Annotated in this window: 50 protein-coding genes and 4 tRNA genes (2 of these 54 running past the window's edge); 17 read left to right on the plus strand and 37 right to left on the minus strand. The window is 52.5% G+C overall.

Annotated features, from left to right (window positions below; translation table 11 throughout):
- Positions 1–395 carry the 3' end of a tRNA-modifying protein YgfZ gene (ygfZ, locus tag B4923_RS12125; protein ID WP_109054621.1) on the plus strand. Its footprint begins 592 nt before the window's first position, so only the last 395 of its 987 coding nucleotides appear in the window; its start codon lies off the left edge, out of view; the stop codon is at positions 393–395.
- Between the two features lie 101 nt (positions 396–496).
- On the opposite strand, the gene trhA is transcribed toward ygfZ, so the two are convergent.
- Positions 497–1,144 (minus strand): PAQR family membrane homeostasis protein TrhA, encoded by a 648-nt coding sequence (gene trhA, locus B4923_RS12130; RefSeq protein WP_109054622.1) that lies wholly within the window; start codon positions 1,142–1,144, stop codon positions 497–499.
- Positions 1,145–1,531: 387 nt separating this feature from the next.
- On the opposite strand from trhA, the gene B4923_RS12135 reads away from it, so the two are divergent.
- On the plus strand, positions 1,532–2,140 hold the full coding sequence (locus B4923_RS12135; protein ID WP_109054623.1) for an HD domain-containing protein: 609 nt from the start codon (positions 1,532–1,534) through the stop codon (positions 2,138–2,140).
- A gap of 92 nt (positions 2,141–2,232) precedes the next feature.
- Here B4923_RS12135 and B4923_RS12140 read toward each other — a convergent pair whose 3' ends face one another.
- The 8 genes from B4923_RS12140 to gcvT all read right to left on the minus strand — a co-directional run bounded on the left by B4923_RS12140 (position 2,233) and on the right by gcvT (position 12,047).
- Positions 2,233–3,540, minus strand: coding sequence for an ABC transporter substrate-binding protein (locus B4923_RS12140; protein ID WP_109054624.1), 1,308 nt, complete (start codon positions 3,538–3,540; stop codon positions 2,233–2,235).
- Complete coding sequence (locus tag B4923_RS12145; protein ID WP_109054625.1) at positions 3,533–4,621, minus strand: ABC transporter ATP-binding protein; 1,089 nt, start codon at positions 4,619–4,621, stop codon at positions 3,533–3,535. Before B4923_RS12145 ends, B4923_RS12140 begins: the two co-directional genes overlap by 8 nt.
- Positions 4,612–5,445, minus strand: a complete 834-nt coding sequence (locus B4923_RS12150) for a phosphodiesterase (RefSeq protein WP_109054626.1) — start codon at positions 5,443–5,445, stop codon at positions 4,612–4,614. Before B4923_RS12150 ends, B4923_RS12145 begins: the two co-directional genes overlap by 10 nt.
- A gap of 33 nt (positions 5,446–5,478) precedes the next feature.
- Positions 5,479–6,324, minus strand: coding sequence for a carbohydrate ABC transporter permease (locus tag B4923_RS12155; protein WP_109054627.1), 846 nt, complete (start codon positions 6,322–6,324; stop codon positions 5,479–5,481).
- A 5-nt stretch (positions 6,325–6,329) separates the two neighbouring features.
- Positions 6,330–7,202 carry a carbohydrate ABC transporter permease gene (locus B4923_RS12160; protein ID WP_109054628.1) on the minus strand — a complete coding sequence of 291 codons (873 nt, stop codon included), beginning with the start codon at positions 7,200–7,202 and terminating at the stop codon, positions 6,330–6,332.
- Positions 7,203–7,467: 265 nt separating this feature from the next.
- A complete protein-coding gene (gene gcvP, locus B4923_RS12165; protein WP_109054629.1) occupies positions 7,468–10,341 on the minus strand; it encodes an aminomethyl-transferring glycine dehydrogenase in 2,874 nt (957 codons plus the stop codon).
- A 168-nt stretch (positions 10,342–10,509) separates the two neighbouring features.
- On the minus strand, positions 10,510–10,902 hold the full coding sequence (gcvH, locus tag B4923_RS12170) for a glycine cleavage system protein GcvH (RefSeq protein ID WP_109054630.1): 393 nt from the start codon (positions 10,900–10,902) through the stop codon (positions 10,510–10,512).
- 26 nt (positions 10,903–10,928) lie between these two features.
- Complete coding sequence (gene gcvT, locus B4923_RS12175) at positions 10,929–12,047, minus strand: glycine cleavage system aminomethyltransferase GcvT (RefSeq protein WP_109054631.1); 1,119 nt, start codon at positions 12,045–12,047, stop codon at positions 10,929–10,931.
- Between the two features lie 706 nt (positions 12,048–12,753).
- On the opposite strand from gcvT, the gene fucO reads away from it, so the two are divergent.
- Positions 12,754–13,905: a lactaldehyde reductase gene (gene fucO / locus B4923_RS12180; protein WP_109054632.1), complete on the plus strand. Its 1,152-nt coding sequence runs from the start codon at positions 12,754–12,756 to the stop codon at positions 13,903–13,905.
- Between the two features lie 78 nt (positions 13,906–13,983).
- On the opposite strand, the gene B4923_RS12185 is transcribed toward fucO, so the two are convergent.
- Entirely contained in the window at positions 13,984–15,450 is a 1,467-nt protein-coding gene (locus tag B4923_RS12185; RefSeq protein ID WP_170116054.1) for an alpha/beta hydrolase, read from the minus strand.
- A gap of 140 nt (positions 15,451–15,590) precedes the next feature.
- Positions 15,591–16,376 (minus strand): siderophore-iron reductase FhuF, encoded by a 786-nt coding sequence (gene fhuF, locus B4923_RS12190; RefSeq protein WP_109054633.1) that lies wholly within the window; start codon positions 16,374–16,376, stop codon positions 15,591–15,593.
- 243 nt (positions 16,377–16,619) lie between these two features.
- Here fhuF and B4923_RS12195 point away from each other — a divergent pair, with 243 nt between their 5' ends.
- Positions 16,620–16,910 (plus strand): DUF1435 domain-containing protein, encoded by a 291-nt coding sequence (locus B4923_RS12195; protein WP_109054634.1) that lies wholly within the window; start codon positions 16,620–16,622, stop codon positions 16,908–16,910.
- Between the two features lie 102 nt (positions 16,911–17,012).
- Here the strand turns inward: B4923_RS12195 and B4923_RS12200 are convergent.
- From B4923_RS12200 to B4923_RS12215, 4 genes are all read right to left on the minus strand, one after another.
- Positions 17,013–17,099 (minus strand) — tRNA-Leu (locus B4923_RS12200).
- 59 nt (positions 17,100–17,158) lie between these two features.
- Positions 17,159–17,245 (minus strand) — tRNA-Leu (locus B4923_RS12205).
- A gap of 49 nt (positions 17,246–17,294) precedes the next feature.
- A tRNA-Leu gene (locus tag B4923_RS12210) sits at positions 17,295–17,381 on the minus strand.
- 111 nt (positions 17,382–17,492) lie between these two features.
- Positions 17,493–18,398, minus strand: a complete 906-nt coding sequence (locus tag B4923_RS12215) for a LysR family transcriptional regulator (protein WP_109054635.1) — start codon at positions 18,396–18,398, stop codon at positions 17,493–17,495.
- 234 nt (positions 18,399–18,632) lie between these two features.
- Here B4923_RS12215 and B4923_RS12220 point away from each other — a divergent pair, with 234 nt between their 5' ends.
- Positions 18,633–19,625, plus strand: a complete 993-nt coding sequence (locus B4923_RS12220) for an aldo/keto reductase (RefSeq protein WP_109054636.1) — start codon at positions 18,633–18,635, stop codon at positions 19,623–19,625.
- A 3-nt stretch (positions 19,626–19,628) separates the two neighbouring features.
- Here the strand turns inward: B4923_RS12220 and rsmC are convergent, their stop codons facing one another.
- Positions 19,629–20,672, minus strand: a complete 1,044-nt coding sequence (rsmC, locus tag B4923_RS12225; RefSeq protein WP_109054637.1) for a 16S rRNA (guanine(1207)-N(2))-methyltransferase RsmC — start codon at positions 20,670–20,672, stop codon at positions 19,629–19,631.
- A gap of 110 nt (positions 20,673–20,782) precedes the next feature.
- Here rsmC and B4923_RS12230 point away from each other — a divergent pair, with 110 nt between their 5' ends.
- From B4923_RS12230 to B4923_RS12255, 6 genes are all read left to right on the plus strand, one after another.
- Positions 20,783–21,220 (plus strand): DNA polymerase III subunit psi, encoded by a 438-nt coding sequence (locus B4923_RS12230; RefSeq protein ID WP_109054638.1) that lies wholly within the window; start codon positions 20,783–20,785, stop codon positions 21,218–21,220.
- Positions 21,165–21,608: a ribosomal protein S18-alanine N-acetyltransferase gene (gene rimI / locus B4923_RS12235; protein WP_109054639.1), complete on the plus strand. Its 444-nt coding sequence runs from the start codon at positions 21,165–21,167 to the stop codon at positions 21,606–21,608. Before B4923_RS12230 ends, rimI begins: the two co-directional genes overlap by 56 nt.
- Before the next feature lie 169 nt (positions 21,609–21,777).
- Positions 21,778–22,329, plus strand: a complete 552-nt coding sequence (locus tag B4923_RS12240) for a sigma-70 family RNA polymerase sigma factor (RefSeq protein WP_109054640.1) — start codon at positions 21,778–21,780, stop codon at positions 22,327–22,329.
- Positions 22,326–23,288 carry a FecR domain-containing protein gene (locus tag B4923_RS12245; protein WP_109054641.1) on the plus strand — a complete coding sequence of 321 codons (963 nt, stop codon included), beginning with the start codon at positions 22,326–22,328 and terminating at the stop codon, positions 23,286–23,288. The genes B4923_RS12240 and B4923_RS12245 overlap by 4 nt, the downstream gene beginning before the upstream one ends.
- A 92-nt stretch (positions 23,289–23,380) precedes the next feature.
- A complete protein-coding gene (locus tag B4923_RS12250; RefSeq protein WP_109054642.1) occupies positions 23,381–25,882 on the plus strand; it encodes a TonB-dependent siderophore receptor in 2,502 nt (833 codons plus the stop codon).
- Positions 25,883–25,943: 61 nt separating this feature from the next.
- Positions 25,944–27,608 (plus strand): ABC transporter ATP-binding protein/permease, encoded by a 1,665-nt coding sequence (locus B4923_RS12255; protein ID WP_109054643.1) that lies wholly within the window; start codon positions 25,944–25,946, stop codon positions 27,606–27,608.
- A gap of 28 nt (positions 27,609–27,636) precedes the next feature.
- On the opposite strand, the gene deoD is transcribed toward B4923_RS12255, so the two are convergent.
- The 6 genes from deoD to B4923_RS12285 all read right to left on the minus strand — a co-directional run bounded on the left by deoD (position 27,637) and on the right by B4923_RS12285 (position 33,718).
- On the minus strand, positions 27,637–28,356 hold the full coding sequence (gene deoD, locus B4923_RS12260; protein ID WP_109054644.1) for a purine-nucleoside phosphorylase: 720 nt from the start codon (positions 28,354–28,356) through the stop codon (positions 27,637–27,639).
- Positions 28,357–28,399: 43 nt separating this feature from the next.
- On the minus strand, positions 28,400–29,623 hold the full coding sequence (deoB, locus tag B4923_RS12265) for a phosphopentomutase (RefSeq protein ID WP_109054645.1): 1,224 nt from the start codon (positions 29,621–29,623) through the stop codon (positions 28,400–28,402).
- Between the two features lie 76 nt (positions 29,624–29,699).
- Positions 29,700–31,028, minus strand: a complete 1,329-nt coding sequence (gene deoA, locus B4923_RS12270) for a thymidine phosphorylase (protein WP_109054646.1) — start codon at positions 31,026–31,028, stop codon at positions 29,700–29,702.
- 82 nt (positions 31,029–31,110) lie between these two features.
- Positions 31,111–31,890 (minus strand): deoxyribose-phosphate aldolase, encoded by a 780-nt coding sequence (gene deoC, locus B4923_RS12275; RefSeq protein WP_109054689.1) that lies wholly within the window; start codon positions 31,888–31,890, stop codon positions 31,111–31,113.
- A gap of 401 nt (positions 31,891–32,291) precedes the next feature.
- Positions 32,292–33,287 carry a CDF family Co(II)/Ni(II) efflux transporter DmeF gene (gene dmeF / locus B4923_RS12280; RefSeq protein ID WP_109054647.1) on the minus strand — a complete coding sequence of 332 codons (996 nt, stop codon included), beginning with the start codon at positions 33,285–33,287 and terminating at the stop codon, positions 32,292–32,294.
- Positions 33,288–33,442: 155 nt separating this feature from the next.
- Positions 33,443–33,718, minus strand: coding sequence for a metal/formaldehyde-sensitive transcriptional repressor (locus B4923_RS12285; protein ID WP_109054648.1), 276 nt, complete (start codon positions 33,716–33,718; stop codon positions 33,443–33,445).
- 221 nt (positions 33,719–33,939) lie between these two features.
- Between B4923_RS12285 and B4923_RS12290 the strand changes: the two genes are divergently transcribed.
- Positions 33,940–34,233, plus strand: coding sequence for a GIY-YIG nuclease family protein (locus B4923_RS12290; protein ID WP_109054649.1), 294 nt, complete (start codon positions 33,940–33,942; stop codon positions 34,231–34,233).
- Here the strand turns inward: B4923_RS12290 and B4923_RS12295 are convergent.
- Together B4923_RS12295 and ubiT are read right to left on the minus strand one after the other, a co-directional pair.
- The gene (locus B4923_RS12295) at positions 34,230–34,736 is read right to left on the minus strand and encodes a GNAT family N-acetyltransferase (RefSeq protein WP_109054650.1); all 507 of its coding nucleotides are present in this window, start codon (positions 34,734–34,736) and stop codon (positions 34,230–34,232) included. The two genes, B4923_RS12290 and B4923_RS12295, sit on opposite strands and share 4 nt — an antisense overlap.
- A complete protein-coding gene (gene ubiT / locus B4923_RS12300; RefSeq protein ID WP_109054651.1) occupies positions 34,730–35,254 on the minus strand; it encodes a ubiquinone anaerobic biosynthesis accessory factor UbiT in 525 nt (174 codons plus the stop codon). Before ubiT ends, B4923_RS12295 begins: the two co-directional genes overlap by 7 nt.
- 375 nt (positions 35,255–35,629) lie before the next feature.
- On the opposite strand from ubiT, the gene ubiU reads away from it, so the two are divergent.
- From ubiU to B4923_RS12315, 3 genes are all read left to right on the plus strand, one after another.
- Complete coding sequence (ubiU, locus tag B4923_RS12305) at positions 35,630–36,625, plus strand: ubiquinone anaerobic biosynthesis protein UbiU (RefSeq protein ID WP_109054652.1); 996 nt, start codon at positions 35,630–35,632, stop codon at positions 36,623–36,625.
- 11 nt (positions 36,626–36,636) lie between these two features.
- Entirely contained in the window at positions 36,637–37,515 is an 879-nt protein-coding gene (locus tag B4923_RS12310) for a U32 family peptidase (protein ID WP_109054653.1), read from the plus strand.
- Between the two features lie 157 nt (positions 37,516–37,672).
- Positions 37,673–38,686, plus strand: a complete 1,014-nt coding sequence (locus tag B4923_RS12315) for a luciferase-like monooxygenase (protein WP_109054690.1) — start codon at positions 37,673–37,675, stop codon at positions 38,684–38,686.
- A gap of 96 nt (positions 38,687–38,782) precedes the next feature.
- On the opposite strand, the gene B4923_RS12320 is transcribed toward B4923_RS12315, so the two are convergent.
- The 13 genes from B4923_RS12320 to B4923_RS12380 form a co-directional block, all read right to left on the minus strand.
- The gene (locus B4923_RS12320; RefSeq protein WP_245929570.1) at positions 38,783–40,489 is read right to left on the minus strand and encodes a phosphoethanolamine transferase CptA; all 1,707 of its coding nucleotides are present in this window, start codon (positions 40,487–40,489) and stop codon (positions 38,783–38,785) included.
- Between the two features lie 303 nt (positions 40,490–40,792).
- On the minus strand, positions 40,793–42,664 hold the full coding sequence (locus tag B4923_RS12325; RefSeq protein WP_109054655.1) for a DEAD/DEAH family ATP-dependent RNA helicase: 1,872 nt from the start codon (positions 42,662–42,664) through the stop codon (positions 40,793–40,795).
- Positions 42,657–42,734, minus strand: coding sequence for a protein YrbN (yrbN, locus tag B4923_RS21320; protein WP_109054691.1), 78 nt, complete (start codon positions 42,732–42,734; stop codon positions 42,657–42,659). Before yrbN ends, B4923_RS12325 begins: the two co-directional genes overlap by 8 nt.
- Before the next feature lie 107 nt (positions 42,735–42,841).
- A complete protein-coding gene (nlpI, locus tag B4923_RS12335; RefSeq protein WP_109054656.1) occupies positions 42,842–43,726 on the minus strand; it encodes a lipoprotein NlpI in 885 nt (294 codons plus the stop codon).
- Between the two features lie 138 nt (positions 43,727–43,864).
- A complete protein-coding gene (pnp, locus tag B4923_RS12340) occupies positions 43,865–45,988 on the minus strand; it encodes a polyribonucleotide nucleotidyltransferase (protein WP_109054657.1) in 2,124 nt (707 codons plus the stop codon).
- A 251-nt stretch (positions 45,989–46,239) separates the two neighbouring features.
- Complete coding sequence (rpsO, locus tag B4923_RS12345) at positions 46,240–46,509, minus strand: 30S ribosomal protein S15 (protein ID WP_009114440.1); 270 nt, start codon at positions 46,507–46,509, stop codon at positions 46,240–46,242.
- A gap of 122 nt (positions 46,510–46,631) precedes the next feature.
- A complete protein-coding gene (truB, locus tag B4923_RS12350; RefSeq protein ID WP_109054658.1) occupies positions 46,632–47,576 on the minus strand; it encodes a tRNA pseudouridine(55) synthase TruB in 945 nt (314 codons plus the stop codon).
- A complete protein-coding gene (gene rbfA, locus B4923_RS12355) occupies positions 47,576–47,974 on the minus strand; it encodes a 30S ribosome-binding factor RbfA (RefSeq protein WP_109054659.1) in 399 nt (132 codons plus the stop codon). The genes truB and rbfA overlap by 1 nt, the downstream gene beginning before the upstream one ends.
- A 76-nt stretch (positions 47,975–48,050) precedes the next feature.
- Complete coding sequence (gene infB / locus B4923_RS12360) at positions 48,051–50,756, minus strand: translation initiation factor IF-2 (protein ID WP_109054660.1); 2,706 nt, start codon at positions 50,754–50,756, stop codon at positions 48,051–48,053.
- Positions 50,757–50,781: 25 nt separating this feature from the next.
- Complete coding sequence (nusA, locus tag B4923_RS12365) at positions 50,782–52,311, minus strand: transcription termination factor NusA (RefSeq protein WP_109054661.1); 1,530 nt, start codon at positions 52,309–52,311, stop codon at positions 50,782–50,784.
- 21 nt (positions 52,312–52,332) lie between these two features.
- Positions 52,333–52,785: a ribosome maturation factor RimP gene (gene rimP / locus B4923_RS12370; protein ID WP_136157026.1), complete on the minus strand. Its 453-nt coding sequence runs from the start codon at positions 52,783–52,785 to the stop codon at positions 52,333–52,335.
- A 221-nt stretch (positions 52,786–53,006) separates the two neighbouring features.
- Positions 53,007–53,083: transfer RNA gene (locus B4923_RS12375), tRNA-Met, on the minus strand.
- 395 nt (positions 53,084–53,478) lie between these two features.
- Entirely contained in the window at positions 53,479–54,354 is an 876-nt protein-coding gene (locus B4923_RS12380; protein WP_245929571.1) for a helix-turn-helix domain-containing protein, read from the minus strand.
- 565 nt (positions 54,355–54,919) lie between these two features.
- Here B4923_RS12380 and B4923_RS12385 point away from each other — a divergent pair.
- Positions 54,920–56,569, plus strand: coding sequence for an AMP-binding protein (locus tag B4923_RS12385; RefSeq protein ID WP_109054664.1), 1,650 nt, complete (start codon positions 54,920–54,922; stop codon positions 56,567–56,569).
- 56 nt (positions 56,570–56,625) lie between these two features.
- Positions 56,626–57,671, plus strand: partial view of a CaiB/BaiF CoA transferase family protein gene (locus B4923_RS12390; RefSeq protein WP_109054665.1) — the 5' portion only. Its footprint extends 190 nt past the window's final position; only the first 1,046 of its 1,236 coding nucleotides appear in the window; it begins with the start codon at positions 56,626–56,628; its stop codon lies beyond the right edge, outside the window.

The following is a 57,671-nucleotide window of genomic DNA, read 5'->3' on the forward strand; positions in this document are numbered from 1 at the left end:
GTCTGCCGATCATTGACAGCGCAAACAGCGCGCAGTTCATCCCGCAAGCAGCTAATTTACAGGCATTAAATGGCATTAGTTTCAGCAAAGGGTGTTATGCCGGACAGGAAATGGTGGCACGGGCCAAATACCGCGGCGCCAACAAACGCGCGCTCTATTGGCTGGCGGGTCAGGCCAACCGCGTTCCAGAAGCAGGGGAAGATTTGGAACTGCAATTAGGAGAAAACTGGCGACGCACCGGTACTGTGCTAACAGCATGCCGTTTACAGGATGAGAGCGTGTGGGTTCAGGTGGTCATGAATAACGATCTGGACGCCGACAGCCTGTTGCGCGTGCGGGAAGAAGCCGACGGTCGGTTGAAGATTCAACCGCTGCCTTATGAAATAACGGACTGAGCGCGACACGCGCTTTCAGCCGCGCGCCCCACGGAAGGGGCGGGCGCCACACGGAAGGGGCAGGCGCCACACGGAAGGGGCGGGCGCCACACCGAAATACGTCATACGTAAAGATAAATCGCCAGAAAGTGGCACACGCTGCCGCCGAGCACAAAACCATGCCAGATAGCGTGATTGTAAGGAATACGATTACTCGCGTAGAAGATCACCCCCAGCGTGTAAACTGCACCGCCCACCGCCAGCAAGGTCACGCCAATTGCCGAAAGCGTCATGGCGAGCTGATAAATCACCACCAGCGACAGCCACCCCATCACCAGATAGGTGATCAGCGAGAGCACTTCAAAACGATGGGCAAAGGCCAGTTTAAAGATCACGCCTAGCAGCGCCATACTCCAAATCACCACCATCAGACCATCCGCCAACGGCGAATCAAGCCCGACCAGCAGAAACGGCGTATAGGTTCCGGCAATCAGCACATAGATTGCACAGTGGTCGAATTTCTTCAGCCAGGGTTTGATCCGCGGTGACGGAATGGCGTGATACAGCGTCGAAGCGAGGAACAAGAGAATAATGCTTCCACCGTAGAGACTGTAACTGGTGATAGCAATGCCATTCGCGCCATTATTGATCGCTTGAACCAACAACAGCACCAGCCCGACAATACCGAGAACCAGGCCAATTCCGTGGCTTACGCTATTCGCGATCTCCTCTGCCAGCGAATACCCTGGCGTCTGTACGTTCTTTGACATGTTTACCCTAATCAGCAGCGGCTTATGCACTCCAGATATTTAACCGGTACCTATTGCAAGCACCGGTGTCTAACCTTTGAGCAGATTAACTGAGAATAGTTTCAGTGTACATGTGTAAGCTAAAATAATTACCTAATATGACATTTCAATTTTCGCTGCAATCATTCATGTAAATCTTCGGTTACATCCCCTACAATTACCGGCTTTGATACCCTCCATCTTTCCCGTTGCAGGTTCATTACCTGCCCTGCATCTCGAAACCGACTGGGTATATGTACGTCCGTTTTTGAAGGGCGCCGCCGTCCCTACCGGTTACTCACGCTAGCGGTTATCCGGTGCCGACGCTCCCTGCTCTTCCTCCGGTTTTAACTGCAAAAGGTGGTTTTCATGTCGTCTGCTTCACCCATTCTGAATTTCGGTTCTTTGACCGATGTCGTCGGCTTTTTGATAGAAATCGATAAATTAAAGAGCGTGCAGCGCCGCTCAAAAATCATTGGCAGCGATCGCCATGAAGATTCTGCCGAACACAGTTGGCATTTTGCGGTAGCGGCAATGGCGCTGGCGCCTTACGCGGGCAAAGAGGTGGATATTCAGCGCGTAATTCAGATGGCGCTGATCCACGATATCGTCGAGATCGATGCCGGTGACGTGCTGGTTTACGATCTTTCCGCACGCCTTGCCATTCACGATCGGGAAGTGGCTGCCGCTGCACGGATTTTCGGTCTGCTGCCGGAACCGCAACGCCAGCAGTTCCACGATCTCTGGCTGGAATATGAAGCGGGCGAAACCGCCAGCGCCCAATTCGCACTAATGCTCGATCGCATCATGCCGGTGCTGATGAATTTACATAACGGCGGCCAAAGCTGGGTGGAGAACGGCATCCGTCTCGAACAGGTATTAGGCCGCGCCGATTTTATCGCCAATATCAATCCAGAACTGTGGCAATACCTGAAACAGCATCTGGAAGAGGCGAAAGCCAAAGGGTGGCTGCTCTAACCCCCCGCCAACCCTCTCCTGCCCAGAGAGGCCGGGCGGGGTGCTCAATGGCAGAGCCAAAGCGCCTGAATGTATCGGCAGTCCGACTGTTCCTACTTCGGCAAACCAAGCGCCGTCTGCTCCACATATGGCTTCATAATGGTATCGGCTTCCTGCTGGGCGGCGGCGGCCGCCTGATCCACGCTCAACGCCGGATCATTCAATAATGCGGCAAGCTGGTTTTCCATCGCCTTGCGCACCGCGACCGTTTCATAGGTGGCGTACCACGGATGCGCGTACTGCAACTGAGACAGCGCGATCGCCGCTCGCGGATCTTTAGCCAGATAATCTTTCATTTCCGGCAGGTCATACGCCGCGATGCGCGGAGCGAAGTAACCGGTAAACCGGCTCCAGCTGCCGCTGACTTCCGGGCTCACCAGATAGCTCATGAACTGCCAGGCTGCTTTCTTCTGATCTTCAGAAATCCCTTTGAAACTCACCAGACTGGCTCCGCCGATGGTCACGCCGCGTCGTTCTTTTTCCGGCATCATCGCCACGCCCAGTTGGAAATCTTTCGTGTTTTCACGCATGAAGCCCAGCGCGCCCGTACTCAGCATGGCCATTCCCAACTTACCCGAGAAAAAAGCCGCGCTGATTTGTTTGGAGTTCAGCACGCCGCCCGGCATCACTTTGTCGCGGTGAACCAGATTACGCCAAAACTGTAGCGCCCCTTTGGTTGAGGCCGTGTTGTAATACACTTCGCCGGGATAGTCAGCGTTGTAATAAGCACCGCCGTTCGCGCGCGTCAGGGCCGATAATACCCAACCGCCGTAGTCATCATTGGTAGACGGGAGCATGATGCCCCATTGTCCTTTCGCCGGATCGGTCAGTTTTTTCGCCACCTCGACCACTTCATCCCAGTTTTTCGGCGCTTCGTTAAAGCCAGCCTGCTTCAACATATCCTGATTGTAATAAAGAATCGGCGTCGAATTATGAAACGGAATGGCATAGGTCACGCCCATTACCTGCGCATTTTGATGCAGCGCCGGCCAGAAGTTTTTGGTCAGGAACGGGGTGGCTTTTTCGTTGCCGTATTTGAACAGCTCATCCATCGGCAGAATTTCATCCTTGATGACCAGATCGGCTGTAAAATTTGCGGACATAATCACCAGCGCAGGGGGATCGCCCGCTTTGGCCGCCGCCTCGGCTTTTACTTTGGTGGTGTCATAACCGCCGGTAAAAATGCCGCGGACCTCAACCTGATCCTGCGACTGATTGTATTCTTTGATGATGCGCGTCATTTCCATTGTCAGCTTGCCGTCAACCGGAGCCGGGAACATGAAGTCGATACTCTGCTTTGCCAGCGCCGGGCCGGACATCAGCAAGGCCATCGCCAGTGCAATAATACGGGGCTTATGCATTTATTTTCTCCTGGGATAAATTGCGGGCGGTCCGCCCGGAAAACCAATGACAATCCTGCGGTGAAAAATGGAGAACAAGGGGCGTTCCTACGTCCGGAACACCATCGCGATTTGGCCGACGGTAGCGCATCCCTCCCAACGGGGTCTCCACATGAATCAGGTACTCGGCCCCAAACAATTCCCGCTGCGTTACCGTACCCGGCAACTGCAATCCAACGCCTGATACGGCCTGCCCGGTAATATGTTCAGGGCGGATCCCTAACTGCACCTTCGTCATCGCGCGGGTTTCCTCGGTGACGGGTAGTTTGATGGATTGCTCCAGCAAAAAAGCATGCCCGTCGATACAGGGCAGCGTGAGCATATTCATCGCCGGTGTGCCGATAAACCCCGCGACAAATACATTGGCCGGATGAGAATAAAGCTGTTCAGGCGTTCCAACCTGTTGCAGCACGCCGCGATCCAGCACGGCGATCCGGTCTGCCATGGTCATGGCTTCAATCTGGTCGTGCGTGACGTACACCGTGGTGGTTTTCAACTGCTGATGCAGCGCCATGATGCCGTCCCGCACTTCGCTGCGCAGTCTGGCATCCAGATTCGATAGCGGCTCATCCATCAGGAATAGCCGGGGATCGCGGACAATCGCCCTTGCCATGGCCACCCGCTGACGTTGACCGCCGGAGAGTTTTCCCGGTTTGCGCTTAAGTAACGGTTCCAGTTGCAACAAGCTGGCGACCCGCTGTACACGCTGCGGATAGTCCGCTTTCGGCTCGCCGCGCATCCGCATACCGAAAGTGATGTTCTGTTCCACCGTCAGATGGGGAAATAGCGCATAATTCTGAAAAATCATCGAAAAATTACGCTGTTTCGGACTCCAGGCGGTGATGTCTTCTGCGCCCAGCAGGATTTGTCCGGCACTCACGGTTTCCAGACCGGCCAGCATGCGCAGCAGCGTGCTTTTACCACAGCCGGACGGACCAACCAGTACCAGAAATTCTCCGTCGGCAATGTCTAACGATAGCGAGGCCAGCGCCTGCGTTTGTTCAAACTGTTTGCTGATATTGCGTAACTGAATCACGGCCATGACTCATCCACCGGGCAACTGATACGTGAGTCATAGAGATACGGACCGGGAAACGACGCGAGCGACTGGCTGTAACTCACCAGACCGGTGATCGGGACATAGCGGTGCATCACCACGGCGCCGGGCTCCAGATTGTAGTAAGGCGTATCATCATGATGAAAATAAGGCACCTGATGCACGGTTCCGGGCACCGTAGCAATGATGGCCTGACGATACTGAGTCATGATTAACCGGTGGGTATGACCGCAGAATACCCGCGTCAGCTGAGGGAAGCGTTCGATCAATGTCAGCAATTCATGACCATTTTCACAGGCGATAGGATCCATCTGTGCAGAACCCAGTGGGATCGGCGGGTGGTGCATAAAAATTGCCGTTTCACGCTCCTGATGATCGATCAATTGCTTTTCCAGCCAGCCCAGCGTTGCGGGCGTCAACCAGCCCCTGGACTGCCCTGTCAGGCTGGAATCGATAAACAGCAGGCGCAGGGGAAAATCAGTTACCGCATAACGGATATTATCCGGATCGTCGCCCAATAGCGGGCAAAGCGGGCGCATGGCATTCAGAAAATGGCGTTTATCGTCGTGATTACCCGGGATCACATACAAAGGGTAATCCAGCATCTGCAACACGCGCTGCGCCACCTGATACTCCTGCGGACGGCCACAGTTGACGATATCACCGCTTATAACGATCGCATCCGGGCGCTCACGCAGCGTATTCAACTGATTTATCACTTCGGCGTTGGCCCCATTAACATCAATAAATTCATAGAGCTTGCGGCCTTCACTACGAAAATGCAGATCGGAAATCTGTGCCAGTAACATAACTTCCACCTCTTAGCGCTTTTTGAAAGGCAATCACTTGATGCCTGAAAAACCAAAACTACTCAGGAACTGCTTCTGGAACAGCACGAATGCCAGCATCAGCGGCAGACAGACCAGCAGCGTTCCGGCACAAATCAGTCCCCACTGTCCACCGGACTCCGCGCCCATGGCAAACGACACCAGACCAATGGTCAGCACCTGTTTATCGGGATCGTTCAGCACCATCAGCGGCCAGAGATACTCATTCCAGTGATAGGTAATACTGACGGTGGCGAAAGCCAGAATAGAGGGCCAGGTCATGGGGATAAGGACGTGAAACACCACCTGCCACCAGCGACACCCTTCCATCAGCGCCGCTTCTTCAATTTCTTTGGCGATGTTGAGAAATGCCTGACGCATCAGGAACACGCCGAACGCCGAAGCGAAATACGGCATCATCACACCGGTCAGCGTATTCAGCAGCCCCAGCTGTTTCAGCGTCATCATGTTCGGCACCATCATCACAACGGGCATAATCATTAGTTGGATCAACAGCAGGTAAAACAGCAGCGTTTTGCCGCGAAACTGGTGATAAGCAAAGATGTACCCGGCAGTCGTAATCGTCACCAGCTGAACCAGAAAAGTGCCCAGCGCGAAGATCAGCGTATTGGCGTAGAGGCGTAGCCAATCGGCGCTGTCCCACGCGTCGAGGAAGTTATCCAGCGTCAGCGGGAGCCGTGGTAGCAGCGAGGCCATATCACTGCTGAAACTGCTGGTGCTGATGGAAGATGACAGCATCCAGATAAACGGGCTGATCCACAGTATGGCGGCGCAAATCAGCAATAGCGGCAGGGTAAATGCGGTGGTCACACGCAGCGGATGATGATGTTCAACGCTCATGTTTTTTAACGCTCATAGTGCGCCCCCTTTTCCAACACGTTCAGGTTCATGATGGAAAACGCAAACAGCAGTACCAGCGTCAGAAAAGTCGCGGCAGAGGCCTTGCCAAGATCGTGGGTATCATTTGCCAGATCCTGAATGTAGTAGAGCAGTACGGTAGTGGCGTTATTCGGGCCGCCGCGCGTCATCACCGCAACGTGGTCGATCTGGGTAATGGCGTAGATAAAGGCAATCGTCACCACAAACGCGATAGTCGGCCGCAGCAACGGTAAAGTGACGTAGAAAAAAACCTGACGTCTCGACGCCCCTTCCATCAATGCCGCTTCACGCGCCGAAGTGGAAATGGACTGTAACCCTGCGAGGAAAAACAGCATGTAGTAACCGGCGAATTTCCAGATACCGATGACGCTTACTGCCACCAGCGCGCTGTCGCTCATGCCGAGATAGTTGTTGTTCATCGGTCCGAACGCCTTCGCCAGGTAGTAATCCAGCAGGCCAAGCCCCGGCATGAAAATGAACAGCCACAGCGTTGCCGCACTCACCAGCGGAATAATCATCGGAAAGAAAAAAGCGGTGCGCAGCCAGCGGTTGATCCGCGTGTTTTCCCACAGCAGCACGGCCAGCAATAACGCCAGTAATACGCCGGGGATCACCGTCATCAGGATATACAGCACGTTGTTCAACAACGCCTGCCAAAACACATCGTCATGCAACAGACGGATAAAGTTATCCATGCCGACAAACAGCGGCCGTTCGACATTTAACCGGGTGTCATACAGGCTGTCGATAACCGAACGCAACAGAGGAAAATAGGTAAAAGCGAAGAGAAAAACCAGCGTCGGCAGCAGCACAAGGTAAGGAAAGCATTTTGCACGCATAGCTCATTTGCCACGTAGTAAACAATATTGTAGTAAACAACATTATGTTGAACACAGAGGCTTTAACATAAAGAGCTTGCATGTCAGGGAAGAGTCAGTTCAGTGACAGTTTGTTTTCGGTGAGAAAATATTTGCCTGAAAATGATTTCCAATGGCGATAGACGCATTGCAGCGGATGTTCAAACAGTCTGCCGGGGACGATCGCTATTGCGGCAATCGTCCCCGACATTAACGCCTATATCGCCGGGCATCGGCGGCAAAGGGGTTATTCGTAATCCGCCACCGGCACGCAGGAACAGAACAGATTACGGTCGCCGTAGACGTCATCCAGACGTTTTACGCTTGGCCAGTATTTATGTTCGTTTCCTGCCGGGAACACCGCGAGTTCGCGGCTGTACGGATGTGTCCAGTCGGCCACCAGTTCAGCCTGCGTATGCGGCGCGTTCACCAGCGGGTTGTCATCCAGCGGCCATTCGCCGTTCATCACGCGATCGATTTCCGCCCGGATCGACAGCATTGCGTCGATAAAGCGATCCAATTCCACCTGGCTTTCCGACTCCGTCGGTTCAACCATCAATGTTCCCGCCACCGGGAACGACATGGTGGGCGCGTGGAAACCGTAGTCGATCAGGCGCTTGGCGATGTCCATCTCACTGATGCCGCTGCTCTCTTTCAACGGACGGATATCGAGAATACACTCATGCGCGACGCGTCCATCCCGTCCGGTATAGAGCACCGGAAACGCGGATTTCAACCGCGTGGCAATATAGTTGGCGTTGAGGATCGCCGTCTGGCTGGCCTGTTTCAATCCTTCCGCCCCCATCATGCGGATATACATCCAACTGATCGGCAGGATGGAGGCGCTGCCGAACGGTGCGGCAGAGACCGCGCCCTGCCCGGTCAGAACGCCGTCGATTTTTACCACCTGATGCCCCGGAACGAACGGCGCCAAATGCGCTTTGACGCCAATCGGCCCCATGCCGGGACCGCCGCCGCCGTGCGGAATGCAAAACGTCTTATGCAGGTTGAGGTGAGAGACATCCGCGCCAATGTAACCCGGAGTGGTAATACCGACCTGCGCATTCATGTTGGCGCCATCCAGATACACCTGGCCGCCATACTGATGCACAATCTGACACACCTCACGAATGGTTTCTTCATAAACGCCGTGAGTCGAAGGATAGGTCACCATGATGCAGGACAAGCGATCGCCCGCCGTCTGCGCTTTTTCCCGCAGATCGTGCAGATCGATATTACCTTGCTTATCGCAGGCCACCACCACCACACTCATTCCCGCCATCTGCGCCGACGCCGGGTTGGTGCCATGGGCGGAACTGGGGATCAGACAGATATTACGCGCCGCTTCATGACGGCTTTCATGATAGCGGCGGATCGCCAGCAGCCCCGAATATTCACCCTGCGCGCCCGAATTGGGCTGCATGCAGACCGCATCATAACCCGTGAGTTGCACCAGCCAGCCAGACAGCTGTTCGATCATCTGCCGGTAGCCGAGCGCCTGCTCCGGCGGACAAAACGGATGCAGTTCCGCAAACTCCGGCCAGGTGATCGGCAGCATTTCCGCCGCCGCATTAAGCTTCATGGTACAAGAGCCCAGTGGGATCATCGACTGATTGAGCGCCAGATCTTTGCGCTCCAGACGATGCAGATAGCGCATCATCTCGGTTTCACTGTGGTAACGGTTGAAGACCGGGTGCGACAGAATCGTATCGTTACGCTGTAAGGCTACGGGTATAGCGTCGGACTGCGGGTTTATTTCCGCATCAAGCGTGTCGATATCCAGCCCGTGCGCGTCGCCCAACAGTACGGAAAACAGCGCCAGCACATCTTCACGCGTGGTGGTTTCGTCCAGCGTGATGCCGACGGCATCGTCCAGATCGCTTCTCAGATTGATGCCAAAACTTAATGCCCGGCTGAGCGTCGCATTTTTATCCGCTACCTCGACAGTCAGGGTATCAAACCAGGTTTGATGGCGCAGCGTCATGCCGCCTTGACGTAAGCCGTGCGCCAGAATATCCGTCAGGCGGTGGATACGTCCGGCAATGCGTTTCAGACCTTCAGGGCCGTGGAAAACGGCATACAGACCGGCGATGTTGGCCAGCAACACCTGCGAGGTGCAAATATTGGAATTGGCTTTTTCACGACGGATATGCTGCTCGCGGGTCTGCATCGCCATACGCAATGCGGTATTGCCTGCGGCGTCTCTCGACACGCCGATAATCCGGCCCGGCATCGCGCGTTTATGTTCGTCACGACAGGCAAAGAATGCCGCGTGCGGACCGCCGTATCCCATCGGCACGCCGAAACGCTGAGCAGAACCGAAAACGATGTCCGCCCCCTGCCTGCCCGGTGCCGTCAGCAGCACCAGCGCCATGATGTCCGCAGCCACACAGCTGATAACCTTACGATTTTTCAGTTCTGCCATCAGGCTGCCGTAATCGTGCAATTCGCCTGTCGTACCAGCCTGCTGCAACAACACGCCGAATACCGCGTCATCATTCAGCGCCGCTTCCGCTTTCCCCACCACCACGTCAAAACCAAACGTCCGGGCGCGCGTACGCACCACATCCAGCGTTTGCGGGTGAACGTCGTCAGCCACAAAAAAACGGTTAGCCTGTTTCAGCTTGCTGATGCGTTTCGCCATCGCCATCGCTTCCGCGGCGGCAGTCGCTTCATCCAGCAGCGATGCCGAGGCCAGCTCCAGACCGGTCAAATCCTGCGTTACCTGCTGAAAATTCAGTAATGCTTCCAGACGCCCCTGCGACACTTCCGGCTGATACGGCGTATAGGCCGTATACCAGCCTGGATTTTCCAGCACATTGCGCAGGATCACCGGCGGCATCAGCACCGCACCGTATCCCATGCCAATATAGCTTTTATAACGCTGATTGCGGCCGGCAATATCCTTCAACTCAGCCAACGCCTGATGCTCCGTCACGGCCTCCCCGACTGCGGGCGGGCTGGGTAGCTGAATATCGGCAGGTACAATCTGCCGGATTAACGCATCCAGTGAATCCGCGCCGACTACCGACAGCATGTGCTGCTGTTGGCTGGCGGAAGGGCCGATATGGCGTTCAACGAAAGCGTTGTCATGTTCAAGCTGGCTGAGAGTCTGAGTCATTACCAAAATTTCCTGCGTAAAACATACTTCCGTCCTTGCTCGACAAGGACGGAAGAACAAAAAACGCCGGGCGCGTTTTTCAACGTCGCTCGCGACGGCCCGAAAGGGGCGAGCCGGATAGCCCGCCATAAAAAACGCCCCGGCTCGGCAGAGACCAGGGCGGCATCGTTATTCGTCTTCTTCCAACGAGGCCTGATAGCTTTCGGCATCAAGCAGCTCATTCAGATCAGATTCGTCAGACGATCTGATCCGAAACAGCCAACCATCGGTATACGGCGCGCTGTTGACCAGTTCAGGCGCGTTTTCCAGATCCTCATTGACTTCGATAATCTCACCGCTGATCGGCGCATAAATATCAGAAGCCGCTTTTACCGATTCGGCAACAGCGCAATCATCACCAGCCGCGACAATCGTACCCACTTCCGGCAGATCGATAAACACCATATCGCCCAATAATTCCTGCGCGTGATCGGTAATACCGACACTGTAAACACCTTCACCTTCAGACAGCACCCACTCATGCGAAGCGGTATATTTTAGTTCTGCTGGTACATCGCTCATTGCCACCTTCTCCTTTCCTTCACAAATTAATACTGAACAATCGGTTTTCCGGCACGAACAAAGCCGGGTTTGGTGACATGCACAGGTAGCTCACGATTGCGGATCTGGACGATAGCCTGTTCACCGATGCCCGCAGGGACACGCGCCAGCGCAATGCTCACGCCAAGCGTGGGTGAAAACGATCCGCTGGTAATGACACCTTCCTGCATCACACCATCACTATCAGTAAAGCGCACAGGTAAATCATTACGCAATACGCCTTTTTCGGTCATCACCAGTCCGACTAATTGCTCGCCCCCTTTTTCACGCTGTTTTTCCAGCGCTTCGCGACCGATAAACTGGCGATCCTGCGGTTGCCATGCGATGGTCCACCCCATGTTGGCGGCAAGCGGCGACACGCCTTCGTCCATATCCTGCCCATAGAGGTTCATTCCGGCTTCCAGCCGCAGCGTATCGCGCGCGCCTAATCCACAGGGTTTGACGCCCACGGATAATAGCTGTTGCCAGAAATCCACCGCCTGTTCCTGAGGCAGCGCAATTTCATAGCCGGCTTCGCCGGTGTAACCTGTCGTGGCAATGAAGAAGTCATTCGCCTGTACGCCAAAAAATGGCTTCATCGCGGCAATTTGCTCAATCTGAGCATCGTCCAACAGGTGATGTGCTTTCAGCAAAGACTGAGCTTTTTCCCGCGCGGTCGGCCCCTGAACGGCCACCAGCGCCAGTTCATCGCGTTCACGAATGTCTACCGCAAACGCTTTGGCATGCTCGGTGATCCAGGCCAGATCTTTTTCCCGCGTGGCGGAGTTCACCACCAGCCGGAAATAGTCTTCCGCCAGGAAATACACGATCAGATCGTCAATCACGCCGCCGGAAGCATTCAACATGCCGGTGTATAACGCCTTACCCGGCAGCGTCAGCCTGGCAACATCATTCGCCAGCAGATAGCGGAGAAACTCGCGCGTTCTTGCGCCGTGCAAATCCACAATCGTCATATGGGACACATCGAACATACCGGCATCACGGCGTACAGTGTGATGTTCATCCAACTGAGAGCCATAATGCAGCGGCATCATCCAGCCGTGAAAATCAACCATTTTGGCGCCATCGGCCAGATGCTGTTGATACAACGGAGTCTGCTTTGCCATCTTTTCCCTCTATTCAGAACACAGCGTTCAGGAGATAGAAACTCGTTACGCAAACGATATCTTATGACTGAACTTACCACCGAAGCGCCGGTTAAACCACATCCATAAACATAAGTTAAACTATATAGAAAGCCTTAACCTCTTATGCGATAAACGCAAAATCATAAGATTAAAGCTCTTATTTTTTGCAAGAATAAAGCATATAAATCATGAAAAACCGGATTAATCACAGATTAATGACATTTAAATTGGATAACACAGGCAATGCCACCAGAATAAAAACACATATCGCATTAGTTAATATAATGATAAAAACAGACTGAAATTAGATTATTTCAATCAAATGCCAGTTTGTTTCCACCCTGGAAATGATGCTGTGATTTCCTCGCACGTCTCGCCAAACCGCACTTTTGTGAACTGGCTCCCAATCTTCTTCCACTGAATGCCAACGTAGCCGACAACATGGCAATGAACAGAAGGCACAACAGGGCATTTATTCTCATAGTGAGAATAAGGATTAGGGAATTTGATATTTATCAACCCGCCATAACATTCTGGTTTTGACCAATCAGCCGCGGGACTACAGTGAATAAAGCGAACGATATTTAACCAGCGCCTAGCGATAAACATTCCTGTTCGATATTGAGCTGCCCTACATGAATTTTATTCAATTTATTAAAATCAATACGTTACGGAGATTACCCTCATGGTTAACAGAATGATTCTTAACGAAACATCCTATTTTGGCGTCGGCGCTATCGCGCATGTCGTTGATGAAGTCACCCGGCATGGCTTTAAAAAAGCATTGCTGGTTACGGACAAGGATTTGATTAAATTCGGCGTTGTCGGCAAGGTCACGGCACAGCTGGACGCCGCCGGACTGGCTTATGAGATCTACGATGAAGTTATCCCCAATCCCACCATCGGCGTAGTGGGAAAAGGCGTTGAACGCTTTAAATCCGCGCAAGCCGATTATCTGATCGCCATCGGCGGCGGTTCGCCGCAGGACACTTGCAAAGCCATCGGCATTATTACCAATAACTCCGAATTCGCCGATGTCCGCAGTCTCGAAGGCGTCGCCGCCACCAAACGTCCTTCTGTACCCATTATCGCCATTCCCACCACTGCCGGCACCGCAGCCGAAGTCACCATCAACTATGTGATTACCGACGAAGAGAAACGCCGCAAATTCGTCTGTGTTGATCCACATGATATTCCCATTGTGGCGATCATTGATCCCGAGATGATGGCCAGCATGCCCGCTTCGCTGAAAGCCGCGACAGGGATTGATGCGCTGACACACGCCATTGAAGGCTTTACCACCAAAGGGGCCTGGGAGCTGACGGATATGCTGCATCTGAAAGCGATCGAAATCATCAGCCGCTCGCTGCGTGATTCCGTCGCCGGCAAAGCTAAAGGTGTGGAGGAAATGGCGCTGGCGCAGTATATCGCCGGGATGGGCTTCTCAAATGTCGGGCTGGGTTTGGTTCACGGCATGGCGCACCCGCTGGGCGCGTTCTATGACACGCCGCACGGCGTCGCCAATGCGATCCTGCTGCCGCATATCATGGCCTATAACGCCGATTATACCGGTGAAAAATTCAGAGCCATCGCCATTGCCATGGGCGTGAAAGCAGTCGCAGACATGCCGATTGCCCTGGCGCGGGAAGCGGCGATACAGGCGGTCCGGCAATTGTCTCATGACGTGGATATTCCACCGAAATTGCGCGATGTCGGCATGAAGGAAGCGGATATTCAGGCGCTGGCTCAGGCCGCTTTTGACGACGTTTGCACCGGCGGTAACCCGCGGGCAACGAGCATCGAAGACATCAAAGCGCTGTATCAGTCGATTTACTAACGTCCTCTCGTCAGTCGCCTCCGGGTGACTGACCGGTCATCTGCCCGCCCGGGCAGATGACGCATCCCCGGCGTTACGCTACCGCGGGATTTTCTCATCGATTCGTTGAATCAAATAAGGGAAAAAAGGATTCGAAGATAAACGCAGCAGCGTATCCAGATCGACCACCAGTACCGAACGCTCGCCACGCGCCGCAATCATCCCCAGCGGCAGGCCGAATTCTCTGGGATTCAGTGAAAAACGCCCGTACAGCGAATCCGAATCCGGGAACGGTAACGCCACATGCGATAGCGAGTAAACGTCAGGGGGATAATCAATCCCCAAATCGCGAATGCTCTCCTGCTTCATTCCCGCATTGACGTCAAACGCGACGGCATGGGCGCTATCAGGCGCCGCATTGGTGATCACCGTCGTGTCATAATAGCGCGGCGCGGGTGGTAGCCACTGATTCACCGCCCCATTGGCGGAATCGCGTAATAGCGGTCCAAAGTTGATCGTGCGATTGACATCAAACAGCACCAGTTGGCTGCCATTGGCGGGCAATAAATTATAAAACGCGGAGATAACGGCCCGGGTACTGACGGTAAAATCCATCACCGACTGAAACGTCAGCACCGGCGGAAGCGCAGCCAGCGTCTGGCTCTGCGCTTTGCGGGTCAGTTGACGTTGCAGCTCATGCGTCAATAGCCACGACTGCCGTGCGCCATTCACCGGGAACGAATTGTATTTGAACGGATTAAACTCCGGCAGAATTCCCAGCCACGCTGATTTGGCAAACGCCGGAAAGATGGCCGGCAGCCCCGCTAAACCGGCAAACCGGGCGTAGCTGGTAATGCCGATCATCGGCGAAATCAGAATCAGCTGATCCGGGTGCGTCAGCGTCGCGTCATCCAGCGAATCCAGGGCATATTTCAGCGCCAGCGCCCCGCCGTTGGAAAATCCCACAATATGCAGCGGCAAAGACCGACCAGAAGCCGGGGTAATATGACGTTCCGCTTCACGCACTGCCAGGCGCGTCGCCGCTAACCAATCCTGCCAGTGAACATCCGTCAACGCGCCGGGCACCGTGCCGTGCGCCGGTAAACGAATTCCTACCGCCACAAAGCCGCGCTGACGATAACGCTCAGCGACATGCCGCAGGCTATATGGTGAATCGGTCAATCCATGCAGCAACACCACGGCGCCTTTCGGGGCGCCATCAGGCATCAGCTCATAAGAACGATTCCAGTCATGCTGAAATTTCCCCGGATAAACCGGGCTACCGGAAAAATAGCGGTTAATCGGCCGCTGCTCGTCCTCATCCAGTTCCTGCGTCACATGCTGGTTTATCTGTTGAAAAAGCGTGTCTTCCGCCTGTAGATATGCCGTCCAGTCGGCTTTATCCAACTGTTCCGCGGAGAGTTCATCAGGTACATAGGTATGCCAGGGAGCCAGTGCGGGGCCGCGCTGGGTATCATAAATACGAATAACCAGCAGCGTTATCGCCACCACCGCGAGAATAATGGCACCCCGTTTGATCACTCGCCTGACAGATTTGATCACCATGTTGATTTTCCGTTTCGAGTCCCTTGCGAAAACATATTTTTATCATGTTCTCGCTTACATGGGGAAAGCATGATCATATCAAAATGACACTCTGATGAGGATGCCGGGAAACCGACAATGCAAGACGCACACTCGTTTGATCAAGTCGAATTCAGGGTACAGTCCAGGCATTTATCCACGCCGGGGATACGATAACGCTGGCAACAGCTACGGCGTTGAATGACGCCGCCACGAGGGATAACCGTGCGATAGAGCGGATTGTCACGACCATCCAGCAGCGCGGGGGAAAAGAACAGATCGTTTTGCAGGCCGGTGAGCACCGGCTGTGGCGTACACGCGCTCAACTCCCCCAAAAACCAGTGCATCAGATAGCCGGTATTGTTCCAGACCAGTTTGGCGTTCAATGCTCCAAAACTATCCAGCGCATTTATTACCGGAATGAGATGTTGATGTAACAGCATTTCCAGCCGCTCGCGCGGCGACAGGCCGATGCCCGACGAAACCTGCGCAGCGAGATAAAACGCCTCCGGCCGGCCGGTATGATGAAACGCGACATAAACCTGCGGGCAAGAACAATCCAACGCCGCAGCGTGCTTGAGTAATACCAGCATCAGCGGCGGAACCAGAAGCCCGACATACCACTGCGCCCAGAGTGATTGCAGCGGCTTTTCCTCACGCGTGCGATCGGAATATTCCTGATATAAATCATTACTATAACGTTGCAGCAGTTGACGAAACGCCGCGGGACGCGACCACTCGGCCAGCGTCATGGCTTCCGGTGGCGGCGATTCACCGAATTTGATCGTATCAAGGCAATGAGGGCGATACTGGCGCAGAATATCATTCAGCGAATCCGCCAACTGCCGATCGCCAACGGAAAATGTCGACGATTCCGAAGTACAGGGACTATTTTTGACTATCGGCATGGCAGGCGTTCCGTAAAACGAAATGATAACGATTAGTAATACTACTTATATTCATTTGTGATAACAAACTTTCTCCCGGCGCCAGCACAAGCGTTCTGCGGTCGTGCAGAACATGATCAATACGCGGCGTTGTCAGCCATTGCCACGCTTTGAACAGTCGATTCTTCTCCATCAAAAAACTGGTAATTGATATAAATTCTTATATGATATTGGTTATCATTATCATATTTGACGGTGATAAAAATGCTGACAGCGATGATTACCGCATGCGGACTGTGGGGGATAAGCTGGTGTCTGGGCAAACGTCTGTCCAGCGCCTGGGGCGTGCTGCTGCCTTGCGCTATCATGCCTTTACTGGCAATGCTTGATCTCAACCTGACGCATCTCAAACTGATCATTGCCGTCGCGTTGCTGGCAACCCTGTTCATGCTGTTCCATCAGCGTTTACGGCACTATCTGCTACTCCCCTCGTGCGTGGCACTGGCAGGTGGACTCGCCGCGCTGTCAATTACGTTTAATCTCATCCAGGGATAGTACGATAGAAGCGAATGCCTCCGGAACAAACGCGAACAACGCTTGCCAGGGGAAAACCGGGGAGAGTAAAAAAATCAAAGCAGGAAATAGATAAGAAAGGATTGGTGCGAAGAGAGGGACTTGAACCCTCACGCCCGTTAAGGCACTAACATCTGAAGCTAGCGCGTCTACCAATTCCGCCACCTTCGCACTGATAAACCGTTTTATCACCGCGCACTTCGTATCACCGCCCGACATGGGTCACAACATGGTGCGAAGAGAGGGACTTGAACCCTCACGTCCGTTAAGACACTAACACCTGAAGCTAGCGCGTCTACCAATTCCGCCACCTTCGCAATAATGCTGTGCGATACGAATTCACCGTGAAACACGATCGTGGTGATATGGTGCGAAGAGAGGGACTTGAACCCTCACGCCCGTTAAGGCACTAACACCTGAAGCTAGCGCGTCTACCAATTCCGCCACCTTCGCAATCCCGTCACACCGCGCTACGCGATGCCACCACGGAGGCGAATTCTAGAGGTTTTGACGTCAAGGTCAATGATTATTTCCGTTGAAATGCGGGGTTTGCTGCAAAAAACATCACCTCGCAGCAGCGTGGCGAGCAAAGAGTTCATTTAGCCATTCAATGAACACCCGAATCCGCGGCGCCAGGAAGCGTCCCGGCGGGTACATTACATATAACGGCATATCCGGCGGAGGTGTATCTTTCAATATTTCCACCAGTTCCCCACGGTCCAGAAACGGCTGTAAACCACGGCGGGGCGCCTGAATCAGCCCCAGTCCGGCACAGCAGCCTGCAATATAGGCATCAGCGCCATTGACCTGCAATTTTCCCGGCAGCATATGCGTTATTCGCTCCCCGTTTTGCATGAATTCCAGCGGATAAAGATGCTCAGTACGTAATGAAAAATAGCCAACGGCCTGATGCCCGGACAGCTCGTCCAATGACGGGGGGATGCCAAACCGGGCCAGATAACTCGCGGATGCACAGGTTATTTGCGGCATGGACGGTAAATGCCGGGTCGCCAGTGATTCATCCTCCGATCGCCAGGCTCGCAACACACAATCAACGCCTTCCCGCAGGACATTAATCGCCGAGTCATTGGCGCTCAGCATCAGCGTTATCTCAGGGTAGCGCTGGTAAAACTCCTCCAGCGCAGGGATAACGACGTCTCTGGCCAGCGAATGTGGCATATCAACCCGAACTTTTCCCACCGGCTGCCGCTTTTGGTGGGTAAAAAGCGTGTCGGTTTCTTCAATCTCGGCCAACAGATGGGTACAGCGCTGATAATAAATCTGACCTTCGTCAGTGACATTCACCTGTCTGGTCGTTCTTTGCAGCAATCGAACCCCCAGCCGCGTTTCGAGCTGTTTGATGGTATGGCTTACGGTGGCCCGCGGCAACCCCTGCTTTTCGGCTGCGCGGCTAAAACTCCTCAGTTCCACGATACGTACAAAGATCCGCATCGCCTGAATATGATCCATCGCCACCCCACTATTGTTGTTAATTTTTGAATAGTGTTGCACAAAATGCGTTATTTATCTTTTTTCAATAAACAACCACACTCCCCTTACGCTAAATGATTCGAGTTGCAGGAAGGCGGCAAGCGCAGGCCCCCCGATGAGCTTACTCAGGTAAGTGATTCGGATGACTAAGCGCAGCCAACGCATCTGCAACTTGAAGTATGACGGGTATAAAAACATGATGAGGACGGCACAATGCAACAACGTAAATTAGGTATCAACGGTCCATCAGTTTCGGCCCTCGGACTGGGCTGCATGGGAATGAGTGATTTCTATTTCACCGCGCAGGACGAAAAAGAGTCCATTGCCACCCTGCATCGTGCGCTGGAGCTGGGTGTCACACTGCTGGACACCGCCGATATGTACGGCCCCCACACCAATGAACAACTGGTTGGCAAAGCGATCAAAGGCAAACGCCAACAGGTTTTCCTGGCCACCAAGTTTGGCATTCTGCGCGATCCGGCACATCCGGAATTGCGCGGAGTCTGTGGTAAACCGGAATATATCCGCACCTCCATCGAAGGCAGTTTGCAAAGACTGGGCGTCGAGGTGATTGATCTGTATTACCAGCATCGGGTTGATCCTACCGTCCCCATTGAAGAATCGGTCGGGACGTTGGCAGACTTGGTTAAAGAAGGGAAAATCCGCTACATCGGGCTAAGCGAAGCCTCCGCAACCACGTTGGAACGGGCGCATCGGGTGCATCCCATCACGGCGTTGCAAAGTGAATACTCGCTGTGGACGCGGGATGTAGAGGAAAACATCCTGCCGACCTGCCAGCGTCTGGGTATCGGCTTTGTTCCCTACAGCCCGCTGGGACGCGGTTTTCTGACCGGCGCAATCCGTACACCGGATGATTTGGCTGCCGATGATTTCCGCCGCAGCAATCCGCGTTTTGCGGGAGATAACTTTGCCAAAAACCTGCAATTGGTCGAAAAAGTCAATCAATTGGCCACACAAAAAGGGATCTCCCCATCGCAGCTGGCGCTGGCCTGGGTGCTGGCGCAAGGCGAACACATCGTGCCTATTCCGGGAACCAAACGCCGCCGCTATCTGGAAGAGAACGTTGCGGCGCTGGATGTCACACTGACGGAGGAAGAACTGGAGGCAATTGAAGCCATCTTCCCGTTCCATGCCGCAGCGGGAGAACGCTACAGCACGGAAGGCATGGCAACGGTTAATCTTTAGAAATTAATGGCGGCCTTTGGCAGTGCGAGGCGGACGACCAACCGTGGCCTGATAAACCTTGAAGCGCCCGGTTTGCGCCAATACTTCGTGGCTGCCAAAGGCGGCGTCCAGCAATGCCGGATAGGGCAGGAACGCATTGGCGACGATGCGTAACTGTCCGCCAATCGGCAAATGCGATACCGCCCCGCGAATCAGCAGCTCTGCCGCCTGAAGGCTGGTTTGCAAACCATCATGGAACGGCGGATTGGATACGATCATGTCAAAACGGCCGGTAATCTCGGAGTAAACGTTACTGGCGATGACCTCCCCTTCCAGTTGGTTGGCGGCCATCGTCGCCTTACTGGATTCAACGGCTCCGGCACTGACATCGCTCAGCGTCAGACGGATTTTCGGGGACTGCTTCGCCAGCGCGGCGGCCAGAACGCCCGCGCCACAGGCGATATCCAGCACTTTGCCTTTCATATGCGGCTCAAACGTGGACAGCAGCAATTGACTCCCCGGATCCAGCCCATCACGGCTGAACACGCCGGGCAGGGTTTTCACGGTCACGCCATCAATCACATACTCGTCCCACCATTCATCAAGATTGAAGGTGGTCTGCTTATCGATACGGCCATGATAAAGCCCACAGCGACGAGCGCTGTCGATTTTCACCAGCGTGGCAAAATCACCCAGTATGTTTTCAGCGCTGCGCACGCCGCTGCGGTTCTCACCCACTACAAAAATTTCAGCGCCGACAGGCAATAACGACAGCAGATTGAACAGCTGGAATTCCGCTTCCTGCTTGCTCTTCGGCCAGTAATAAATCAGGGTATCGCAGTCAGCCACCAGTTGGGCCTCAGCCAGTAAACCATACTGAACATGATCACCCAGCGTCCGGTTTAACTGCTGCCAGTGGTGAAACTGCGTGGCGTGGACACACACATCGGATGCTTCAAACTGCGCAGGGAACGTGTCTTGTAAATCACCGGCAAACAGGACCCGGCGTGAGACAAATTCGTCGCTATGGCGCAGTATTACTTCACTGGCAGGGGTTAATGCAGACATCAGACTATGGCTCCTTAATAATTGAACCGGGATTATAGAGCTTTGTTGGCGCATGTACGATGGGTTTGCTAGCATAGGGCGGCATAATCGCGCTGCGGACAGGATAAAGCATGGAATCAAGACGTGACTGGCTGCTACAACAACTGGGGATTACGCCGTGGATCCTGAAGCGCCCGGCGGCGCTGCAAGGTGAAATCGCCGTCAGTCTGCCCTCACGGGTTCGTCTGGTTATTGTCTCCGCCGAGCCGCTGCCCGACGATGTCCCGCTGCTGAACGATGTTTTACGCAGTCTGGCGCTTACGCCAGAGCAAACCTATCGTCTGACCCCGCAGCAAACCGTGATGCTTCCCGAAAAAACCCGCTGCCATAGTTGGCGCCTGGGGGTGGACGCACCGCTTGCGTTGGACGGTGTCCAGCTAACCAGCCCGGCCCTGCCTGAGCTTTCCCGGAGTGCCGACGCCAAACGCGCGCTCTGGCAACAAATTTGCGAACATGAACACGATATCTTCTCTGACACCGACCGATCTGGCGCAAGCCTTTCTGATTGAACAAGCCAGTCACGCCTTTCCGTGGACGGAAAAAACGTTTGTCAGCAATCAGGGAGATCGCTATGTCAACCTGAAGCTGAGCCACAACGGACGCATGGCCGCCTATGCCATTACCCAGGTCGTGCTTGATGAAGCGACGCTGTTCAACATTGCGGTTCACCCGGACTATCAGCGTCAGGGGCTTGGCCGTGAACTGCTCGAACATGTCATTCAGGAAATGGAAAAACGCGATATCCTGACGCTATGGCTGGAAGTTCGCGCCTCCAATAAGCGGGCCATCGCGCTATATGAAAGCCTGGGGTTTAACGAAGTGTCGCTGCGGCGAGATTATTACCCCACCGCAGCAGGCCGTGAAGACGCCATCATCATGGCGCTGCCGCTGGGGTAACGGGCGCGGCATCGCCAGCCCTTCCTTTCTGGCGACACCGAGCACCGTCAGGCATAAAGAAAATCCTGCCGGGCCTTTGTCGAGGCTTTCATTGAAACAACAATCATTCTCAATTAAAATGTGACGCACATCTTATTTTTCCCCACGATTTCGTTTTCAGGCCATTGACATGCCATCAGTCCCTATTGATACCGCAGCAGATATCCATCAACTCTATCACCAGCATCACGGCTGGCTACAGGGGCTGTTGCGTAAACGGCTGGGCAATCTGTGCGACGCCGCCGATCTGGCTCAGGATGTCTTTCTACGCCTGCTGCTAAAACCGCGTCAATTCGACAGTCATGCCGGAGCCCGCGCCTATCTGAGCGTGATGGCGCAGGGGATGTGCGTCGATCTATGGCGTAAACGGGAAATTGAGCGCGCCTGGCTGAATTCGCTGGCTGCCCAACCGGAACCCGTCACGCTGTCCGCTGAGCACAACCACATTATTCTCGAAACCCTGTATCAGGTTGATGCCATGTTGCGGGCATTGCCAGAAAAAGTGTATGCCGCGTTTCTCATGGCGCAGGTTCAGGGTTTGACCTACCGGGAAATCGCGACAGCACTCAGCGTATCGGAACGCATGGTGAAAAAATACATGGCGCAGGCCATGTTGCACTGCGTACTGCTGGAAGCGGAAATAGACGGCATTGCGCCCGTTGTTCAGACTGCAACATCATGAATAAACCCAGCTTTGCCGCTCTACAGCAGGCTTCACAGTGGTACGCCCGACTGCGCGATCTGGCGCCGGATCACGATCATCACCGGCGCTGGCAACGCTGGCTGGATGAAAGCGAGGAAAACCGCCGGGCGTGGGATTATGTCCAAACCGTGAGCCAACGCTTTCGGCCATTGCGTGACAGCAGCCCACACCCGGTAATGCAGACTCTGCTGCATCAATCCACCAACATGAATCGCCGTCGGGCACTTAAGCTGGGTGCGCTATTGGGCACAGGGGCATTGTTATCCTGGGCGACTTACCGCCATACGCCGCTGCGGGGATCGCTGCTGGCGATGACGGCGGACTACAGCAGCGCCGTCGGCGAAGTCAAACACTTCAGATTACAGGATGGCTCGCAGATCTGGTTGAATACCGCCAGCGCGATCGACGTACGCTACAGCGATCGGCAACGACAGATTGCGCTACTGTCAGGCGACGTGTTGATCGATACCGCCCCGGATGTCCGCCCATTTTTTGTCTCCAGCGCGCAAGGACAAATGCAGGCGCTGGGAACCCGCTTCAGCGTGGAACAGCGCGATGAAACCACGCATCTTGCCGTCTATGAAGGCGCGGTTGAAGTCACGGCACGCCAGACGCAAACGCCGCGCCGGGTGAATGCCGGTCAGCAGTTGGATTTCGATCTTCAGGGCCAGGGGCCATTATTGCCCGGCCAACCAACCGACGCCGATTGGTCAAAGGGTTTGCTACAGGCCGACAACATGCCGCTGGGCGAGGTTATCGCACAGCTCTCCCGCTACCGGCACGGCTATCTGGCGTGCCAGCCGGACATCGCTGCGCTAAGGGTCATAGGGACCTTTCCGCTGACTGACACGAATAAAGCGTTGACCATGCTGGCGCAAACTTTCCCGATTCGAATCAACCGGCGCTTTTCCTGGTGGGTGACAGTGGAAAAAAAATAAAAAAAGTCTACTTTTCGGTTCCCCTTTTACATCCGTCCTTCGATTCACAATAAAAGCACTATTTTTCACTCTGGGTCAGAAGGCGAATTCGTATGTCACTTACACCATTTTTCTCTCCGTCCGGCGCAGGCGGGAAGCCCGTAACCATTGCGATCGCCATCCGGCTGCTGTTGTGCAGCGCCAGCGCGCCTTTGCTTATGTTACCCGGCGCCGCGCAGGCAGAAGCTCAGGCAATGCGCGCTTACGCCATTCCGGCCGGTCCATTAAGCAGCCAGCTAAATCAGTTCGCCGCCCAGTCAGGCGTGTATCTGGCGGGCGATGCCAATCTGGCGACCGGCAAAATGGGGGCGGCGTTACAGGGAAATTATCGTGTGGACGAGGGATTTCGTACCCTGCTTGCCGGCAGCGGTTTGCAGGCGGTGAAGCAGTCTGATGACACTTATATGTTGCAGAAGGCGCCGGAGAGCGATGAGATATTGGTGACGGCGAGCATCAACCGTAACGGCATAACCGAAGGCACCGATTCTTATACCACCCGCAGCATGAGCACCGCCACCCAGTTGAATCTGTCGCCGCGTGAAACGCCGCAGTCGGTCAGCGTGGTGACCCGTAAGCAGATGAACGACCAGAATATGACCACGCTGGACGAAGCGATGAGCCAGACCACCGGGGTCAATGTGGTGAATCAGAATAGCTTTCAGGTGAAATATGAATCTCGTGCGTTCGTTATGGATAATATCACAGAGGACGGCGTCAGCCTGTCGTCGCAAAACAGCGTGATGAATGCTTCCCAGTCGAGCAGTGAATCCCCCGATCTGGCGATTTATGATCGCGTGGAAATTCTGCGCGGCGCTTCCGGCCTGACGCAAGGCAGCGGCGAGCCGGGCGGCGCTGTCAACCTGGTACGTAAAAAACCCACCTATGATTTCCGGGCATCAGGCAGCGTCGCCGCTGGCAGTTGGGATAATTACCGCAGCGAAGCGGATGTATCCGGTCCGTTAAATGACAATGCCAGCGTACGCGGCCGCTTTGTCGGCGTGTATCAGGATAGGCAGAGTTTCACGGATTACGTCGGCAGTGAAAGAAAGGTGTTATTCGGGACGCTGGCCTGGGATATGACGCCGGATACCACCCTCACAACTGGTATCAACTGGCAGAAAACCGATGTGACGCCCGATCTTTACGGCGTGCCGTTCGGCACCGATAAAAGCGATTTACACCTTTCCCGTTCAACTTTCCTGGGTGCCAGTTGGAACCAGATTAATTTTGAAAGGATTAATCCGTTTGCTGAATTCGAACATAACTTTGACAACGATTGGACATTAAAGAGCGCACTTAACTTCACCCGGGCCACGTCTAAAGAGCGCTATATCGGTATTATGAACGGCACCGCCGGCGTCGATCCCGCGACCGGCGCCAGCCGGTTAAATAACGCGCTACACTATGACAACAAAAGCGATCAATGGGGTTACAACCTCAGTCTGAGCGGTCCGTTTGAACTGTTGGGGCGCAATCATGAATTGGTATTCGGCGGCGATTATCAGAAAGAGAACTTTGACACCACCTTTGGCCGTATTACCAACACAAGCAGCGCCGATATCTATCACTGGAACCCCAATTCAGTCGCAGAACCAGACTGGTCAGATTTGAGCCTCTACAATAGCCACTACGCAGAAAGATATAATATTTATCAGCGCGGCTTATTCGCCGTCACCCGGCTGGAGTTGGCCGATGACTGGAAACTGATCCTCGGCGGCCGCTACAGCGCCTACAGCTACGACTATTATTACGATAATCTGCGCAACGGCAGCGACAAAGATCACAGTCGGCTGCACGTCCGCGATCAATTTGTTCCTTACGGCGGGCTGTTATGGGATTTCGCCGATCATTACACCTGGTATGCGAGCTACGCTGAGATCTATAAGCCGCAGAGCGCCAAAGACAAAAACAATAACCTGTTGCCCGCCATTACCGGCACCAACTACGAAACCGGCGTTAAAGGCGAATTCTTTGACGGCGATCTGAATGCATCGCTGGCGCTGTTCCGCATTATTCAGGCCAACCGGGCGCTCGCCGAAGCGGACAGCTCCGTTTGTCAGAACCCTGACAATGGTTGCTTCCGCGCCGAAGGCAAGGTACGCAGCCAGGGGGTTGAAATGGAGATTTCCGGTAAACTGGCCGAAGGCTGGCAGTTGAGCGCCGGTTACACGCTAACCAACAGTAAATACCTGGAAGCGTCTGATAGTGACAAAGCGGCGCAGTTCAGCCCCCGCACGCCGAAGCATATGTTTAAACTGTACAGCAGCTATAACCTGCCGGGCGAACTCAATCAGTGGACCATCGGCGCGGGATTGACCGCCCAAACCGGCACCTCGACCTATCCAAACCGGGCCTTCGGTCTGTCTCAGGGAGGCTATACGCTGGTTAACGCCAATATTACCTATCAATACAGTAAAAACCTGAGCTTTAATCTGGTGGGCAATAACCTGACCGATAAGGTTTATTACAAGAACCTGAATAACCGCCACCGCAGTGGTTACAACTATTACGGCGATCCGCGCAACGTTATGCTAACGGCGAAATACACCTTTTGATTGCCCACGCTAACCGACAGAACGTGGCCTGCGACCCGCGGGCCACGGGTTTAATGATTCGATGCAAACGCTAAAACGCTTTTATCAGCTGATCGCCCCGTTCTGGTTTACCCGCCGCGCCGTCTTTTGCTGGCTGCTGCTGTTAAGCATTATCGCTCTGACGCTGTCGGTGGTGTGGATCAGCGTGCTGTATAACAACTGGAGCAAGGACTTTTACGATGCGTTGGCCGACTATTTTCAGCACGCGTCCATTCCCGCGTTGGCCGGGCGCTACGCAGGCTATACCGCGCTATTCGTACTGGTGATTGTTTACGGCAACTGGCTGAAAAAGTTGCTGATTATCCGCTGCCGTCAGGACATGACGCAGCGTTTTGAACAAGCATGGCTGGCCCACAGCGCCCATTACCGGCTCAGCCTGCGCGGCGAACCGGACAACCCCGATCAGCGTATTGCCGAGGATATCCGGCTCTTGATTGAACAAAGCCTGGAACTGCTGCTGTCGTTGCTGAAAAACACCGCGCGCTTTTTTTCCTTTATCGTCATTCTGTGGCAACTGTCCGGCGTACAGACGCTGAACGTTGGCGGTCATAGTTTCACCATTCATGGTTATCTGGTGTGGATCGCGCTGGGTTATGCCGCCATCAACAGCGTTTTCGCCCATCTTCTGGGGCATCGTCTGCACGGCCTGAACGTGGAGAAACAACGCACGGAGGCCGATTACCGCACCACGCTGCTGCGGGTGCGCGAGCATAGCGAGCAAATCGCGCTCTACCGGGGGGAAAATGCCGAACGAACACGGATGCAGCGGCGCTTTCAGGCAATCGTCAATAACTGGCATAGCCTGATGGGGCGTGAATTCCGGCTGGAAAGCTTTATCACCAGCTATTTTCGCCTCAGCCTGATGATCCCGGTATTCGCCATTCTGCCGGTTTATCTGGCGCGTCAGGTAACGCTTGGCGCGGTGATGCAGGCCAGTACCGCGTTCGGTTACGTGCTGGATGCCTTCGGCTGGTTTATCGATGCTTATCGCCAGTTGGTCGCCTGGTCGGCCACCATTGAGCGGCTATGGGAATTCCAGAATAGGCTGAAGAAACTGCCGGAGCCGAAAGCGCCACATCGGGCTGGCGATACCTTGCATATTGATGCGCTTACGGCCCATCACCCTGACGGTAATCCCTTGTTTATCCCCTTAACCGCCAGTCTGAAGGCCGGTGAATGGGCCGTTCTGTCAGCGAAAAGCGGCAGTGGAAAAACCACGCTGCTGCGCGCCCTTGCCGGACTGTGGCCCGCCGTACAAGGGCAATGGCGACTTCCGGCGGGAAAGACGCTGTTCCTGCCGCAAAAACCCTATCTGCCGCAGGATGTTCTGCGTCGCATGCTCTGTTATCCGTTGACGGAAACACCGAATGACGACTTGCTGCGTCAGGTGTTGAAACAGGTCGGCCTGCCGGCGCTTAGCGCCAGACTGGCGGAGTCGTCCAACTGGGGTCAGGAATTATCCGGCGGCGAACAGCAGCGCCTGTCGCTGGCGCGCGCGTTACTGCTGCGCCCTGCGCTGCTGTGTCTGGATGAGGCCACCAGCCAGTTGGATGACGCGACCGCCATCCAGTTGCTCACGCAGTTAAGACAAGCGCTGCCGCAGACCATTGTGCTGGCGGTCAGCCACCAGCCGGCGATCTGCGCCCTGTTTGAGCGCCCGTTGCCCATGACGCCCTGCCGTCGGTAGCCGACGACAGGGACGGTCTCGTCGCGATTTACTCGTTATCGCCCAGCAGAACAGACTCCAGCGCGATCTCGATCATTTCATTGAACGTGGTCTGACGCTCTTCCGAGGTGGTTTGCTCGCCAGAGCGAATATGGTCGGATACGGTACAGATGGCTAATGCCCTAGCGCCGAATTCGGCCGCGACGCCGTAGATACCGGCCGCTTCCATTTCCACGCCAAGAATGCCGTATTTCTCCATAACATCAAACATTTGCGGGTCCGGCGTATAAAACAGATCGGCGGAAAAAATATTACCGACGCGAACGGATACGCCGCGCGCTTTGGCCGCATCCACCGCATTACGCACCATGTCAAAGTCTGCGATTGCAGCATAGTCATGATCTTTAAAGCGCATACGGTTCACTTTGGAATCGGTACAGGCGCCCATTCCTATCACCACGTCACGCAATTTTACATCAGTACGCACCGCGCCGCAGGAGCCCACGCGGATAATCTTTTTCACGCCGAACTCGGTAATCAGCTCTTTCGCATAGATGGAGCAGGAAGGGATCCCCATTCCGTGGCCCATAACAGAAATCTTGCGGCCTTTATAAGTGCCGGTAAACCCCAGCATGCCGCGAACATTATTCACTTCACGGGCATTTTCCAGAAAGGTTTCGGCAATATACTTTGCGCGCAGCGGGTCACCGGGCATCAGTACGACATCAGCAAAATCACCCATTTCCGCATTAATATGTGGCGTAGCCATGCTCTTCTTCCTTATCAATCAGCCTAAAACAATCGTGTTCGGGTTACAGAATCGGCTTGCCGTAATCCATCGCCGATAAGCCAAAATACTTCGCCACCGTCTGACCGATATCCGCAAACGTCTCACGGTGTCCATACGAACCCGGTCTCACCTTCGGTCCGTAAATCAACACCGGCACATGCTCACGAGTATGCTCGGTGCCATGCCAGGTGGGATCGCAACCGTGGTCGGCGGTCAGAATCAGAATATCATCCCCCGTGACACGGGATAACAACTCCGGCAGACGACGGTCAAACAGTTCAAGCGCGGCGGCATAACCTGCGACATCACGACGGTGGCCGTACGCGGAGTCGAAATCAACAAAGTTGGTAAACACGATAGTGTTATCTCCGGCCTTGTCCATTTCTTTCAGCGTGGCGTCAAACAGCGCGTCGATACCCGTCGCCTTCACTTTTTGGGTAATACCAACCTGCGCATAAATATCCGCGATTTTCCCCACCGACACCACTTCACCGCCCTTCTCATCGACCATTTTTTTCAGCATGGTCGGCGCCGGCGGCTCAACGGCCAGATCGTGCCGGTTGCCGGTACGCTGGAAATGACCGGGTTTATCCCCGATAAACGGGCGGGCAATGACGCGCCCGATGTTATAGCCGCCATCGGTTAGCGCTTCACGGGCGATTTCACACAGTTCGTACAGTTTTTCCAGACCGAACGTTTCTTCATGGCAGGCAATCTGGAACACGGAATCCGCCGAGGTATAGAAAATCGGCTTGCCGGTTTTCATATGCTCTTCACCCAGCTTATCCAGGATCACCGTGCCGGAAGAATGGCAGTTGCCCAGATAGCCCGGTAAGCTGGCGCGTTCTACCAGCAGATCCAACAGCTCCTGAGGAAAGCTGTTTTCTTCATCTTTGAAATAACCCCAGTCGAACAGTACAGGCACACCGGCAATTTCCCAGTGACCTGAGGGCGTATCTTTCCCCGAGGAAATTTCGCTGGCGTACGCATAAGCGCCGATAATGTCAGCCTGCTCATCCAACCCTGCCGGGAAGATTCCCGTCGAGGCTTCCGCCGCTTTTCCCAGCCCCAACCGACTCAGGTTAGGTAAATACAACGGCCCTTTACGGCCTTGATCGGCTTTGCCTGCCGCACAAGCCTGCGCAATATGGCCCAGCGTATCCGAACCTGCATCACCAAAACGATCTGCATCAGCACTGCAACCAATACCAAATGAGTCGAGTACCATAATATATGCACGTTTCATTAATTCATCTCCTGCGCGATTAAGCGCCGCAAATCAAGCCATATCGGCGTTGGAAACATCAATTTTCAATACCAATTCAATTTTCAGCACTCAGTCGGCTATAGACTATCGGGGTGGCTTCGGGAGCTACATCGCCAAGCGTAATGGCAGCACGCACGGCTTCTGCCGCCTCTTGCCACTGTGCTTCCGTATTGGCGTGGATCACCGCCAGCGGACGCTGGCGATCAACACGATCGCCCAGACAGGCCATCTCATCCAGCCCAACGCTGTAATCGATCGCATCACTGGCCTGCCGGCGCCCTCCGCCCAATGCCACCACCGCCATGCCTAATGCCCGGGTATCCATCGCCATGACGATACCGTCACGATCGGCAAAAACGGGTTTACTTAACGTCGCCACCGGCAAATAACGCGCATAGTGCTCGACAAAATCAGCCGGGCCACGCTGTGCGGCAACCATACGCCCAAAGACCTCTGCCGCTTTACCGTTATCCAGCACCGTCTGTAGACGGGTGTGGGCATCGGCTGCCGACCCGGCTAATCCGCCAGCCAGCAGCATCTCTTCGCACAACGCCATCGTGACTTCATATAAGCGCGGGTTACGGTGCTCACCGGTCAGGAAGCGTACCGCTTCCCGGACTTCCAATGCATTACCCGCGCTGGAAGCCAGGACCTGATTCATATCGGTCAGCAGCGCGCTGGTACGGCAGCCCGCCTGGTTGGCGACGCCGACGATAGCCTGAGCCAGTTGTTCGGACAGCGCATAGGTCGGCATGAACGCCCCGGACCCTACTTTGACATCCATGACCAGCGCATCCAGCCCTTCCGCCAGCTTTTTCGCCAGAATAGAGGCGGTAATCAGCGGGATGGAATCCACCGTGGCAGTAATATCACGCGTGGCATAAAAACGTTTATCGGCGGGAGCCAATGAACTGGTCTGCCCGATGATCGCCACGCCAACCTGCTGGATGATTTGACGAAACGCGCCGTCATTCGGGAAGATATCCAGACCCGGTATCGATTCCAGCTTGTCGAGCGTACCGCCGGTATGCCCGAGTCCACGTCCTGAAATCATCGGGACATAACCGCCACAGGCGGCGACCATCGGCCCGAGCATCAACGAGGTGACATCTCCTACGCCACCGGTCGAATGTTTATCCACCAACGGACCATTCAGGTTAAGCCCTTTCCAGTCGAGTACCGTTCCTGAATCGCGCATCGCCAGCGTCAACGCGACACGCTCCTCCATCGACATATCATGAAAATAGATGGTCATGGCCAGCGCGGCGATTTGCCCTTCAGACACCGTGTTATCACGGATACCGTTAATGAAAAAGCGAATTTCTTCGGCGCTCAGTGGGCTGCCGTCACGCTTCTTACGGATGATTTCCTGAATCAGAAACAAGGCTTGCACTCCTGATTAGCGAATAAAAAGCGGGGTCATGTAATGAGATTCATCATGCGGTAACTTTTCCGCCGTCGCGTTCTCAATAGCTACTCTGCTGCCCTTTCGCCTGATGGCCTAACACGGTCAGCAGGTTGGTCAACAAACTGGATGCCCCGAAGCGGAAATGCTGCGCATTGGCCCAATCCGGCCCCATGATGTCATCAGCCAATTGCAGATAAATGGCAGCCTCTTCGGCATTACGCACACCGCCTGCCGCCTTGAACCCAACCTGTTCGCCCACGCCTTTATCACGAATCACTTTCAGCATGATTTCCGCACTTTGCGGCGTAGCATTAACCGCGACTTTACCGGTGGAGGTTTTAATGAAATCCGCGCCCGCATCAATAGCGATCTCGCTGGCCTGACGGATCAACGACGCCTGTTTCAGCTCACCGGTTTCAATGATGACCTTCAGCAGAACGCTGGCCGCCTGACATTCTGCTTTACAGGCTTTGACCAGCGCAAAACCAGACTGCGTGTCGCCTGCCATCAACGCACGATAAGGGAACACAACATCGACTTCATCCGCGCCGTAGGCAATCGCCGCTTTGGTTTCCGCCACGGCAATGTCGATATCATCATTACCATGCGGAAAGTTGGTCACGGTGGCAATACGGATATCCGGCGTTCCCTGCTCACGCAGAATCTTGCGCGCCAGTGGAATGAAACGCGGATAGATGCAGATAGCGGCGGTCTTCCCTGCCGGGCTGTCAGCCTGATGACACAAGGCGATCACCTTGTCATCCGTATCGTCATCATTAAGGGTGGTTAAATCCATCAGCCCCAGCGCACGCTGCGCTGCGGCAGTTAATGTGGTCATACAATACTCCAACTCGTCAGCCGATTTACCGGCGGGAAACATCAACCGATATATTTCAATACCAGTACGTTTGGCGAGCGGACTTGGTTCCTTGAAGATAGCGCTCAGGGAAAATCCCCCGTAGCGGCCACCGAAATCCTTCTCACCGCGATAGCCTTCCTCTACACACTGATGGCGATTTAAATACCAGGAACATCCTGGGTATTTGACCATGCCACATCAGGTCATTTTGTGTCTTTATTCACACTTAATGTAAAAGTGGTGTAATGGAGTGGGATTATATGTGATTTCAATCACAAATAATTCAGTAATCCACCTTTATTGCCTGCATTAATCATAGCGTTTTCTCCCGGCAAACGCCGGGAGCAGGATGTAAAACAGATGAATAGGGATGAGAAAAATCAGTGGTGAAGGAGGATGTGGCCTTTAGCGACGATATTGATTTCAACCGTAATGTGAACAAGTTCCTCATGTATGGCTAATTGCCGCTTATAGTAATCGGGCGGGACAACCCGATCGGTCGCCAGGCTCAAGATACAGGCATATTTTTCCGTACCGACGCGCCAGACGTGTAAATCGATAATCTTAGCCGGAATGGGGCTGGCATCAATCACCGCTTTGATTTCATCCACAACGGGAGAATCCATTTCCGCATCCAGCAGCACGCGACTGGTTTGGCGAATCAGGCCGTAAGCCCAGACGGCCACCAATATGGCGCCGACTATTCCCATCACCGGGTCCAGCCAGGCGGCTCCCCAAAACTTGCCGCTGATCAGCGCGATAATCGCCAGTACGGATGTCGCGGCATCGGCCACGACATGAATATAGGCCGAGCGCAGATTCAAATCCTGATGCCCGGCATGCGCTGGCGAGGAATGGGCAGTTGAATGATGAACGTGCGGATGATGATGACCATGAGTGTGATGGGGCCCGTGAGAATGCTCGCCGCGCAGCAGCCAGGCGCAGATCAGATTGATCAACAATCCCACCACGCCAATCGCTATCGCCTGATCGTATTGGATCGTCGTCGGCTGGAGCAACCGGGCCACGGATTCATACAGCATCACCATCGCCACTATCACCAGCAAAATGGCGCTGGTAAATCCGCCCAGAATTTCGATCTTCCATGTGCCGAAGGTAAAACGCATATCGGAGGCCAGCCGCCTGGCTGTCGCATAGGCCACGGCGGAAAGCCCCAGCGCCAACGCATGCGAACTCATATGCCAGCCGTCCGCCAGCAGCGCCATGGAGTTGAAATACCAACCTCCCACGATTTCAATCACCATCATGGCGGCGGTAAGCAGGGTAGCATACCGGGTATTCCTTTCCGCCAGCGGGTTGCCCTCATCAAAAACATGATGGTGAGGTTGCACGCTATTTATCTGTATCAGCGACATCAGTTGATCACCTTTGAATTATACTACCCCCCAGTATATTACATTTAAGGAAATCATAAAGACGATCCGGCACGATATGGTAAGCGCATCCATTTTCATTCACTTCCCAGTTCACCGTGCCGCCAATCAACGCGGTCTGACGGAAATGCGAGTGATTACTTCAGATAAGAGCGAATAACGGAAACAATCTCTTCCAAATCTTCACTGCGTTCCTGTGATGAATGGCTTTCATCCATCAGATGTTCACGGATATGCCCTTCCAGCACTTCGGTCATCAGCCCATTGACCGCGCCACGGACGGCGGCAATCTGTTGCAGGATATTCAGACAGGCCGTTTCCTTTTCCAGGGCTTTTTCAACGGCTTCCATCTGACCTTTGATTCGTCTGACGCGCGCCAGCAGTTTCTTTTTGCTTTTAATGGTATGCGACATACCGACTCCAACTTATGTCATGAATACTGGGGATAGTATAAAGAGTGGCACAAGTAAACCGTAGCGCCTTCTGCAAACGTCACGTTCGGGTTTAGCTGGAGAGGATGATTAAAAACAGGCAGGTACTTCAATACGCAGGCAAAGACTCGTAAAATGGAACCAACATTATTACGGGCTCCCGGTTACCTTCATTGTGACATCACAGATTACACGCGCCAACCATGCATGAAAATCTCACCGAACCCAGCTGGTATCTGTATATCCTGAGAACAGCGACGGGTCTGCTCTACACGGGCATTACCAACGATGTGGCGCGACGTTTGGCCCAGCATCAGGCGGGAAAAGGGGCAAAGGCGTTGCGGGGAAAAGGCGAACTGACGCTGGTATTTCACTGTCTGGCCGGAAATCGCTCAAGCGCCTCAAAACTGGAATATCAGGTAAAACAGTTGAGTAAAAGCCAAAAAGAAAGGCTGGTACAAGACCAGCCCCTGTCATTATCCGAACGCTTCCTCTAGAGAAAACGATTAAAAGGCCCGGCATACTCCACCAGCCCACTCGCCCCTTCAAAATGATTATCCGCCAGCGGATAAACCTGGAAAGCGCTTTCGCTGTCCGGCCATCGGCAATGGAGCTGCTGCTCAATCGCCGGCACAAAGCCAAAGCGCGAGTAGTAGGCCGGCTCACCCAGCACCACCACCGCGGTATAGCCAAATTCGTTAAGGGCATCCAACCCTTCGTACACCAGTTGTTCACCCAATCCCTGCCGGCGCAGCGTTTCTTCCACTGCCAGCGGAGCAAGCCCCACCCACTGCCGATCTTCTCCTTCAATCAGAACCGGGCTGAATGCGGCGTACCCTACCACGCAGCCTTCATCATCCGTTGCGACAATGCCCAACGTCAGCAGTCCATCCTCACGCAGTTGATGAACCAGATCGGCCTCAGCGCTCGTTGGGAAAGCGCGACGCAGCAAGCTATCGATGCCAACAGCATCAACCGGTATTTCAACACGGACTAGCATGAGGCGGGTGCGCGATCGGTAGACTGCATCACGCCCTCCTGTAATCCAGCCTCAACAAAGTCGGCCAGTTGAATCAAACCGATACGCAGCGCTGCCGGCATGGTTTCCAGTTCGATCGCATCCATCAGGTTTTTCACGTACAGCCCGAGCTCGGTATCCCCTTCGATGCGCAGACGACGTTGAAAGAACAGCGTATCGGGATCTTCCTTACGCGCCGCAATCAGGATGAGATCGTTGGCATCCGCGCTGAAGCTGACGTCCGGCGTTTCCTGATGGCTGACCACCAGACGGTTATCACGCAACGTCATAAACCACCGCAGACCAACATCGCGAACTTCAATTTTCAACCAGCGCCCTTCCAGAAACTCCAGATCGCCGTCGTCCAGTGCCTGACGAAACTGCCAGCGCAATACCTGCTCCAGAACCTGACGCTGTAAAGCAAAAGGAGTGAACTTCAGAGGCTTACCCAACAAGCCTGGCCCTTGACGCACAATCTGCGCCCGTAGTTTTTCCAACACTGGCGTACTCCTCTTAAACTTCAGACAATCTGGCCATATTCTGCCACATCAGATAAAACCGGCAGAGGTCTATGTCAATAATTTAGTCAGTTATCCACATATCCCCCATCGATTTCAAGTTGTCCCCCGTCATTAACGCGATTAACTGGTCTAAATCAAAGTCCTCAAACATCGGGTTAATTAAGATTCCCTATCGTTAAAAACATTCATTGACTGATAAAAAAATCGCCGGGAGCGATTTTCAACGTCGCTTGCGACGGTCCGCAAGGGTGACGAGCAGAGCGCCCGTCATAAAAAATCTCATCAGTCTGCAAACATCATTGATCGTATCGGATCGTTTTCCTCTCCGGCACTGTGATTAATGAAGGAAATGGTATGGAACTGCTTTGCCCCGCCGGTAATCTTCCGGCATTGAAAGCCGCCATTGATAATGGCGCCGATGCGGTCTACATCGGACTAAAGGATGACACCAACGCGCGTCATTTCGCCGGGCTTAACTTTACCGACAAAAAGCTACAGGAAGCGCGTGACTATGTGCAGCGCCACCGCCGTAAACTTCATATTGCCATCAATACATTCGCTCATCCTGATGGTTACCAACGCTGGCAGCGTGCGGTGGATATGGCGGCGCAAATCGGCGCTGACGTACTGATCCTTGCCGATCTTGCCATGCTTGAGTACGCCGCTGAACGCTATCCCGATATTGAACGGCATGTTTCCGTGCAGGCTTCCGCCACCAATACGGAAGCGATTCATTTTTACCAGCGCCATTTTGATGTTTCCCGCGTGGTGCTGCCGCGCGTACTTTCGATCCATCAGGTGAAACAACTGGCTCGCACCACGCCCGTGCCGCTGGAAGTCTTTGCATTCGGTAGCCTGTGCATCATGGCCGAAGGTCGATGCTACCTTTCCTCTTACCTGACGGGTGAATCTCCCAATACGGTTGGAGCCTGCTCTCCGGCGCGCTTTGTCCGCTGGCAGGATACCCCGCAGGGAATGGAATCGCGGTTAAACAATGTGTTGATCGATCGCTATCAGGAACATGAAAACGCCGGTTATCCCACCTTATGCAAAGGTCGCTATCTGGTCGATGGTCAGCGCTATCACGCTCTGGAAGAACCCACCAGCCTGAACACGCTGGCGCTATTGCCCGAGTTGCTGGCCGCTAATATTGCTTCGGTGAAAATAGAAGGACGGCAACGCAGCCCAGCCTACGTCAGCCAGATCACCCGAGTCTGGCGACAGGCGATTGATCGCTGCCTGTCCAATCCTGAAACATTCAGCCCAACGCAGGAATGGATGGATACGCTGGGTGCGGTGGCTGAAGGCACGCAAACCACGCTAGGCGCCTACCACCGGAAATGGCAGTAGCAGGAGAAAATATGAAATACGCGTTAGGTGCCATCCTCTACTATTGGCCGAAACAAGATGTAGAAACGTTTTATCAGGCAGCCATGAATAGCAGCGCCGATATTATTTATCTCGGGGAAACGGTATGCAGCAAACGTCGCCTGATGAAGGTCAATGACTGGCTTGCGCTCGCCAGACAGCTTGCAGATAGCGGTAAACAGGTGGTGATTTCTACGCTGGCATTGCTTCAGGCGCCTTCCGAGCTGAATGAGCTGAAACGCTATGTAGAAAACGGCGAATTTCTGCTGGAAGCGAACGATCTCGGCGCCGTCAACATGGCCGCCGTCCGCCGGTTGCCTTTCGTCGCCGGACACGCGCTGAATTGCTACAACGCCTATACGCTGCGTTTACTGCATAAACAGGGCATGGTGCGCTGGTGTATGCCAGTAGAACTCTCACGCGACTGGTTGTACAACCTGCTGAATCAATGTGACGAACTCGGGTTCCGTCATCAGTTTGAAGTTGAAGTGTTGAGCTACGGACATCTGCCACTGGCTTACTCGGCCCGCTGTTTTACGGCGCGTTCAGAAAACCGGGCCAAAGACGAATGTGAAACCTGCTGCCTCAATTATCCACAGGGACGTAAAGTTCTGTCGCAGGAAAATCAGCAGGTTTTTGTACTTAATGGCATACAAACGCAAAGCGGTTATTGTTATAACCTGGGTAATGAGCTGACGTCCATGCAGGGTCTGGTGGACATTGTCCGGCTTTCCCCAAACGGCATCGACACTCTGGACATGCTGGATAAGTTCCGCGCCAATGAGCAGGGTGAATCGCCTCTGGTTCTGACAAATCAGTCGGATTGCAACGGTTACTGGAAGCGTGTCGCAGGATTGGAGCTAGTCCAATAGTTTCTTCGCAATGGGCTGGGGCATCGCTTCGCCCATTTATTTTTCTATTCTTCTCAAAAATTGTGTAATCGCCCGGAATGGCATAATACTGGTAGGTACTCTCATCATTGGCTGGCATGATATTTTTGCAAGTCTCATCAACAAAGTGAGCTACGTTATGTCCCTATCCCGTCGTCCGGTTACGTTTTCCGTCCTTGATCTCGCCCCTATTCCGCAAGGAGCCAGCCCGCGTCACGCTTTTCATCACTCACTGGATTTGGCGCAACATGCTGAAAACTGGGGTTATCATCGCTATTGGCTGGCGGAACACCACAACATGACCGGTATCGCCAGTGCCGCGACCTCGGTGTTGATTGGCTATCTCGCCGCCGGCACGCAGCATATTCGCATCGGTTCAGGCGGCGTGATGCTGCCTAACCATGCGCCGCTGGTGATTGCGGAACAGTTCGGGACGCTGGAGTCGCTCTATCCGGGCCGTATCGATCTTGGATTAGGTCGTGCGCCGGGCACCGATCAACGGACCATGATGGCATTACGACGTCACCTGAATGCCGATATTGATGATTTCCCGCGAGATGTGCAGGAACTGCAACGCTACCTTGCGGATGTGCAACCAGGCCAGGCCGTTCAGGCGGTCCCCGGTCAGGGTCTACAGATTCCTATCTGGCTATTAGGTTCAAGCTTATACAGCGCTCAGCTGGCTGCCGCACTGGGACTGCCCTTTGCGTTTGCTGCCCATTTTGCCCCGGATCTGTTACTGCAGGCGTTAAACGTTTATCGCGAGTCGTTCAAACCGTCTGCGACACACCCTAAACCTTACGCCATGATGTGCGTCAACGTGGTTGCCGCCGACAGCGATCGTGATGCCCGCTTCCTTTTTACCTCAATGCAACAGCAGTTTGTCAATCTGCGCCGCGGCACGCCGGGGCCACTTCCCGCACCGGTAGAGGATATGGACGCCATCTGGTCACCCGCAGAACAATTGGGTGTTGAACAAGCGTTACGCCTGTCCATCGTGGGCGATCGGGCAAAGGTCAGACATGGTTTACAGAGTTTACTGCGGGAAACACGGGTGGATGAAGTGATGATCAACGGCCAGATTTTTGATCATCAGGCGCGTTTGCATTCGTTTGAGATTGCCATAAGCGTACGACAGGATTTGCTGGATTAACGATAAAGCAAGGGATGCTTTCCGCATCCCTTTCCCGCACGACTGACCCGTCCTAAATAGCGTTGGCACATTTTTGCCTCAACAGGATTAGTCAGACTATTTGGTTCCCGCAATTGTTGCAGGCAGGCTATCAAACGTTCTCAGCCCTTTTTTATCGTAGGGGTTGCCAATCCAACGTTCTGTTTCTTTAAAATCCGGGTTTACCAGACTTTTTGACGGCTCGTAAAAATCGTAACTCAGCCCAGCCAAATCAGACCAGGTATGAATCAAATGCGCATTGCTGTATTTGCGCTCCAAATATGGTGCATAGTCGGACGAGTGGTTTTTCTGCCACTCGGGCGACATCCAGACCATAAAAGGAATCGTGTACATTGCGCGCGTTGGCGCCGCCTCATTACGTCCCAGCACATCATGCGGCGACGTTTCATAAACATCTTCACCGTGATCGGAGAAATAAAGCAGGAAACCATTCGGTTTATTTTTAGCAAAGATATTAATCAGGCTATCTACGATATAATCGTTATATAATTCTGCATTATCATAATGGTTATAAACTTCAACCTCCCGATCGCTTAATTCTGATGGCAAACCGACACGCCCATTAAATTTATCAAACGTCTCTGGATAGCGATATTTATAGTTCATATGCGTACCCAATAAATGTACGACAATGAATTTTTTCGGCGCAGGGTCAGCCATCACTTCCTCAAACGGCGGTAAAACGACATCATCGTATTGCCTGACACTTTGCGTTCTCTGGTTATTCAGATAGAACTGTTTGTCCGTCTGTTTTGAAAAAACCGTCAGCATCGTATTACGTTTAGTCATCGTCTGTTGATTGGTGATCCAGAATGTTTTATAACCTGCCTGCTTCATCAGATTCATCAATGAAGGCTTGGTCAGATACAGATCCGGATTTTGCTCATCGGCAAATGTCAGCGACTGTTGCAGAATCTCAATCGTATAAGGACGTGATGTCACGACATCTTTGAAAACCGCCAGATTCGGATCGGATTTGCTTAACGCATCCAAACGTGGCGTAGTCTGACGCGAGTAACCATACAGACTCATCCGGCTGCTGGTCGTTGATTCACCAATAACCAACACCAGAGTGCGAGGTGTATCTCCATTCGCATCTTTTAGATTGGCTAACGGCGGCAACGCAGCATTTTGCTGCAACATAGATTCCATACTGTCCAACTGCTGGCGATATTCAAGATAGCTGCTCAGAAACTGCCATGGTGATGTCGTCGCCATGCGGCCGGCCAGATAACCTGCGGTGTCTTCCGATGACAGCTTACCGACAATCATCTTTTTATAGATCGGGGCACCAAAAAGAACAGCCAGGATTATCAACGATACCACCGCTTTATGCATCGTCGGCAAGTAGACAGGCCGCAATTTCTTCCATAGCAAAATTGCCACTAGCGTGTAGGCAATCAATATCCCCACAACTTTCAAACTAAAATACTGGCTTAAATATTCACTTGCTTCTGTTGTGTTCGATTCAAACATGACAAACAGAACGCTTTGCGAGAATTCCTGTTTATAAATGGAATAGTAGCCCAGCGCTATTGCTGATGAAGCCCACAGTGCTATGCCGATTACCCCGGTAATTGCCCGGGTTTTATTCGGGAACAACAAAACGGGAATAAGCCAAAATAAGCTGTAAAGTAAAGCGTCTCGTAATCCATTTGCACCGCTATGCCCGGACAGTAAAATTAATAGCTGTAATGTGCAGGAGAAATACCAGAAAAATAATAACAACCAACCCAACCGTCGCCAGCTGAACTTTTTTTCCATAAAAAAATCATACATTTACTTAAATCCAAAGTAAGTTATTTTAATTAAATATTTTCAAAGAAGGCTGTGTGCAAATCTTGCAGATAATGTCTGTTTTTTAATACATCAACCATGCAAAAACCATGTTTTTCCCTGATGATTAACGACCATTAGAAAAAAATCATTAAGAGAAACTTAATTTTGGAAACCAGATGATTATCTTTTGTCCAAAAAAATGGCCCTCGAAAGGGCCATTTTTATATCAGAAAACATCAGGCAACGGAATATCTGCAAAAGATATTTTATTTTCCTGATGTCACTGTATTAGGCATCCGCAGGACGACGGCGCGGAGCACGCGGTGCGGCATCACGGTTAAACGTACGTTCACGACGTTCGCCGCCATTGCCTTCACGGCGTTCGCCGCTGAAAGCACGACGAGGAGCACCGTCACGACCAGCAGGACGACCACCACGGCGCTCACCACCTTCACGACGTTCGTGCGGCAGAGCATCACCCAGCAACTGCATATTCATCGGCTTGTTCAGAATACGAGTACGGGTAAAGTGTGATAACAGATCACCCGGCATGCCTTTCGGCAGTTCGATCGTAGAGTGAGAAGCAAACAGTTTGATGTTGCCAATATAGCGGCTGCTGATATCACCTTCATTGGCAATCGCCCCCACAATATGGCGAACCTCAACCCCATCATCGCGGCCCACTTCAATACGATACAGCTCCATATCGCCAGCATCACGGCGCTCACGACGTGGCGGGCGTTCACCGTCACGGCTGTCGCGAGGATCACGACGACGATCGCCACGACCAGCATCATCACGATCGCGGAATTCACGACGCGGACGACGATCAAACACCGGATCCGGCGGCAGGATCAGAGGACGTTCGCCCTGCGCCATCTTCAACAATGCGGCGGCCAGCGTTTCAATATCCAGCTCTTCCTGCGGTTGCAGTTTAGTCAGCAGCGCACGATACATATCCAGATCGCTGCTTTCCAGCTGTTGCTGTACTTTGGCAGCAAACCTGGCCAGACGACGTTGCCCCAGCAGTTCCGCATTTGGTAATTCCACTTCTGGAATCGTCAGTTTCATGGTGCGTTCAATGTTGCGCAGCAGGCGACGTTCGCGGTTTTCCACAAACAGCAATGCGCGACCGGCACGACCGGCACGGCCAGTACGGCCAATTCGGTGAACGTAGGATTCAGAATCCATCGGGATATCGTAGTTTACCACCAGACTGATACGCTCGACGTCCAGGCCACGAGCGGCAACGTCAGTGGCGATCAGAATATCCAGACGACCGTCTTTCAGACGTTCCAGCGTTTGTTCACGCAGTGCCTGGTTCATGTCGCCATTCAGCGCCGCGCTGTTATAGCCGCTGCGCTCCAGCGCTTCTGCCACTTCCAACGTCGCGTTTTTGGTACGAACGAAAATAATCGCCGCATCAAAATCTTCTGCCTCCAGGAAACGGACCAGTGCTTCATTCTTACGCACGCCGTGCACTGTCCAATAGCTCTGGCTGATATCAGGACGCGTTGTCACGCTCGACTGAATGCGGACTTCCTGCGGATCGGTCATGAAACGACGCGTAATACGCCGGATCGCTTCCGGCATGGTTGCAGAGAACAGCGCGGTCTGATGTTTGGCCGGGATCTGCGCCATGATGTTTTCTACATCTTCAATAAAGCCCATACGCAGCATTTCATCGGCTTCATCCAGCACCAGACCGCTCAGGTTGGACAGATCCAGCGTACCGCGCTTCAGGTGATCCAGCAGACGCCCCGGCGTACCGACGACGATCTGCGCGCCGCCGCGTAAAGCACGCAGTTGTACGTCATAACGTTGACCGCCATATAAGGCAACCACGTTCACGCCATGCATATGCTTGGCAAAATCACTACAGGCTTCAGCAACCTGCACCGCCAGTTCGCGGGTCGGAGCCAACACCAACATCTGCGGTGCTTTTAGCTCAGGTTTTAAATTATTTAATAATGGCAGAGCAAAAGCCGCAGTCTTACCACTGCCGGTCTGCGCCATACCCAGCACATCGCGACCGCTCAGCAGATGAGGAATACATTCCGCCTGAATCGGCGATGGTTTTTCATAGCCCAGATCGGTCAGGGCATTAATAATCGGAGCAGACAGCCCCAAATCAGCAAAAGAAGTAAATAAATCAGTCATGTACACGTGCCTCATTATATATGGCGGCCAGTCTACATAACTCGTCGAGAAAATTTTCAGTCATTTTCATTGAAAAGTGTGAACCGGCTCAAATTGGATTAAAAAGCGAACAAAAAAGCCCTCACCCGTCAAGGTGATAACCGTAGTCTTTTAAGGCTGATTATAGTTGTTCGTCAGCTATTGCTGGTCCGATCCTGATAGGTCGTCTTGCTCTTGGCCTAATAGCGCCAATTCCAACAATGCATAGCGGTGCTCAACAAAGTTATGAACGTTGTTAGCAACCGTCAGCTTGAACAGCGCCAAAGCGGTGTTCTTGTCCCCCAGACTTAGGTAGTGCTTACCTAAATAGAAGTCAGTTTCACTGAGATGCTCAGCGAGCGAAGTGTTATCCGTAGCTTCTTCCTGCAGAAGCTGCATCAGTGCTTTTTCACTGATACTGCCCAGGTAGAATTCGACAATTTTCCATCCCCACGGCCCTTTCTGTGCTCCGTCATAGCGCGTCTTCAACGCTACTTTGGCCATCTCCGGATTGATTTCTCGCTCCACGAGGTATAGCCACAACGAACGGAAAGGATCATTAGGATCGTCTCGATAAAACGCCAGCAGATCATCCTGCGCTAACAGGTAACGACCGCCATAATACAAAGCGATGCCCCGGTTTAAACGCGCGTAATTGTAAGTTGGATCAAGCTCTAGTACAGAATCAAACGCTTCATAGGCAGCATCAAAATTGCCTGCCTGCGTTAAGTAAATCCCCAGATAGTTAAAAACCTCTGGTATATCAGGGCGGATCGCCAGCGCTTGTGAAAAATCATTTCGCGCCAATGCCCGCAACCCCAAGCTATCATACAGCACTCCGCGCTCATATAATAGCTGTGCTCGCTCATCATCGGTTAATGCCCGGCTTGCAAAGATCTGTTCCATGCGCGCCAGAATCACTTCCTGCTGCAAAGTAGGCTGTAACGGAATCGCCAATACTGCGTCTTTGCGCCAATCCGTGTTGCTGCATCCTGCCAGCATAAGTGCTGTTGCAACATAACACCAGCGCAAGAAAGACTTCATTTCCCACTCCCGAAGACGAACATTGGATGAACATCCTGTCCCGGTCTGCTCAACACAAGGACATCCTTATCCTTATGATATACGCAACACCCAGCGTTAACGTAAACGATTCGGTGTTTTGCACAACTGTGGTAACAGTTATTCTTCCTCAGAAGACGGCACTGCCGCTTCCTGAGACTGAGCATTTGCTTCTTTAATACTCAAACGTACACGGCCCTGGCGATCGACTTCCAGTACCTTGACCGGAACTTCCTGCCCCATTTGCAGGTAGTCCGTCACTTTCTCAACGCGCTTGTCGGCAATCTGAGAAATATGTACCAGACCTTCTTTACCACCACCGATGGCAACGAAGGCGCCAAAATCAACGATACGCGTCACTTTACCCTGATAGACACGACCGACTTCGATTTCAGCGGTAATTTCTTCGATACGACGAATGGCATGTTTCGCTTTTTCGCCATCTGTAGAAGCAATCTTCACTGTACCGTCATCTTCAATTTCAATAGTCGTACCGGTTTCTTCAGTCAGCGCACGGATAACCGAACCACCTTTACCGATCACATCTTTGATCTTGTCAGTGCTGATTTTGATGGTATGGATACGCGGCGCGAATTCAGAGATGTCGCCACGCGGCGTACTGATCGCCTGTTCCATCACACCCAGAATGTGCAGACGAGCACCTTTGGCCTGATTCAACGCAACCTGCATGATTTCTCGGGTAATACCCTCGATTTTGATATCCATCTGCAATGCAGTGATACCTTCACGGCTACCGGCCACTTTGAAGTCCATATCGCCCAGATGATCTTCATCACCCAGAATATCGGACAGAACCACAAAATTTTCACCTTCTTTTACCAGACCCATAGCGATGCCTGCGACAGCGGCTTTAATCGGTACACCCGCATCCATCAGTGCCAGAGAAGCACCGCAGACTGACGCCATGGAAGAAGAACCGTTTGATTCCGTAATTTCAGACACCACGCGCACGGTGTACGGGAATTCATTCGCTTTAGGCATAACCGCCAGCACGCCGCGTTTTGCCAAACGACCATGACCAATTTCACGGCGTTTCGGCGATCCCACCATGCCAGTTTCACCAACTGAGTACGGAGGGAAGTTGTAGTGCAGCAGGAAGCGATCGGTACGTTCGCCGGTCAGTTCATCAATCGTCTGAGCATCGCGTTCGGTACCTAATGTCGCGGTAACCAACGCCTGAGTTTCACCACGAGTGAACAGCGCAGAACCGTGGGTACGCGGCAATACGCCAGTACGAACATCCAGACCGCGAATCATGTCTTTCTCACGGCCATCAATACGCGGTTCTCCACGCAATACGCGGCTACGCACCACATCCTTCTCGATGTTGCCCAGAATTTCCTGGATTTCGCCCGCGTTCAGCGTGTCATCTTCCGCCAGCAGCGCGGCTTCCACTTCGGCTTTGATGACATCAACCTGCGCATAACGCTCTTGTTTTTCAGTGATACGATAAGCATCACCCAGACGAGTTTCAGACAGAGCCTGTACGCGCTGGTGCAAATCGACATTCACTTCCGGTGCATGCCAATCCCACTTCGGTTTGCCCGCTTCAGCAACCAGTGCGTTGATATTTTCAATAACAATCTGCTGTTGCTCGTGGCCAAATACCACCGCGCCCAGCATCTGATCTTCACTTAACAGATCGGCCTCAGATTCAACCATCAGTACCGCGCCTTCAGTACCCGCAACCACCAGATCCAGACGGCTTTCCTGCAGTTCGTTAGTGGTCGGGTTCAACACATACTGATCGTTCAGGTAGCCGACACGAGCAGCGCCGATTGGGCCGCTGAACGGAATACCAGACAGGCTCAGCGCGGCAGAGGCGCCGATCATGGCAACGATATCAGGGTTTACCTGCGGATTAACAGAAACCACCGTGGCAATAACCTGAACTTCATTCAGGAAGCCGTCAGGAAACAGCGGACGAATCGGGCGGTCAATCAGACGGGAAATCAGTGTCTCACCCTCGCTCGGACGGCCTTCACGACGGAAGAAACCACCTGGGATACGTCCGGCAGCGTAGGTACGCTCCTGATAATTTACCGTTAAAGGGAAGAAACCCTGACCTGGTTTAGCTTGTTTGGCACCTACAACGGTAACAAATACTGCAGTATCATCCATGCTTACCATTACAGCAGCGGTAGCCTGGCGAGCCATCATACCGGTTTCTAACGTGACGGTATGTTGACCATATTGGAACTTACGAACGATCGGATTCAGCAAAATAATATCCTTAACTAGGGCGTGTCGCACCTACTCAGGATAGACACGCCGGTGAACTCCCGACCTTTACACTACATCCTCACGACTAATGACAACCTTTACCCTGCTCATGCAGATAAAGCCTCTCATTAGCCGCGCGAACCTCTGTAATGAAAGATCATAATTAAAACAACAATACATTACTCTGTTTTGCGAGCGCTTCCTAGAAGAAAGGGGCCAAAAGAGGCCCCTTCCCACTGAAACTCGGAAACTTAGCGACGCAGACCCAGACGCTCGATCAGGCTGGTGTAACGTGCTACATCTTTACGCTTCAGGTAGTCCAGCAGCTTACGACGCTGAGAAACCATACGCAGCAGACCACGACGGCTGTGGTGATCTTTCTTGTGCTCAGCGAAGTGGCCTTGCAGATGGTTGATCTGCGCGGTCAGCAACGCGACCTGAACTTCGGTAGAGCCACTGTCGTTAGTACCACGACCGAATTCCGCTACGATTTTAGCTTTAGCTTCAACACTTAGAGACATAGTCATACTCCAAACATTATAGATAAAAAAACAGGCGCCGATCTCTAATTCAGCCACCCAATAGTCAAGCCGCGCTATTCTACTCTCAGCCTCTTGCGATAGCAAGGCGGCAACAGGCCGGCTTAGTTCGGAAACTCAACGACCAAACGACGCGGAGCGACACGCCCGTCATCGTCAATCTCGCCCATACCAATGAATTTACGCTCTTCTCCCTCGGTAATGCGAACCATACCACTTGAGGGGGTGTCTGGCGTCTGAACCGCTTGCCCCAGTTTCAGGTAACCGGCGACCACCGGGTTCAAATTGACTTCGGGAAAATCCATCACCGGGCTATCCATCGGCATCAGGAGCGGGTCAAGACTCAACGCAGGCGCTCGATCGTCAGCCTGCGCCTGCGCCAATAATCCGTTCAACTGATCCAGCGTCACCATTTTTTCAGTAGGATAGGTAGAAACCTGCAAACGACGCAGATAAATCACGTGCGCGCCACAGCCTAACTTCTCACCCAAATCATCAATGATGGTGCGAATGTAAGTTCCTTTGGAACAGTGAATTTCCAGCTCCAGTTCATCGCCTTCGTAACGGATAAACCGCAGTTCATAGACGGTAATTTCACGTGCTTCACGCGGAACAACCTGCCCCTGACGCGCATACTCATATAGCGGACGTCCCTGATACTTCAACGCCGAGTACATGGAAGGAACTTGCTGCGTGATACCACGGAAGCTTTCCAGCGCCCCTTCCAGCTCGGCTTGTGAAAAGTTTACCGGACGCGTTTCAATCACGTTTCCATCAGCATCCGATGTATCTGTCCGCTGTCCAAGCCGGGCAATCACGCGATACCGCTTGTCAGAGTCCAGCAAATACCGGGAGAACTTGGTTGCCTCACCGAGGCAGATCGGCAACATACCGGTCGCCAGCGGATCCAGCGCCCCGGTATGCCCTGCTTTATTCGCGTTAAAAATCCGTTTTACTTTCTGCAAGACGTCATTCGACGACATGCCCTGAGATTTATCCAATAACAATACGCCGTGTACATCACGGCCACGGCGACGAGGACGACTCATTAATCCTCCTGATCTTCGCCCGTTGTAGAACGACGCGCGGCATCATTTTTGACGACGCTGGTGACCAGATTGGACATTCTCATCCCTTCAACCAGGGAGTTGTCATAGGCAAATGTCAATTCCGGGACAACACGCAGACGCATTGCCTTACCTAACAACATGCGGATAAAACCAGAGGCGTCCTGCAATGCTTTGACCGACGTCTTCACCTGTTCCGGCTCGTTATCATTCAGTAATGTCACGAAAACTTTTGCGTAAGCCAGATCGCGGGAAACTTCAACGCCAGAAACGGTCGCCATACCAATCCGCGGATCTTTCACTTCGCGTTGAATAATAATGGCGATTTCTTTTTGCATTTCCTGCGCAACGCGCTGAGTGCGGCTGAATTCTTTTGCCATATTGGATCCTCAATTAAAAATCGGGGGGCCACTAAGGCCCCCTTACAAATAACTCACGTCATCGCCTGGAACAGAATTAAACGATGGTGCGTTTGATCTCAATCGTTTCAAAAACTTCGATCACATCGCCAGCACGGACATCGTTGTAGTTCTTCACGCCGATACCACATTCCATACCGTTACGGACTTCGTTAACATCATCTTTGAAGCGACGCAGAGATTCCAGTTCGCCTTCGTAGATCACCACGTTGTCGCGCAGTACACGGATTTTGTTGTGACGTTTAACCACACCTTCCGTGACCATACAACCTGCGATAGCACCAAACTTAGGTGACTTGAACACATCACGGACTTCTGCCAGACCAATGATCTCTTGCTTGTATTCCGGCGCCAACATACCGCTCATTGCCTGTTTAACTTCATCAATCAGGTCATAGATGACGGAGTAGTAACGCAGATCCAGACTTTCCGCTTCAACGATACGACGGGCAGAAGCATCTGCACGGACGTTAAAGCCAAGGATAATCGCATTTGAAGCGGCTGCCAGTGTGGCGTCGGTTTCTGTGATACCACCCACACCAGAACCCACAATCTTCACTTTCACTTCATCAGTGGACAATTTCTGCAGGGAATCGGAAATCGCTTCACAAGAGCCCTGAACATCAGATTTCAGTACGATATTCAATTCAGAAACTTCACCTTCCGTCATGTTGGCAAACATGTTTTCCAGTTTGGATTTCTGCTGGCGGGCCAGTTTGACCTCACGGAATTTGCCCTGACGATAGAGCGCCACTTCACGCGCTTTCTTCTCGTCACGCACCACGGTAGCTTCATCACCGGCAGCAGGTACGCCTGACAGCCCCAGAATTTCGACCGGAATCGACGGACCGGCAGACGCAATTTCACGCCCCAGTTCATCACGCATGGCCCGAACCCGGCCATACTCAAAGCCACACAGAACGATATCGCCTTTATTCAGCGTACCTTCGCGAACCAGCACGGTAGCAACCGGGCCACGACCTTTATCCAGGAAGGATTCGATTACCACGCCGCTGGCCATGCCACTACGAATGGCTTTCAGTTCAAGAACTTCGGCCTGGAGCAGGATCGCGTCCAGCAGTTCGTCGATACCCGTACCGGCTTTTGCAGATACATGAACAAACTGAGACTCACCGCCCCACTCTTCCGGCATAATACCGTACTGGGACAGTTCGGTTTTAACACGATCCGGATCGGCTTCCGGCTTATCAATCTTGTTCACTGCAACCACTACCGGCACCTGGGCAGCTTTCGCATGCTGAATAGCTTCGATTGTCTGAGGCATCACGCCATCATCAGCCGCAACGACCAGAACCACGATGTCCGTTGCCTGAGCACCACGCGCACGCATTGCGGTAAACGCGGCGTGTCCCGGGGTATCCAGGAACGTGATCATGCCATTATCCGTTTCAACGTGATAAGCACCGATGTGCTGGGTAATCCCGCCCGCTTCGCCTGCCGCAACCTTGGTTGAACGGATATAGTCCAGCAATGAGGTTTTACCATGGTCAACGTGACCCATAATGGTAACGACAGGTGCGCGGGATTCAGCCGCCGCGCCAGTATCACGATCGCTCATGACCGCTTCTTCCAGCTCATTCTCACGGCGCAGAATCACTTTGTGACCCATTTCTTCCGCCACCAGCTGGGCCGTTTCCTGATCGATAACCTGATTGATGGTCGCCATCGCGCCCAGTTTCATCATCGCTTTGATAACCTGAGAGCCTTTAACCGCCATTTTGTTGGCTAACTCAGCGACAGTCACTGTCTCGCCGATGATCACATCACGGTTAACAGCCTGAACCGGCTTGTTGAAGCTTTGCTGCAACGTACTTGGCTTACGTTTACCTTTACCACCACGGGTAACGGCGCGGGCTTCTTCGCGATCGGCCTTGGACTCAGACAGGCGGTTACCTTTCTTCTGCTTGGTTGCTTTGCCACGGCCACGACTGCGACGCTCGCCTTCAACCTGACGATCACTTTCATCTTCCGCTTCACGGGCATGATGAGACGTGGTCACATGATAATCGGCGACCTCTTCAGGTTTCTGGCTTTCCGCTTCCCAGCGCCCGGCGTTTTCTTCCGCCATACGGCGGGCTTCTTCGGCAATGCGCCGAGCTTCTTCCTCGACCTTCAGGCGAGCGGCTTCTTCTGCTTTACGCTTAAGTTCGGCAGCTTCAGCTTCACGTTTCGCTTTTTCAGCCTGAGCCGGTTTGGTCATACTCTCGTTTTGTTGATTCGTCACTTTTTCTTTTTCCGCTACATCACGCTTAGCTTTTTCAGCGGCCTCACGTTTGGCTTGCTCTTCGGCAGCACGTTTAGCTTTCTCAGCAGCCTCACGCTGGGCTTTCTCTTCCGCCTCGCGTTTAGCCTGCTCTTCAGCAGCGCGTTGTGCCTGTTCTTCCGCTTCACGCCGTGCCAGCTCTTCCTCTTCCGCCTGTTGGGCATCCAGAGGATCGCGTTTTACATAAGTGCGTTTCTTGCGGACTTCGATCTGCACCGACTTACTCTTACCGCCAGTGCTTGGAATATTCAACGTGCTGCGCGTTTTACGCTGCAGCGTCAGTTTACCAGGCACACTCCCGCGATCGCGGTTAAGGTGCGCCAGTAACGTTTCTTTTTCATGCTGAGTCACAGAATCCGATGCAGACTTGGTAATTCCCGCATCAGCAAACTGCTGTATCAGGCGGTCAACCGAAGTCTGAATCTCTGTGGCCAGCGATTTTACGGTTACATCTGTCATGCTGTTCCTTTCCTGCTACAGTTCGTTATTCGTTGTCGTCGCCAAACCAACAGATATTACGGGCCGCCATAATCAGCTCACCCGCTTTTTCATCATTCAGCTCTTCAATATCCGTCAGATCGTCAACGCCCTGCTCAGCAAGATCTTCCAGCGTACAAACACCGCGTGCTGCCAGCTTGAATGCCATCTCACGCGACAGGCCAGATAAACTGAGCAAATCGTCTGCGGGTTGGCCATCGCCGCGACTTTCTTCGTGCGCCAGCGCCAGGGTGGTTAATGCGGCTTTCGCACGTTCGCGCAATGCTTCAATGGTCTCTTCATCGAGGCCTTCGATAGCCTGCAGCTCTTTAATCGGCACATAGGCCAGTTCTTCAAGTGAAGAGAAGCCCTCTTCAACCAGCACGGTGGCAAACTCTTCGTCAATATCAAGGTGCTTGGTGAACACATCAATAGCGGCATGCGCTTCAGCCTGATGCTTGGCCTGAAGATCTTCTACCGTCATGACGTTCAGTTCCCAGCGGTCATCTGAACGATGCTGCTTTAACAATTGGGAAGCCAAACGTACGTTCTGGCCGTTACGACCAATCGCCTGAGCCAGATTGCTGGATTCCACAGCGATATCCATCGTACAGGTATCTTCATCCACCACGATGGAAACGACATCAGCCGGCGCCATGGCGTTGATAACAAACTGAGCAGGATTGTCGTCCCACAGAATGATATCAATCCGTTCGCCGCCCAGCTCGCTGGATACGGCCTGCACGCGAGCGCCGCGCATACCAACACAAGCGCCGACAGGATCGATACGCTTATCATTGGTTTTCACCGCAATTTTCGCGCGGGACCCCGGATCGCGGGCAGCAGCCTTAATCTCGATGACCTCTTCACCGATTTCCGGCACTTCGATACGGAAAAGCTCTATCAGCATTTCCGGACGGGAACGGCTGACGAACAGCTGCGCGCCACGCGCTTCGGGACGAACAGAGTAAAGTACGCCGCGGATACGATCGCCAGGGCGGAAATTTTCACGGGGCAGCATGTCTTCACGGCCAATAACCGCTTCTGCACTGGTGTTAGAACCATCGACCGGTCTGACTTCAAGCGAAATATTATCACGGTTAACCTTCTTCACGACACCGGTGATAATCTCGCCTTCCTGTTCGCGGAACTGATCGACAACCATTGCTCGTTCAGCTTCACGGACTTTCTGCACAATAACCTGTTTGGCCGTTTGCGTGGTAATACGGTCAAACGTTACCGATTCAATCTGATCTTCTACATAATCGCCGACATCGAGCGCAGGATCTTCAAACTGAGCCGCGTCCAGTGTAATTTCACGCGTCGGCTGGGTCACTTCATTGACCACCAGCCAACGGCGGAACGTATCAAAGTCACCGGTCTTGCGATCGATACTGACGCGGACATCAATTTCCTGCTCGTATTTTTTCTTAGTTGCTGTCGCCAGTGCGGTTTCCAACGCTTCAAAAATCTTCTCGCGCGGGACGGCTTTTTCGTTGGAAACGGCTTCAACAACAGCCAGAATCTCTTTATTCATCCTAGTTGCCTCATCCAAACTTTAAAAGTGGGGTACCAGGTTCGCTTTCTGGATGTTGCTCAGCGCGAACACTTCGTCTTTGCCTTCCACTGTTACGGTAATCATTTCGCCATCAACGGCTTTAATAACGCCCTGCCACTTACGACGATTCTGGACTGCCATTCGCAGTACCACCGTCACCTCTTCACCGATAAAACGCACATAATGTTCTATCGTGAACAAGGGACGCTCAAGCCCTGGAGACGATACTTCCAGGTTATAGGCGACAGTGATAGGATCCTCAACATCCAATACCGCACTGACCTGGTGGCTGACATCAGCACAATCATCAACAGTGATCCCATCTTCACTATCAATATAGATACGCAGCGTCGATTGGCGACCCCGGATGAACTCAATACCGACCAATTCATAACCTAATGCTTCGACTGGTGCTGAAATCATCTCTGTTAATTTTTGCTCTAACGTGGACAAGCCCACCCCCAAGACATAAAAAAAGGGCCTAATAGCCCAGTAATTCTGTTGCCAAATAACAAAAAACCCCGATATATCGGGGCTTTATGCAACTGGACCCTAATACCGCTAAAAAACGCGGCATAACCTTCGGTTAAGGATTCTTTCAAAAAATCACTGTAAAAGCGATGTTGACTTATTGAACAGTTTATTTGAAAAAATACTCTACTGGAAAGGTTAAGTGGTTGCGGGGGCCGGATTTGAACCGACGACCTTCGGGTTATGAGCCCGACGAGCTACCAAGCTGCTCCACCCCGCGTCCGAAAACGTGGCAAATACTACGCTGACAACCGCAAAAATGCAAGTTATCTATAGGATTGGTGCGAGAACGAGTCTCTACAAGTTAATCTATTGTATTGAAATACAAAGAACCCCGTCAAGACCTTATCGGAATGCCCTTTATTCCCGCTCCGATAGCTACCCTCATTCAGAGCCTACTCGATACGCGATGGCACCAACAGATGAACTGTCGCGACATAGGGTCTCTGATGCGGTGAGAGAGTCCCACAGCCTAACCGAAAGTCCATTATGGATGAGAGAGGAATATTCTGTTGCAGTTACTGAAGATAAAGCAGGGAAAGCCAACCTGTTGGCGGCAAAAACATCATCATGAAAAGACACATTTATCATTAACTAACCGGATTCCGGTCGCATTTATCCTCCCCGAATCGAATGCATTCTTCTATATTCAGACGGCGTTATTGAATACTCCGCCTTAAATCTACGGCTCAAATTGGAAATGTCACGAAAACCACAGTCATAGGCTATCTGGGTGATATTTTTATTCGCCATTAAAGGGTTCGCAAGCTCTGACTTATAATGCTCAAGCCGCTTCTGATGTATCCATCGATTGACAGACGTTCCCTGCTCATGAAACAACTTTTGCAGATACCTTACGGATATTCCGCACGCCCGGGCGCAATCCTGAACGTTTAATTCCGGTTCAGACAAGTGTTTTTCAATATATTGCAGCGCAATGTAAAAAATGGTTGAACGCCCCATACTCTGCACTGGCAACGCCATGCTAAGTTCACTGAGCGACATGGTAATCAGATTAAGCAAAATATCCGCCAAATGCTGGGCATGCAGCGGCGGAATGGAATCCAGAAATGGAATATATTTAAGCATGAAACTGTAAACCAGCGCACCCGTTACGCTGTTGCCGCGAATGGCTTTCGCAGTAAGACTGTGTGTATTCCCCAGCCGCCCAGCAAATTTTTCACGCGGGATCAGGATCTTGAACAGAGAGTAATCATTATCGAAAGACCAGGTAACAGGTCTGGCCATATCGAAAAAGCAGAAATCGCCTTGGCGTAAAAAAGCCGTTCTTCCATCTTGCGAAAGTTGGCTGGTACCGGAACGTTGCAGCTCGATGTAGAAATCGCCTTCCTGACTCACCCCCTGCGAGCGCGGTAAACTGGTTGCGCGGTGTCCGTTCGACTCCAAAAGAAGAAATTGGAGATCGGCCACCCGCCGCTCCACAATATTAGCGTAAAACCGCTGATGGCTGGGGCTGGACTGCGAATTCATACAACACTCGTAAGAGGAGAGGAAACGTCCCTTAACGGTATCCCTGAAAGCAGTAAACCGCTCAGCACTGGGGACATCTTGAGTCGTAAAGATGTTTCTCATAATGTAACCACTTTTCTCAAAGACCTATTATTTATGTGGTCTATCTTCATCCAGAAGAAAAAGCAAGGGCTCATTCATTAAAAGCATATCAACATCTCATAAACGGTCATGTTCCGCATATTTTGAAAATTCATGCCATTTCTTTATTCCTCTTCTATCTCTGGCGACAAGAAAAATATGTAAGCTGCCGTTATAACAGACTGGAATCATCACCGAAAAAAATCAGAACATTATTTACTACAAATTAATCACATTATCATCATCGCACTCTTTTAATTAACAATCACCCCAAATAAGTTACAAAAAGGCATCATTGAAATATCGCGACAGATCACATTTACCGCGTCCGGATGAAAATGACGAAAAACAGTTCGCAATTTACCAAGAATGATGACTTGCACATTCCCATAATGAAAAAACGGAAGCGGTATTGCACGACATCACTAAATATAGGTACATCACGATGGGGCTATTAACGATAACCGCAGGAGAATGCTTAAATAAAGCAGCGACGCTTAATCCGTCCGGTGTTGCATTGATTGAAAGCAGCACCGGGAAGTCATTAACATGGCAGGAATTAAATGATGATGTCAATCGTGTTGCTCGCGGCTTGCTGGTAAGCGGGATGAAAAAAGGCGATCGTCTGGGTATCTGGTCTGCCAATAATGTTGAATGGATCATCTGTTTTTTAGCAGCGACCAGGATCGGCGTCGTTGTTATTGGTATTAATTTTCATTTCATGAAAAAAGAACTGTACGATTTATTGCACCTGACCCGAATTAAAGCTTTATGTTTATCCGATGGTTTCAGAGAAAATGACTTCTCAGAAGTCATTGCATCCCTTTATCAACAAAGTGAGTCAGAAGAGGCTTTCTTCCCTGAATTATTAATAAGCATCGGAAATAAAAAAGTATCTCAGGCATGGTCGCTGAATGAAATAAAAGAGCAAGGCCGGTCGTTGCCAATATCGCATTACGAAGAAGCCATATCGCAGGTGCAAAGCAACGACCTTCTGACCATTCAACTGACGTCTGGCAGCACCACCTTACCCAAATGCGTCATGCTCAGCCACCACAGCGTCGTCAATAATGCCTTTTTTTCCGCCCGGCGATTAAACGTCGTGCCAGATGACATACTTTGTCTGGCGGTGCCATTGTTTCATTGCTTCGGCCTTTCTTCCGGGCTGTTCTTCTCCCTTCATACCGGATGCAAAATGGTCTTGCTGGATAACTATCGCGCTGATGAGGTGCTCAAATCGGTCCAGACCTACCGATGCACCGTGATGCACGGCGTGCCAACCATTTTTAGTCGGCTGATGCAGCATGATGACCTGGTTCATTACGATACGGCAAGTCTGGACAAGGGCATCGTTGCCGGCGCCTATTGTCCGCCGCGACTGATTCAGGACATTGTTATGCGTCTCGGTATGAAGCATATCTCCGTGTCATACGGACAGACGGAAACATCGCCTTGCTGTACTCAGACACTGCCGGATGATTCGATTTCAGTAAAAAGTCATTCAATAGGAAAGCCCCTGCCCTTTATCGAAATGAAAATTGCAGATTTGAAAACGGGCAATCCATGTCCTGCTGGCGTGCGGGGAGAAATCTGTACCCGGGGATTTCACGTCATGATGGGTTATTACCATGATGATGAACAGACACGGAAAACCATTGATGCGCAAGGTTGGTTGCATACCGGAGATATCGGTTTCATCGACGTCAATGGTGATTACCATTATTCCCACCGCATTAAAGATATTATCGTTCGCGGAGGTGAAAACATCAGTTCACGCGAAGTGGAAGAAGCGATTCAGGAATATCCGGGGATCGATCTGGTAAAAGTATTTGGTGTGGCATCAGAAGAACTGGGAGAGGAAGTCGCCGCGGCCATTTGCATGAAAGAAGGATATTTATCTTGCGAAATCGAGTTACGCGAATTTTTGCGACATCGTTTGGCGCACTACAAAACGCCCGCCAATATTCATTTTTTAAAAAAATTTCCTTACACGCCCTGTGGAAAGATAGACATTCAAAAATTGAAATCATTAACAAGTAATAAAAACACTGTCAATAAATACAAAGAAAACGCCGTAGCTTCACATAGAAAATAATTTAAAAAAACGCTGAAAATTATGCATTGAGCCAAAAACCGGTAAAGGAGGGGAAAATGGCGAATAAAAAAGCATTAGAAGGGGTGACGGTTGTAGAATTAGCGACATTCATTGCCGTTCCCGCAGCAGGAAGAATTCTGGCGGATATGGGCGCTAAAGTGATTAAAATCGAATCGCTGGACGGAGATAATTTACGTTATACCGCACCAACAGAAGGTCGCCCGCTGGATCAGCACGAAAACACGACCTTTGATTTGGAAAATGCCAATAAATACGGCATTGCGTTAAATACCAAAACCGAAACAGGTCGCAAAATATTATTCCAGCTACTGGAAAAGGCCGATATTTTCCTGACTAACTGGCGTCCCAAAGCTCGTGAACGAGCCGGTCTGGATTATGAAACGCTGAAGAAAAAATTCCCTCGTCTGGTCTATGCCTGCGTAACCGGCTACGGCGACACAGGACCGGATAAAGATCTACCGGGATTCGACTACACCGCATTTTACGCCCGAGGCGGCATACTGGGTTCGCTTTATCAGAAAGGAACCGTGCCCATGAACGTCATCCCGGGGTTGGGAGATCACCAATGCGCCATGGGATTGGTTTCTGGCGTACTGGCAGCATATATCCGGGCTAAAAATACCGGTCAGGGAGAATATGTTTCCACCAGCCTGCTGCATACCGCCATCTACACTCAGGCAATCATGATTCAGGCGGCGCAATACAAAGACTACGGGCAACCCTATCCTATCGACCGCCGTACCACGACCAGTCCGTTCATCCTGGCGTACAAAACCAAAGACGACCGTTTCATTCAGATCTGCATGCCGGTCTATGACGCCTATTATCCCAAATTCATCCGTTGCATCGGCAGACCCGACCTGGCGGAAGACGAACGTTATACCCGGCTTCAGGAAGTCGCCAGGCATAAACGCTCGCCTGAGTTATACGACATTATCTGTCAGCAAATGGAGCAAAAGACGGTCAACGAATGGAAGACGATCTTCCTGGAAAACGATATTCCCTTCAGCGTCGCGCAGGTATGGGAAGAGATTCTGGATGATGAACAGGCATGGGCCATCGACACCTTCTACCGGATGAA

The organism is Brenneria roseae subsp. americana, assembly GCF_003115815.1.
GTDB lineage: Bacteria > Pseudomonadota > Gammaproteobacteria > Enterobacterales > Enterobacteriaceae > Brenneria > Brenneria roseae.

Excerpts from the sequence above, each read along its gene's own strand:
- trhA (WP_109054622.1), bottom strand. The coding sequence starts at position 1,144 with ATGTCAAAGAACGTACAGACGCCAGGGTATTCGCTGGCAGAGGAGATC.
- B4923_RS12135 (WP_109054623.1), top strand. The coding sequence starts at position 1,532 with ATGTCGTCTGCTTCACCCATTCTGAATTTCGGTTCTTTGACCGATGTC.
- B4923_RS12140 (WP_109054624.1), bottom strand. The coding sequence starts at position 3,540 with ATGCATAAGCCCCGTATTATTGCACTGGCGATGGCCTTGCTGATGTCC.
- B4923_RS12145 (WP_109054625.1), bottom strand. The coding sequence starts at position 4,621 with ATGGCCGTGATTCAGTTACGCAATATCAGCAAACAGTTTGAACAAACG.
- B4923_RS12150 (WP_109054626.1), bottom strand. The coding sequence starts at position 5,445 with ATGTTACTGGCACAGATTTCCGATCTGCATTTTCGTAGTGAAGGCCGC.
- B4923_RS12155 (WP_109054627.1), bottom strand. The coding sequence starts at position 6,324 with ATGAGCGTTGAACATCATCATCCGCTGCGTGTGACCACCGCATTTACC.
- B4923_RS12160 (WP_109054628.1), bottom strand. The coding sequence starts at position 7,202 with ATGCGTGCAAAATGCTTTCCTTACCTTGTGCTGCTGCCGACGCTGGTT.
- gcvP (WP_109054629.1), bottom strand. The coding sequence starts at position 10,341 with ATGACTCAGACTCTCAGCCAGCTTGAACATGACAACGCTTTCGTTGAA.
- gcvH (WP_109054630.1), bottom strand. The coding sequence starts at position 10,902 with ATGAGCGATGTACCAGCAGAACTAAAATATACCGCTTCGCATGAGTGG.
- gcvT (WP_109054631.1), bottom strand. The coding sequence starts at position 12,047 with ATGGCAAAGCAGACTCCGTTGTATCAACAGCATCTGGCCGATGGCGCC.
- fucO (WP_109054632.1), top strand. The coding sequence starts at position 12,754 with ATGGTTAACAGAATGATTCTTAACGAAACATCCTATTTTGGCGTCGGC.
- B4923_RS12185 (WP_170116054.1), bottom strand. The coding sequence starts at position 15,450 with ATGGTGATCAAATCTGTCAGGCGAGTGATCAAACGGGGTGCCATTATT.
- fhuF (WP_109054633.1), bottom strand. The coding sequence starts at position 16,376 with ATGCCGATAGTCAAAAATAGTCCCTGTACTTCGGAATCGTCGACATTT.
- B4923_RS12195 (WP_109054634.1), top strand. The coding sequence starts at position 16,620 with ATGCTGACAGCGATGATTACCGCATGCGGACTGTGGGGGATAAGCTGG.
- B4923_RS12215 (WP_109054635.1), bottom strand. The coding sequence starts at position 18,398 with ATGGATCATATTCAGGCGATGCGGATCTTTGTACGTATCGTGGAACTG.
- B4923_RS12220 (WP_109054636.1), top strand. The coding sequence starts at position 18,633 with ATGCAACAACGTAAATTAGGTATCAACGGTCCATCAGTTTCGGCCCTC.
- rsmC (WP_109054637.1), bottom strand. The coding sequence starts at position 20,672 with ATGTCTGCATTAACCCCTGCCAGTGAAGTAATACTGCGCCATAGCGAC.
- B4923_RS12230 (WP_109054638.1), top strand. The coding sequence starts at position 20,783 with ATGGAATCAAGACGTGACTGGCTGCTACAACAACTGGGGATTACGCCG.
- rimI (WP_109054639.1), top strand. The coding sequence starts at position 21,165 with ATGAACACGATATCTTCTCTGACACCGACCGATCTGGCGCAAGCCTTT.
- B4923_RS12240 (WP_109054640.1), top strand. The coding sequence starts at position 21,778 with ATGCCATCAGTCCCTATTGATACCGCAGCAGATATCCATCAACTCTAT.
- B4923_RS12245 (WP_109054641.1), top strand. The coding sequence starts at position 22,326 with ATGAATAAACCCAGCTTTGCCGCTCTACAGCAGGCTTCACAGTGGTAC.
- B4923_RS12250 (WP_109054642.1), top strand. The coding sequence starts at position 23,381 with ATGTCACTTACACCATTTTTCTCTCCGTCCGGCGCAGGCGGGAAGCCC.
- B4923_RS12255 (WP_109054643.1), top strand. The coding sequence starts at position 25,944 with ATGCAAACGCTAAAACGCTTTTATCAGCTGATCGCCCCGTTCTGGTTT.
- deoD (WP_109054644.1), bottom strand. The coding sequence starts at position 28,356 with ATGGCTACGCCACATATTAATGCGGAAATGGGTGATTTTGCTGATGTC.
- deoB (WP_109054645.1), bottom strand. The coding sequence starts at position 29,623 with ATGAAACGTGCATATATTATGGTACTCGACTCATTTGGTATTGGTTGC.
- deoC (WP_109054689.1), bottom strand. The coding sequence starts at position 31,890 with ATGACCACATTAACTGCCGCAGCGCAGCGTGCGCTGGGGCTGATGGAT.
- dmeF (WP_109054647.1), bottom strand. The coding sequence starts at position 33,287 with ATGTCGCTGATACAGATAAATAGCGTGCAACCTCACCATCATGTTTTT.
- B4923_RS12285 (WP_109054648.1), bottom strand. The coding sequence starts at position 33,718 with ATGTCGCATACCATTAAAAGCAAAAAGAAACTGCTGGCGCGCGTCAGA.
- B4923_RS12290 (WP_109054649.1), top strand. The coding sequence starts at position 33,940 with ATGCATGAAAATCTCACCGAACCCAGCTGGTATCTGTATATCCTGAGA.
- B4923_RS12295 (WP_109054650.1), bottom strand. The coding sequence starts at position 34,736 with ATGCTAGTCCGTGTTGAAATACCGGTTGATGCTGTTGGCATCGATAGC.
- ubiU (WP_109054652.1), top strand. The coding sequence starts at position 35,630 with ATGGAACTGCTTTGCCCCGCCGGTAATCTTCCGGCATTGAAAGCCGCC.
- B4923_RS12310 (WP_109054653.1), top strand. The coding sequence starts at position 36,637 with ATGAAATACGCGTTAGGTGCCATCCTCTACTATTGGCCGAAACAAGAT.
- B4923_RS12315 (WP_109054690.1), top strand. The coding sequence starts at position 37,673 with ATGTCCCTATCCCGTCGTCCGGTTACGTTTTCCGTCCTTGATCTCGCC.
- B4923_RS12320 (WP_245929570.1), bottom strand. The coding sequence starts at position 40,489 with ATGGAAAAAAAGTTCAGCTGGCGACGGTTGGGTTGGTTGTTATTATTT.
- B4923_RS12325 (WP_109054655.1), bottom strand. The coding sequence starts at position 42,664 with ATGACTGATTTATTTACTTCTTTTGCTGATTTGGGGCTGTCTGCTCCG.
- yrbN (WP_109054691.1), bottom strand. The coding sequence starts at position 42,734 with ATGAAAATGACTGAAAATTTTCTCGACGAGTTATGTAGACTGGCCGCC.
- nlpI (WP_109054656.1), bottom strand. The coding sequence starts at position 43,726 with ATGAAGTCTTTCTTGCGCTGGTGTTATGTTGCAACAGCACTTATGCTG.
- rpsO (WP_009114440.1), bottom strand. The coding sequence starts at position 46,509 with ATGTCTCTAAGTGTTGAAGCTAAAGCTAAAATCGTAGCGGAATTCGGT.
- truB (WP_109054658.1), bottom strand. The coding sequence starts at position 47,576 with ATGAGTCGTCCTCGTCGCCGTGGCCGTGATGTACACGGCGTATTGTTA.
- rbfA (WP_109054659.1), bottom strand. The coding sequence starts at position 47,974 with ATGGCAAAAGAATTCAGCCGCACTCAGCGCGTTGCGCAGGAAATGCAA.
- infB (WP_109054660.1), bottom strand. The coding sequence starts at position 50,756 with ATGACAGATGTAACCGTAAAATCGCTGGCCACAGAGATTCAGACTTCG.
- nusA (WP_109054661.1), bottom strand. The coding sequence starts at position 52,311 with ATGAATAAAGAGATTCTGGCTGTTGTTGAAGCCGTTTCCAACGAAAAA.
- B4923_RS12380 (WP_245929571.1), bottom strand. The coding sequence starts at position 54,354 with ATGAATTCGCAGTCCAGCCCCAGCCATCAGCGGTTTTACGCTAATATT.
- B4923_RS12385 (WP_109054664.1), top strand. The coding sequence starts at position 54,920 with ATGGGGCTATTAACGATAACCGCAGGAGAATGCTTAAATAAAGCAGCG.